At 65.6% G+C, this 56,501-nt stretch carries 55 protein-coding genes (1 of these 55 running past the window's edge); 33 read left to right on the forward strand and 22 right to left on the reverse strand.

From position 1 onward, the window contains the following. Positions 1–2,222 (forward strand): vitamin B12 dependent-methionine synthase activation domain-containing protein (locus VH499_RS18695; protein ID WP_332054261.1); only part of this gene is annotated, 2,222 nt, incomplete at its 5' end. Between the two features lie 48 nt (positions 2,223–2,270). Beyond that, positions 2,271–3,020: a sulfite exporter TauE/SafE family protein gene (locus VH499_RS18700; RefSeq protein WP_332054262.1), complete on the forward strand. Its 750-nt coding sequence runs from the start codon at positions 2,271–2,273 to the stop codon at positions 3,018–3,020. Positions 3,021–3,170: 150 nt separating this feature from the next. Here VH499_RS18700 and VH499_RS18705 read toward each other — a convergent pair whose 3' ends face one another. The 3 genes from VH499_RS18705 to VH499_RS18715 form a co-directional block, all read right to left on the reverse strand. Then, positions 3,171–4,313, reverse strand: a complete 1,143-nt coding sequence (locus VH499_RS18705; protein ID WP_332054263.1) for an acyl-CoA dehydrogenase family protein — start codon at positions 4,311–4,313, stop codon at positions 3,171–3,173. 147 nt (positions 4,314–4,460) lie between these two features. Continuing rightward, on the reverse strand, positions 4,461–5,657 hold the full coding sequence (locus VH499_RS18710; RefSeq protein ID WP_332054264.1) for an acyl-CoA dehydrogenase family protein: 1,197 nt from the start codon (positions 5,655–5,657) through the stop codon (positions 4,461–4,463). Between the two features lie 118 nt (positions 5,658–5,775). After that, positions 5,776–6,972, reverse strand: a complete 1,197-nt coding sequence (locus tag VH499_RS18715) for an acyl-CoA dehydrogenase family protein (RefSeq protein ID WP_332054265.1) — start codon at positions 6,970–6,972, stop codon at positions 5,776–5,778. A gap of 151 nt (positions 6,973–7,123) precedes the next feature. Between VH499_RS18715 and VH499_RS18720 the strand changes: the two genes are divergently transcribed. Next, entirely contained in the window at positions 7,124–8,359 is a 1,236-nt protein-coding gene (locus tag VH499_RS18720; protein WP_332054266.1) for an arabinose transporter, read from the forward strand. Here the strand turns inward: VH499_RS18720 and VH499_RS18725 are convergent. Then, positions 8,328–9,530, reverse strand: coding sequence for a CoA transferase (locus VH499_RS18725; protein ID WP_332054267.1), 1,203 nt, complete (start codon positions 9,528–9,530; stop codon positions 8,328–8,330). The genes VH499_RS18720 and VH499_RS18725 overlap by 32 nt on opposite strands. 196 nt (positions 9,531–9,726) lie before the next feature. Here VH499_RS18725 and VH499_RS18730 point away from each other — a divergent pair, with 196 nt between their 5' ends. Together VH499_RS18730 and VH499_RS18735 are read left to right on the forward strand one after the other, a co-directional pair. Then, entirely contained in the window at positions 9,727–10,851 is a 1,125-nt protein-coding gene (locus VH499_RS18730; protein WP_332054268.1) for a CaiB/BaiF CoA-transferase family protein, read from the forward strand. After that, entirely contained in the window at positions 10,848–12,050 is a 1,203-nt protein-coding gene (locus VH499_RS18735) for an MFS transporter (RefSeq protein ID WP_332054269.1), read from the forward strand. The genes VH499_RS18730 and VH499_RS18735 overlap by 4 nt, the downstream gene beginning before the upstream one ends. A 26-nt stretch (positions 12,051–12,076) precedes the next feature. Here the strand turns inward: VH499_RS18735 and VH499_RS18740 are convergent, their stop codons facing one another. Continuing rightward, positions 12,077–13,222 (reverse strand): DSD1 family PLP-dependent enzyme, encoded by a 1,146-nt coding sequence (locus VH499_RS18740; protein WP_332054270.1) that lies wholly within the window; start codon positions 13,220–13,222, stop codon positions 12,077–12,079. Continuing rightward, positions 13,219–14,094 carry an SDR family oxidoreductase gene (locus tag VH499_RS18745; RefSeq protein WP_332054271.1) on the reverse strand — a complete coding sequence of 292 codons (876 nt, stop codon included), beginning with the start codon at positions 14,092–14,094 and terminating at the stop codon, positions 13,219–13,221. Before VH499_RS18745 ends, VH499_RS18740 begins: the two co-directional genes overlap by 4 nt. A gap of 87 nt (positions 14,095–14,181) precedes the next feature. Between VH499_RS18745 and VH499_RS18750 the strand changes: the two genes are divergently transcribed. The 5 genes from VH499_RS18750 to VH499_RS18770 all read left to right on the forward strand — a co-directional run bounded on the left by VH499_RS18750 (position 14,182) and on the right by VH499_RS18770 (position 19,578). Continuing rightward, positions 14,182–15,285, forward strand: a complete 1,104-nt coding sequence (locus VH499_RS18750; RefSeq protein ID WP_332054272.1) for an LLM class flavin-dependent oxidoreductase — start codon at positions 14,182–14,184, stop codon at positions 15,283–15,285. Between the two features lie 4 nt (positions 15,286–15,289). Further along, positions 15,290–16,060: a hypothetical protein gene (locus tag VH499_RS18755; RefSeq protein ID WP_332054273.1), complete on the forward strand. Its 771-nt coding sequence runs from the start codon at positions 15,290–15,292 to the stop codon at positions 16,058–16,060. 110 nt (positions 16,061–16,170) lie between these two features. Further along, the gene (locus tag VH499_RS18760; protein ID WP_332054274.1) at positions 16,171–17,496 is read left to right on the forward strand and encodes an MFS transporter; all 1,326 of its coding nucleotides are present in this window, start codon (positions 16,171–16,173) and stop codon (positions 17,494–17,496) included. A 109-nt stretch (positions 17,497–17,605) separates the two neighbouring features. Continuing rightward, positions 17,606–18,475, forward strand: a complete 870-nt coding sequence (locus VH499_RS18765) for an LLM class F420-dependent oxidoreductase (protein ID WP_332054275.1) — start codon at positions 17,606–17,608, stop codon at positions 18,473–18,475. Positions 18,476–18,480: 5 nt separating this feature from the next. After that, positions 18,481–19,578, forward strand: coding sequence for a TIGR03617 family F420-dependent LLM class oxidoreductase (locus tag VH499_RS18770; RefSeq protein ID WP_332054276.1), 1,098 nt, complete (start codon positions 18,481–18,483; stop codon positions 19,576–19,578). 15 nt (positions 19,579–19,593) lie between these two features. On the opposite strand, the gene VH499_RS18775 is transcribed toward VH499_RS18770, so the two are convergent. After that, positions 19,594–20,538, reverse strand: coding sequence for a hypothetical protein (locus tag VH499_RS18775; protein ID WP_332054277.1), 945 nt, complete (start codon positions 20,536–20,538; stop codon positions 19,594–19,596). A 109-nt stretch (positions 20,539–20,647) separates the two neighbouring features. Between VH499_RS18775 and VH499_RS18780 the strand changes: the two genes are divergently transcribed. Genes VH499_RS18780 through VH499_RS18795 form a run of 4 tightly spaced genes read left to right on the forward strand, consistent with a single transcriptional unit; the run spans position 20,648 to position 23,504 of the window. Beyond that, complete coding sequence (locus tag VH499_RS18780; protein ID WP_332054278.1) at positions 20,648–21,262, forward strand: NIPSNAP family protein; 615 nt, start codon at positions 20,648–20,650, stop codon at positions 21,260–21,262. Between the two features lie 41 nt (positions 21,263–21,303). Next, entirely contained in the window at positions 21,304–22,185 is an 882-nt protein-coding gene (locus VH499_RS18785; RefSeq protein ID WP_332054279.1) for a TauD/TfdA family dioxygenase, read from the forward strand. Between the two features lie 10 nt (positions 22,186–22,195). Continuing rightward, positions 22,196–22,546, forward strand: a complete 351-nt coding sequence (locus tag VH499_RS18790) for a hypothetical protein (protein WP_332054280.1) — start codon at positions 22,196–22,198, stop codon at positions 22,544–22,546. A gap of 4 nt (positions 22,547–22,550) precedes the next feature. Further along, positions 22,551–23,504, forward strand: coding sequence for a TIGR03619 family F420-dependent LLM class oxidoreductase (locus VH499_RS18795; RefSeq protein ID WP_332054281.1), 954 nt, complete (start codon positions 22,551–22,553; stop codon positions 23,502–23,504). A gap of 10 nt (positions 23,505–23,514) precedes the next feature. On the opposite strand, the gene VH499_RS18800 is transcribed toward VH499_RS18795, so the two are convergent. Then, complete coding sequence (locus VH499_RS18800) at positions 23,515–23,970, reverse strand: nitroreductase family deazaflavin-dependent oxidoreductase (protein WP_332054282.1); 456 nt, start codon at positions 23,968–23,970, stop codon at positions 23,515–23,517. 10 nt (positions 23,971–23,980) lie between these two features. Next, positions 23,981–25,831: an AMP-binding protein gene (locus VH499_RS18805; protein WP_332054316.1), complete on the reverse strand. Its 1,851-nt coding sequence runs from the start codon at positions 25,829–25,831 to the stop codon at positions 23,981–23,983. Between the two features lie 197 nt (positions 25,832–26,028). Between VH499_RS18805 and VH499_RS18810 the strand changes: the two genes are divergently transcribed. After that, entirely contained in the window at positions 26,029–27,252 is a 1,224-nt protein-coding gene (locus tag VH499_RS18810) for an acyl-CoA dehydrogenase family protein (RefSeq protein ID WP_332054283.1), read from the forward strand. Positions 27,253–27,429: 177 nt separating this feature from the next. Here the strand turns inward: VH499_RS18810 and VH499_RS18815 are convergent, their stop codons facing one another. Continuing rightward, positions 27,430–28,641 carry a hypothetical protein gene (locus VH499_RS18815; protein WP_332054284.1) on the reverse strand — a complete coding sequence of 404 codons (1,212 nt, stop codon included), beginning with the start codon at positions 28,639–28,641 and terminating at the stop codon, positions 27,430–27,432. A gap of 632 nt (positions 28,642–29,273) precedes the next feature. Here VH499_RS18815 and VH499_RS18820 point away from each other — a divergent pair. From VH499_RS18820 to VH499_RS18835, 4 genes are all read left to right on the forward strand, one after another. Next, positions 29,274–29,888 carry a TetR/AcrR family transcriptional regulator gene (locus VH499_RS18820; protein ID WP_332054285.1) on the forward strand — a complete coding sequence of 205 codons (615 nt, stop codon included), beginning with the start codon at positions 29,274–29,276 and terminating at the stop codon, positions 29,886–29,888. Further along, complete coding sequence (locus VH499_RS18825) at positions 29,885–30,883, forward strand: HlyD family secretion protein (RefSeq protein WP_332054286.1); 999 nt, start codon at positions 29,885–29,887, stop codon at positions 30,881–30,883. The genes VH499_RS18820 and VH499_RS18825 overlap by 4 nt, the downstream gene beginning before the upstream one ends. A gap of 2 nt (positions 30,884–30,885) precedes the next feature. Continuing rightward, entirely contained in the window at positions 30,886–31,818 is a 933-nt protein-coding gene (locus VH499_RS18830) for an ABC transporter ATP-binding protein (RefSeq protein ID WP_332054287.1), read from the forward strand. An 82-nt stretch (positions 31,819–31,900) separates the two neighbouring features. Beyond that, positions 31,901–33,022, forward strand: a complete 1,122-nt coding sequence (locus tag VH499_RS18835) for an ABC transporter permease (protein WP_332054288.1) — start codon at positions 31,901–31,903, stop codon at positions 33,020–33,022. A gap of 50 nt (positions 33,023–33,072) precedes the next feature. On the opposite strand, the gene VH499_RS18840 is transcribed toward VH499_RS18835, so the two are convergent. The 3 genes from VH499_RS18840 to VH499_RS18850 all read right to left on the reverse strand — a co-directional run bounded on the left by VH499_RS18840 (position 33,073) and on the right by VH499_RS18850 (position 36,026). Further along, positions 33,073–34,254: a hypothetical protein gene (locus tag VH499_RS18840; RefSeq protein ID WP_332054289.1), complete on the reverse strand. Its 1,182-nt coding sequence runs from the start codon at positions 34,252–34,254 to the stop codon at positions 33,073–33,075. A gap of 411 nt (positions 34,255–34,665) precedes the next feature. Next, positions 34,666–35,205 (reverse strand): DUF4142 domain-containing protein, encoded by a 540-nt coding sequence (locus VH499_RS18845; protein WP_332054290.1) that lies wholly within the window; start codon positions 35,203–35,205, stop codon positions 34,666–34,668. 425 nt (positions 35,206–35,630) lie between these two features. Further along, entirely contained in the window at positions 35,631–36,026 is a 396-nt protein-coding gene (locus VH499_RS18850; RefSeq protein ID WP_332054291.1) for a VOC family protein, read from the reverse strand. Between the two features lie 239 nt (positions 36,027–36,265). On the opposite strand from VH499_RS18850, the gene VH499_RS18855 reads away from it, so the two are divergent. The 5 genes from VH499_RS18855 (at position 36,266) to VH499_RS18875 (ending at position 39,801) form a co-directional block, all read left to right on the forward strand. Continuing rightward, positions 36,266–36,400 (forward strand): hypothetical protein, encoded by a 135-nt coding sequence (locus VH499_RS18855; RefSeq protein ID WP_332054292.1) that lies wholly within the window; start codon positions 36,266–36,268, stop codon positions 36,398–36,400. A gap of 79 nt (positions 36,401–36,479) precedes the next feature. Next, positions 36,480–36,887 (forward strand): YidH family protein, encoded by a 408-nt coding sequence (locus VH499_RS18860; RefSeq protein WP_332054293.1) that lies wholly within the window; start codon positions 36,480–36,482, stop codon positions 36,885–36,887. A 64-nt stretch (positions 36,888–36,951) separates the two neighbouring features. Then, positions 36,952–37,722 (forward strand): SDR family oxidoreductase, encoded by a 771-nt coding sequence (locus VH499_RS18865; RefSeq protein WP_332054294.1) that lies wholly within the window; start codon positions 36,952–36,954, stop codon positions 37,720–37,722. A 97-nt stretch (positions 37,723–37,819) separates the two neighbouring features. Continuing rightward, on the forward strand, positions 37,820–38,617 hold the full coding sequence (locus tag VH499_RS18870; protein WP_332054295.1) for an alpha/beta fold hydrolase: 798 nt from the start codon (positions 37,820–37,822) through the stop codon (positions 38,615–38,617). Positions 38,618–38,634: 17 nt separating this feature from the next. Then, complete coding sequence (locus VH499_RS18875) at positions 38,635–39,801, forward strand: acyl-CoA dehydrogenase family protein (protein ID WP_332054296.1); 1,167 nt, start codon at positions 38,635–38,637, stop codon at positions 39,799–39,801. On the opposite strand, the gene VH499_RS18880 is transcribed toward VH499_RS18875, so the two are convergent. Further along, positions 39,795–40,886, reverse strand: a complete 1,092-nt coding sequence (locus VH499_RS18880; RefSeq protein ID WP_332054297.1) for an FUSC family protein — start codon at positions 40,884–40,886, stop codon at positions 39,795–39,797. The two genes, VH499_RS18875 and VH499_RS18880, sit on opposite strands and share 7 nt — an antisense overlap. 179 nt (positions 40,887–41,065) lie before the next feature. Between VH499_RS18880 and VH499_RS18885 the strand changes: the two genes are divergently transcribed. Further along, the gene (locus VH499_RS18885) at positions 41,066–41,452 is read left to right on the forward strand and encodes a hypothetical protein (protein ID WP_332054298.1); all 387 of its coding nucleotides are present in this window, start codon (positions 41,066–41,068) and stop codon (positions 41,450–41,452) included. A gap of 9 nt (positions 41,453–41,461) precedes the next feature. Here the strand turns inward: VH499_RS18885 and VH499_RS18890 are convergent, their stop codons facing one another. Then, entirely contained in the window at positions 41,462–41,992 is a 531-nt protein-coding gene (locus VH499_RS18890; RefSeq protein ID WP_332054299.1) for an SRPBCC family protein, read from the reverse strand. Beyond that, complete coding sequence (locus VH499_RS18895; RefSeq protein WP_332054300.1) at positions 41,989–42,339, reverse strand: metalloregulator ArsR/SmtB family transcription factor; 351 nt, start codon at positions 42,337–42,339, stop codon at positions 41,989–41,991. Before VH499_RS18895 ends, VH499_RS18890 begins: the two co-directional genes overlap by 4 nt. Positions 42,340–42,497: 158 nt before the next feature. On the opposite strand from VH499_RS18895, the gene VH499_RS18900 reads away from it, so the two are divergent. Beyond that, positions 42,498–42,941 (forward strand): hypothetical protein, encoded by a 444-nt coding sequence (locus VH499_RS18900; RefSeq protein ID WP_332054301.1) that lies wholly within the window; start codon positions 42,498–42,500, stop codon positions 42,939–42,941. Positions 42,942–43,007: 66 nt separating this feature from the next. After that, positions 43,008–44,147, forward strand: a complete 1,140-nt coding sequence (locus VH499_RS18905; protein WP_332054302.1) for an alpha/beta fold hydrolase — start codon at positions 43,008–43,010, stop codon at positions 44,145–44,147. 52 nt (positions 44,148–44,199) lie between these two features. Here VH499_RS18905 and VH499_RS18910 read toward each other — a convergent pair whose 3' ends face one another. Together VH499_RS18910 and VH499_RS18915 are read right to left on the reverse strand one after the other, a co-directional pair. After that, positions 44,200–45,135 (reverse strand): NAD(P)-dependent oxidoreductase, encoded by a 936-nt coding sequence (locus tag VH499_RS18910; protein WP_332054303.1) that lies wholly within the window; start codon positions 45,133–45,135, stop codon positions 44,200–44,202. An 11-nt stretch (positions 45,136–45,146) separates the two neighbouring features. Next, complete coding sequence (locus tag VH499_RS18915) at positions 45,147–45,938, reverse strand: dienelactone hydrolase family protein (RefSeq protein WP_332054304.1); 792 nt, start codon at positions 45,936–45,938, stop codon at positions 45,147–45,149. 36 nt (positions 45,939–45,974) lie between these two features. Here VH499_RS18915 and VH499_RS18920 point away from each other — a divergent pair, with 36 nt between their 5' ends. Next, positions 45,975–47,687 (forward strand): N-acyl-D-amino-acid deacylase family protein, encoded by a 1,713-nt coding sequence (locus VH499_RS18920; RefSeq protein WP_332054305.1) that lies wholly within the window; start codon positions 45,975–45,977, stop codon positions 47,685–47,687. On the opposite strand, the gene VH499_RS18925 is transcribed toward VH499_RS18920, so the two are convergent. Then, on the reverse strand, positions 47,665–49,470 hold the full coding sequence (locus VH499_RS18925; RefSeq protein WP_332054306.1) for a chloride channel protein: 1,806 nt from the start codon (positions 49,468–49,470) through the stop codon (positions 47,665–47,667). The genes VH499_RS18920 and VH499_RS18925 overlap by 23 nt on opposite strands. A 101-nt stretch (positions 49,471–49,571) precedes the next feature. On the opposite strand from VH499_RS18925, the gene VH499_RS18930 reads away from it, so the two are divergent. The 3 genes from VH499_RS18930 to VH499_RS18940 all read left to right on the forward strand — a co-directional run bounded on the left by VH499_RS18930 (position 49,572) and on the right by VH499_RS18940 (position 51,634). Further along, positions 49,572–50,003: a helix-turn-helix domain-containing protein gene (locus tag VH499_RS18930; RefSeq protein ID WP_332054307.1), complete on the forward strand. Its 432-nt coding sequence runs from the start codon at positions 49,572–49,574 to the stop codon at positions 50,001–50,003. A 70-nt stretch (positions 50,004–50,073) separates the two neighbouring features. Continuing rightward, positions 50,074–50,565, forward strand: a complete 492-nt coding sequence (locus VH499_RS18935; protein WP_332054308.1) for a cupin domain-containing protein — start codon at positions 50,074–50,076, stop codon at positions 50,563–50,565. 97 nt (positions 50,566–50,662) lie between these two features. Continuing rightward, positions 50,663–51,634: a fatty acid desaturase gene (locus VH499_RS18940; RefSeq protein WP_332054309.1), complete on the forward strand. Its 972-nt coding sequence runs from the start codon at positions 50,663–50,665 to the stop codon at positions 51,632–51,634. Here the strand turns inward: VH499_RS18940 and VH499_RS18945 are convergent. Next, positions 51,631–52,236 carry a TetR/AcrR family transcriptional regulator gene (locus tag VH499_RS18945; RefSeq protein WP_332054310.1) on the reverse strand — a complete coding sequence of 202 codons (606 nt, stop codon included), beginning with the start codon at positions 52,234–52,236 and terminating at the stop codon, positions 51,631–51,633. The genes VH499_RS18940 and VH499_RS18945 overlap by 4 nt on opposite strands. Positions 52,237–52,256: 20 nt before the next feature. Between VH499_RS18945 and VH499_RS18950 the strand changes: the two genes are divergently transcribed. Together VH499_RS18950 and VH499_RS18955 are read left to right on the forward strand one after the other, a co-directional pair. Further along, entirely contained in the window at positions 52,257–52,862 is a 606-nt protein-coding gene (locus VH499_RS18950) for a glutathione S-transferase family protein (RefSeq protein ID WP_332054311.1), read from the forward strand. Positions 52,863–52,979: 117 nt separating this feature from the next. After that, positions 52,980–54,476, forward strand: a complete 1,497-nt coding sequence (locus VH499_RS18955; RefSeq protein WP_332054312.1) for a CoA-acylating methylmalonate-semialdehyde dehydrogenase — start codon at positions 52,980–52,982, stop codon at positions 54,474–54,476. A 17-nt stretch (positions 54,477–54,493) separates the two neighbouring features. Here VH499_RS18955 and VH499_RS18960 read toward each other — a convergent pair whose 3' ends face one another. Both VH499_RS18960 and VH499_RS18965 read right to left on the reverse strand, forming a co-directional pair. Next, on the reverse strand, positions 54,494–56,146 hold the full coding sequence (locus VH499_RS18960; RefSeq protein WP_332054313.1) for a GMC family oxidoreductase: 1,653 nt from the start codon (positions 56,144–56,146) through the stop codon (positions 54,494–54,496). Between the two features lie 67 nt (positions 56,147–56,213). Beyond that, on the reverse strand, positions 56,214–56,501 hold the 3' portion of the coding sequence (locus VH499_RS18965) for a GFA family protein (RefSeq protein WP_332054314.1). The gene runs 111 nt beyond the window's last position; 288 of the gene's 399 nt are visible here — the last part of the coding sequence; its start codon lies beyond the right edge, outside the window; its stop codon occupies positions 56,214–56,216.

The raw sequence follows: 56,501 nt of genomic DNA on the forward strand, positions 1-56,501 counted from the left end.
TGGCCTTCGACGAGCAGGGGCAGGCCGACAGCGTGGAGCGCAAGGTGGCGATCTGCGAGCGCGCCTATCACCTGCTGACTGAAGAGGCCGGGTTCGCGGCTGAGGACATCATCTTCGATCCGAACATCTTCGCGGTCGCCACCGGCATGGAGGAGCATAACGGCTACGGCCTCGCTTTCATCGAAGCCGCGCGCCAAATCCGGGCCGACCTGCCGCACGTACACATCTCGGGCGGCGTCTCGAATCTGTCGTTCTCGTTCCGCGGCAATGAGCGAGTGCGTCAGGCGATGCATTCGGTGTTCCTGTTCCATGCCATCAAGGCCGGCATGGACATGGGCATCGTCAATGCGGGCCAACTCGAAGTCTACGACGAGATCCCACCCGAGCTGCGCGACGCCTGCGAGGACGTGATCCTGAACCGGCAGCCGGACGCGACCGAGCGGCTGCTGGAGCTGGCGCCGAAATACAAGGGCACCGGTGAAGCGGCCGACACCCAGGACGCGGAATGGCGGAGCTGGCCGGTCGAGAAGCGGCTGGAGCATGCGCTGGTGAAGGGGATCGACCAATACGTCGTTGCCGACACCGAAGAGGCGCGCCAGCAGATCGCGAGGCCGATCGAGGTGATCGAAGGTCCATTGATGGCCGGCATGAACGTGGTCGGTGACCTGTTCGGTGCCGGCAAGATGTTCTTGCCGCAGGTGGTGAAGAGCGCGCGCGTGATGAAGAAGGCGGTGGCCTATCTCCTGCCCTTCATCGAGGCGGAGAAGACGGAAGGTGCACGCTCCAAAGGCAAGATCGTGATGGCGACGGTCAAGGGCGACGTCCACGACATCGGCAAGAACATCGTCGGAGTGGTGCTCCAGTGTAATAACTTCGAAGTCATCGACCTCGGCGTCATGGTGCCGTTCCAGGAGATTCTGAAGGCCGCCAACGACAACAAGGCCGACATGATCGGGCTCAGCGGCCTCATCACGCCCTCGCTCGACGAGATGGTGACGGTGGCCGAGGAGATGACGCGGCAGAAGTTCAAGATGCCGCTGCTGATCGGCGGCGCGACGACGTCCAAGGTGCACACCGCGCTCAGGATCGCGCCACGTTATCACGGCACGACCGTGCACGTGCTCGACGCCTCGCGTGCTGTCGGCGTCTGCACGGCGCTCGTCTCGGAATCGGGCGCGCAGGCGGCCGAGTTCGCCGCCAGGATCGCCGCCGAGTACGAGGCAATCCGCGTCGAGCGTGCCGGCGGCGGCAAGGAGAAGCTTGTGGCGCTCGCCGAGGCGCGCGCCAACGCCTTCAAGATCGACTGGACCAAATACGAACCGCCGAGGCCCGCCGTGAAAGGCACGCGGGTGTTCGCCGAATATCCGCTGCACGAGCTCGTGGAACGCATCGACTGGACGCCGTTCTTCCGTTCCTGGGAACTGGCGGGAACCTACCCCGACATCCTCGAGGACGAGGTGGTCGGCGAAAGCGCCAGAAAGCTCTATGCCGACGCGCGCAAGATGCTGGAGCGCATCGTCCGCGAAAAGTGGCTAACGGCGAAGGGCGTGGTCGCCTTCTGGCCGTGCCGGCGCGACGGCGACGACGTCGTGCTGTTCGAGGATGGAAGCCATGTTAAGGAAATCTCGCGCCTCCATTTCCTGCGCCAGCAGATCGCCAAGCGCGCGCCGCGCGCCAACATGTGCCTGGCCGATTTCATCTCGCCCAAGGCCGACTGGATCGGCGGCTTTGCCGTCACGTCCGGGCATGGCATCGAGGCCCATCTCGCCCGCTTCAAGGCCGACAGCGACGACTACTCGGAGATCCTGCTGAAGGCACTGGCCGACCGGCTTGCCGAGGCTTTTGCCGAACGGCTGCACGAGCGCGTACGCAAGACACTGTGGGGCTACGCGCCCGACGAGGCACTCAGCAACGACGAGCTGGTCCGCGAGAAATACCGCGGCATCCGCCCCGCGCCCGGCTATCCCGCCTGCCCCGACCACAGCCAGAAGCCCGAGCTGTTCCGGCTCCTGAATGCCGGTCAGAATGCCGGCATGGCCCTGACCGAAGGCTTCGCGATGCTCCCGACCGCCGCCGTGTCGGGCTACTACTTCGCCCATCCCGAGGCACAGTATTTCGGTGTCGCCCGCATTGGCCGCGATCAGGTGGAGGACTACGCCAGGCGTCGCGGCATCCCGCTCGAGCAGGCGGAGAAGTATCTGCGCGCGAATGTGGGATACTGATTCGTCGGGCCACGTCGCTTGCAGCGGCCCTCATGATGCGCCACCGCGGTGGCCCATCCTTCTGGGCGGGTCGTGCTGACCTACGCTCTCGTGCTCATCGTCGGCATCATTGCCGGCCTCGTGAGCGGCGTCGTCGGCACCGGTGCCACGGTCATCCTTCTGCCGGTGCTGGTCTTCGCCTTTGGCCCGCTCGAGGCCGTGCCCACCATGGCCATCATCGCGCTGATGTCGAACTTCGCCAAGATCACGTCGTGGTGGAAGGATATCGACTGGCGGGCGACGGCAGCCTATGCGCTAGGGGGCATTCCCGGCGCGGCGCTCGGCGCACATACGCTCCTCAACCTGCCGCCCTCGGTCATCGACCTCGCGCTCGGCGCCTTCTTCCTCGTGATGATCCCGGGCCGACGATGGCTTGCTGCCCGCAACTACCGGATCGGCGCGGCGGCGCTCGTGCCGGCAGGTCTCGCAATCGGCTTCCTGACCGGCATCGTCGTCTCCACCGGGCCGCTCAGCGTGCCGCTCTTCAGCGCCTACGGTCTCATGAAAGGCGCGTTCATCGCCACCGAGGCGGCGGGCTCGCTCGCCCTGTACATCTCCAAGGCCGCGACCTTCCGCACGCTGGGCGCGCTGCCGACCGACATCATCCTGAAGGGCCTGATCACGGGCTCGGCGGTGATGGCCGGCACCTACGCCGCGCGGCTGCTTCTCGAACGGCTGCACATCGCCACGTTCCAGCGCCTGCTCGACGGCGTGATGCTGGTCTCGGGCGCGACGCTGATCTGGGAGGCCGTACGCTAGCCCGGCTGCGCACCCGGCAGCAGGAGCGCGGCCGAAAGGGTGACGGTGCTGGCGGCCGGATGGCGGTCGCCCTTCGAGAGGCCGCGTTTCGCGCCGCCCTTTAGGGTGAGATTTTTCGCAATAACCTCCAACCCTGCTGGCGCGATGGACTCAGGCCGCAATCGCGAGGTTGCTGTAGCGCGTCAGATGATGTTGCTGGTTGCCGAACATCAGGTCGATCATCGTCAGCCGCTTGAAATAGTGGCTGACCGCGAGCTCGTCGGTAACGCCCATGCCGCCATGCATCTGCACCGCGCTCTGGCCGCAGAACTTGCCCGACTTGCCGATCTGGACCTTGGCGCCCGACGCGGCCTTGCGGCGCACGACCGGATCCTTGTCGTCGATCTTGAGCGTCGCCATCAGCGTCATCGACCGCGCTTCCTGAGCGTTGGTGAAGCAGTCGACCATGCGGTGCTGCAGCACCTGGAATTTGCCGATTGGCACACCGAACTGCTTGCGTGTCTTGATGTACTCGAGCGTGGCAGCGTTGATCGCATCCATGCAGCCGGTGGCCTCGGCACAAAGCGCCACGATCGCGCGGTCCACCGCCTCCTCGACCACGGGGAACGCGCCGTCGACCTTGCCGAGCACCGCGTCGGCGCTGACCGAGACCTTGTCGAAGGTGAGCTCCGAGGCGCGCAGCGCGTCCTGGGTCGGATAGTCGCGACGGGTGATGCCCCTGGCCCTGCCGTCGACAAGGAAGAGCGTCAACCCCTTCTCCTCACGCGCCGAGCCCGCGGTACGGGCGAGCACGACGATGTCGTCGGCAGAGGCGGCGTTGTAGACCACGCCCTTGTGGCCCGAGAGCGACCAGCCGTTGCCTTCGCGGGTCGCCTTGAGCGAGACGTCGGCGAGGTTGTAGCGGCTCTGCCGCTCAAGCCAGGCGAACGCGAACTGCTTCTTGCCCTCGATCATGGGTGCAAGCAGCGCTTCCTTCTGGGCCGCGCTGCCGGCTGCCGCGATCATGCCGCCGCCCAGCACCACTGTCGGCAGGAACGGCTCGAGCACCAAGCCTTTGCCGAACTGCTCCATGACGATCATGGTCTCGATCGGCCCGCCGCCATAGCCGCCGTCCTCTTCCTTGAAGGGCATGCCGAGCCAGCCGAGCTCGGCCATCTGTGTCCAGTTCTCGGGCAGCCAGCCGCGCTCCGTGGCGGCGATCTTGCGGCGGTTCTCGAAGGCGTACTTGTCGCGAACGAAGCGCTCGGCGGCATCCTGGAGCTGTTTTTGCTCGTCGGAAAGGGACAGATCCATCTCACTCCTCCGCATTCTCTCTAGCGCGTTATGCCTTCATATTCCTCTCCCTGGCGAGGGGGAGAGGTTGGGAGAGGGGGTTGTGCACGTTGCTTGACCCCTCTCCTAGCCCCTCCCCGAAGGGGAAAGGAACATGAAAAGATCAGATCACAACCCCAACACCATCTTGGACACGATGTTCTTCTGAATTTCGTTGCTGCCGCCGTAGATGCTGGTCTTGCGCATGTTGAAATAGCGCGGCGCGGCGGGCGGTGCATGGTCCGGGCCGATCGGCGTCTCGTTGGTGTTCTGGAACAGCATGCCGGGCTGATAGGGCTGGGCATATTCGCCGACTGCCTCCATCGCGAGCTCGGCGATGCGCTGCTGGATCTCCGAGCCGCGGATCTTGAGTGTCGAGACCTCGGGTCCCGGTGCGCCGCCCAACGCCATGGTCGAAAGCGCGCGCAGCTCGCTCATTTCGAGCGCCTGCACCTGCAGATCGATGTCGGCGATCCTGGCCGCGAAGGCCGGATCCTCGGCAAGGGTGCGGCCGTCCTGCGGCTCGGCGCGCGCGATGTCACGCAAGGACCGCACACCGCGCTTGGAGGCGGGTACCTCGGCGATGCCCAGCCGCTCGTTGGCCAGCAGGAACTTGGCGCAGGTCCAGCCCTCGCCCTCCTTGCCGATGCGGTTAGCGACCGGGATCTTCACGTTGTCAAAGAACACGTCGTTCACGTGGTGGGCGCCGTCCATCATGATGATGGGCCGCACCGTCACGCCCGGTGTCTTCATGTCGATCAGCAGGAAGGAGATACCCTCCTGCGGCTTGGCATCGGGATCGGTGCGCACAAGGCAGAAGATCCAGTCGGCCCAATGGGCGAAAGACGTCCAGGTCTTCTGGCCGTTGACGATGTAGTAGTCGCCCTCCCGTACGGCGCGCGTGCGCAGGTTGGCGAGATCGGAGCCGGCACCGGGCTCCGAATAACCCTGGCACCATTGTACTTCCGAGCTTCGGATTCCGGGCAGAAAGCGTTCCCTCTGTTCGTCGCTGCCGAAGGTGTAGATCACCGGTCCGACCATCTTGACGCCGAACGGGATGATGCGCGGTGCCCCCTCCTCGGCCAGGACGTTCTCGAACAGGAAGCGGCGCGTCACGTCCCAGCCCGGCCCGCCATGCTTCTTGGGCCAGGTGTAGGGAAGCCAGCCCTGCCGACCGAGGGCCTGTTGCCATTCGACGTGATCTCCGCGGTCGTAATGCTTGCCGCAGAAGGTCTTGGCCTTGGTCGCGGGCGAGAGGGTCTTGTGCACGAAGTCGCGCACTTCATCGGCGAAGGCCTTGTGTTCGGGTTTCAGTGCCAGGTCCATGGAATGTCGACCACCAATGAAGACTAGGGGAAAGACGTCATCCCGAGCATCGCGAGAGATCTTGGATCAGCGACGCGAAGGATCCCTCGCTTCGCTCGGGATGGCACACGTGCAGTAGTCACAACCCAAGCACCATCTTGCTGATGATGCCTTTCTGGATCTCGTTGCTGCCGCCGTAGATCGTGGTCTTGCGGCTGTTGAAGTAGCGCGGCGCGGCCAGATGCCCGTACTCCGGCCCGACCGGCGCCTCGTTGGTGCCGTGCCAGAGCAGGCCCGGCAGGTAGGGCGCCGCATATTCGCCGACCGCCTCCATCGTGAGCTCGGTGATTCGCTGCTGGATCTCCGAACCTCTGATCTTGAGGCCGGAGACTTCCGGCCCGGGCTGCCCGCCCTGCGCCATCTGGGACAAGACGCGCAGCTCGGTGAATTCCAGCGCCGTCACCTGGATCTCGAGGTCGGCGATCTTCTCGGCGAAGCCCCGGTCCGCAATCAGGGGTTTGCCGTTCTCCTGTTCGGCGCGGGCAATGTCCTTCAGCGCCTCGACGCCGCGCTTGGATTGCGGCACGGCGGCGATGCCCAGCCGCTCGTTGGCGAGCAGGAACTTGGCGCAGGTCCAGCCCTCGTTCTCCTTGCCCACGAGATTGGCGACGGGAACCTTCACATTGTCGAAGAAGACTTCGTTCACCTCGTGCCCGCCGTCCATCATGATGATGGGCTTCACGGTGATGCCCGGCGTGTTCATGTCGATCAGCAGGAAGGAGATGCCCTCCTGCGGCTTGGCCTTGGGATCGGTCCGCACGAGGCAGAAGATCCAGTCGGCCCAGTGACCCATCGTGTTCCAGGTCTTCGAGCCGTTGACGATGTAGTGGTCGCCCTGCTTCTCCGCCTTGGTGCGCAGGCTGGCGAGATCGGAGCCCGAACCCGGCTCGGAATAACCCTGGCACCACCACACCGTGCTTTCGCGGATCGCCGGCAGGTACTTCGCTTTCTGCTCGTCGTTGCCGAAGGTATAGATCACCGGCCCGACCATCTTGGTGCCGAACGGGATGATGCCCGGCGCATATTCCTCGGCGCACACATTCTCGAAGATGTAGCGCTCGGCCGGCGTGAAGCCCGGGCCGCCGTGCTTCTTCGGCCAGGTGTAGACCAGCCAGCCCTTCTTCCCGAGCGCCTGCTGCCAGCGCATGTGGTCGTCGCGGTCGAGGTGCTTGCCGTTCTTCACCTTGTCACGGAGGTCAGGCGGCAGATTGGCCTTCACGAAGGCGCGCACTTCGTCGGCGAATTTCTGCTCTTCCGCGGTGAAAGCGAGATCCATGTGCCCCTCCCGGGCGCGGCATGATGTGAGCCGGAGTTTAGCGGCCGACCCGCTTCGGACAAGCGCCGGGATACCGGCTGGCGGCTCGTACCGCCGCGACGCGGAATGTCTTTCCGTAGAAAATCCGGACGGAAAGGCGTCGAAGCGCCCTGTGACACGGTCGAGTATGATCGATCCCAACTTTGCCGGATCCGAGCTCGGGATGATCGACATATCGGCTTCAGGACGCTCCCTCCCCCTCCTCCCTGTCACCGTCGTCGTCTTCATCGCCTTCCTCACCATGGGCCTGGCGCTGCCCGTCCTGCCGCTCCACGTCCACCATACGCTGGGCATGGGCGAGGCGGTGGTGGGTGTCGTTGCCGGAGCGCAGTTCGCGGCGGCTTTGCTGTCGCGCATTCAGGCCGGCATCCTGGCGGACACCCGGGGTGCCAAGAGATCGACTCAAGTGGGCTTGCTGGCCGCCGCGCTGTCCGGCCTCGTCTACTACGCTTCGCTCCTGTTGCTTCAGGCTCCCGTCGCTTCGGTCGTCGTGTTGATCGTCGGACGGCTGCTGATCGGCTGTGCCGAGAGCTTCATCGTCACCGGCACCCTGACCTGGGGTGTCGCGCTGGTCGGACCGCAAAACGCCGGCAAGGTGATCGCCTGGGTGGGCATTGCCATGTATGCGGCCTACGCGGTCGGCGCCCCGGTCGGAGTCTACATCTACGCGCGCCACGGTTTCTGGGGCATCGCGGGCGCCACGGTGCTGGTACCGCTGATCGCCCTCGCCTGCATGCTGCCTCTGGCGCCGGTCGCGCCGCCCGCGGCGCGTCGTCCGCCCTTCTACAAGGTGATCGGCGCGGTCTGGCTGCCCGGCTTGGGGCTCGCCTTCTGCAGTGTCGGCTTCGGCGCCATCACGGCGTTCATCGCTCTGCTCTACTCGAACAAGGGATGGGGCGGCACTTCCCTCGTCTTCACGATCTTCGGCGTCGCCTTCATCGGCGCCCGCATCTTCTTCAGCCATTTGCCCGACAAGATCGGAGGCGCCAAGGTGGCGCTCGTCTGCGTGTTGATCGAGGCGATCGGCCAGTTCCTCATCTGGCAGGCGCCGGTGCCGACCGTCGCCTATCTCGGCGCGGCGCTCACGGGATTCGGCTATTCGCTCGCCTTCCCGGGTTTCGGGGTCGAGGCGGTTCGCGTGGCGCCGCCGCAAAGCCGTGGCATGGCGATGGGCGCCTATGTCGCTTTCCTCGACATCTCGCTCGGTGTCGCCGGTCCCCTGCTCGGTATCGTCGGCCACCACTACACGATTGCCGCGATCTATCTCGTGAGCGGCGTGGTCGTCTTCAGCGCCTCCCTGGTCGCGGCCGCCCTTCTCAGGGCACGATCAGCACCTTCTCTGCCTTGAGCTTGTCGATCTCGGCGTCGCCCAGGCCTGCCTCGCGCAGAACCTCGACGCCGTCGCCGCCGAGTCGCGGAGCGTGGCGGCGGTACTCGACCTTGGTCTTCTCGAAATCGAGCGGGCTTGCGAAGGTCTTGATCGGGCCTTCGCTCGGATGCTCACGCTCGGTGAAGAAGCCGATCGCCTTGAGGTGCGGATCCTCCAGGAGCTGCTCCATCGAGTTCACCGGCATGGCGGGGATGTCGGCCTTGTCGAAAGCCTCCAGCCATTCCGCCGTGGAACGATGCTCGAGAAGCGAGGCAAGGACTTGGTAGAGCTCGCTGAAGTGCTTGGCCCGCTCGCCGCGGTCGATGAATCGCTGCTCCCTGGCGAGATCGGGCCGGCCGGCGAGCTCGAAGAAGGTGATCCAGTGCTGGTCGGTGTAGGGCAGCGCGCAGATATAGCCGTCCCTGGTCGGGAACGGATGGCGATACTTGTTGATGATGCGGTCGTAGCCCATGTCGCCGCGCTCGGGCGTCCAGGTGGCACCGAACAGATGCTCGGTGAGCCAGAACGCGGCGAGCGTCTCCAGCATCGGCACCTCGATCATCTGGCCCTCGCCGGTGCACTTGCGATGATAGAGCGCGCCCAGCACGGCGATGCAGAGATGCAGGCCGGTGGTCTTGTCGGCCACCAGGCTCGGCATGAACTTGGGCGGTAGGCCGTCGACCCGGCTCTGCAGCGACGCCGCGCCGCTCACGCCCTGCACCAGATCGTCGAAGGCAGGCTTGTGGCCGTAGGGGCCGCGGCGCGCGTAACCCAGCGAATAGGCGTAGACGATCGAAGGATTGACCTTCTTCAGGTCCTCGTAGCCCAGCCCCAGCCGCTCGATCGCGGACGGACGGCTGTTGTGGATGAAGAGGTCGGCCGTCCGGACCATGCCCTTCAGGATCTCGACGGCCGCCGGCTTCTTGAGATCGAGACAGATCGAGCGCTTGTTGCGGTTGGCCGCCATGTAGATCGGCCCCATGTTCTTGTCGCGGCTCATCGAGGCGCCCGATGCACGCAACAGGTCGCCTTCCGGCGGCTCGACCTTGATCACATCGGCGCCCATGTCGGCAAGATGCTGGGTGGCGAAGGGCCCCAACAACACTGCCGTCAAATCGATCACTCTCACGCCCGCAAGCGGTCCCGGCATCTCGTTTCCTCTAGGCGACTCTCGGTCGTTGACGGGATCGTAACCCATCCGATCTTGCACGCCATCAGGATGCGACAACCGGGTTCGCGGAACACGACGGCGACGTCGCGCTCGGCGGAATTCGATCGTGCTGCCTCGATTCTCTGGCATAGGCACTGCCGTTCGGGCATGGTGACCCGACACGGAGTGAGTATCGATGCCCGGAGCGTTGGACGGCCTGCTGGTGGTGAGTGTCGAGCAGGCGGTGGCCGCCCCCTATTGCTCGGCGCGCCTGGCGGACGGCGGCGCGCGCGTGATCAAGATCGAGCGGCCCGAGGGCGATTTTGCACGCGGCTATGACGGGTATGTGCACGGGCTTGCCAGTTATTTCGTCTGGCTGAATCGCGGCAAGCAGTCGGTCGTGCTCGACTTCAAGAAGGAGCACGATCTGGCGTTGCTCCATCGGCTGATTGCCAAAGCGGATGTGCTGATCCAGAACCTCGCGCCCGGTGCGGCCGAGCGCGCGGGCTTTGGCGCGACGGAAATGCGCGCCAGGGACAGGCGCCTCATCACTGTCGACATCTCGGGCTACGGCGACCACGGGCCCTACAAGGATCGTCGCGCCTACGATCTTCTGGTGCAGGCCGAAAGCGGCATGGCCTCGATCACCGGCACCGAGCATGCGCCGGGACGGATCGGCGTTTCCGCGACCGACATCGGCACCGGCATGTACGCGCATGCCGCCATCCTCGAGGCACTGCTGGCGCGCGCGAAGACGGGTGACGGCCGCACAATCTCGGTGTCGCTCTTTTCGTCCATGGCGGAGTGGATGAGCGTGCCGCTGCTCGCCAGGGACTACGCTGCCTATGACTGGCCGCGGCTCGGCCTCACCCATCCCACCATCGCTCCCTATGGCGTCTATTCGACCGCCGACAAGGTGCCGGTGCTGATCTCGATTCAGAACGATCGCGAGTTCACGCGGCTCTGCGAAGGCGTCCTCGACCGGCCGGGCCTCGATCGCGATCCCCACTTCGCCACCAACAAGGCGCGCAATGCACGGCGCGACGAGACCAATTCCATCGTGCAGCAGAGCTTCGGCGCCCAGCGCTTTGCCGATCTCGCCGCGCGCCTCGACGCCGCCCAGATCGCCTGGGCGCGTGTGAGTTCGGTGGCCGATCTCTCGCAGCATCCGCAGCTCAGGCGCATCCGCTTTGACACGCCGAACGGCGAGGTCTCGCTGCCGGCGCTCGCCGCCTCCTATCCCGGCGAGCCCAGACGATTGGGCGATTTGCCGGCGCTCGGCCAGCATACCGAACAGGTGCGGCGCGAGTTCGCCGCTTGACCGGCCGCTGGTCGACCGCGGTCCGGCTTTCGGGCTTCGGTGCCGGTTACTTCTTCGCCGCCGGCGCCTTCATGAGTTACTGGCCGGTATGGCTGCGCGATCGTGGCATAGCGGACGCTGAGATCGGCACCCTGTTCATGGCGCGCCAGTTCGTGAGCGTCGGCGCCACCCTCGCCATCGGCTTCCTTGCCCATCGCATCGGCAACATGCGCGGCATGCTGCTGGCGCTGAGCGTCGCCGCGGTCGTGATGATGGGAGCCTATCAGCTCTCCCATACCTTTCTCGCCCTGCTGCTGGTCGGATTGATCTGGGGCGCCGTCTGGTCGCCCACCATGGCGCTCTATGACGGCATACTGGTGAACGAGACACGGGCGCGTGGCCTGATCTACGGCCAGCTCCGCGTATGGGGCTCGGTAGCCTTCATTCTCGGAACGGTGCTCTGCGGCGTCGCCGTGCAGCATTTCGGACCGCCCTGGGTCCTCTATGTCGGGCTCGCCGGCATCCTGCTGCTCGCGCCCTTCGCCTTCGTCCTGCCGACCGCCGAAAGCCATCCGATCGGCGCGGCGCGGCACGCCCCGTTCGGCATTTTCGATCTCTTCCGCTCGCGTCCTTTCCTGCTGTTCATGATCGCGGCTGGCTTCTGCCAATCGAGCCATGCGGTCCTCTACAGCTTCGGCACGCTCACGTGGCGCGCTGCCGGCATCGACGACGTGACGATCAGCCTGCTGTGGGGCGAGAGCGTCGCCGTCGAGATCCTGATGATGATGGCAAGCGGCCGGCTGCTGCAGAAGATCGGCGTGACGGGCATGATCGGCTTCGGTCTCGCCTGCGGCCTTGTGCGCTGGACCGGTCTCGCCTTCACCACCGATCTGCTCGCGCTCGTGTTCCTGCAGGCGCTGCACGCGGGCACCTTCGCCGCCTGCCACCTCGGCGCCATGGCCTTCATCCAGCGCGCGCTCCCCTCATCAGGCGTGGCGCTGGGACAAAGCCTCTACTACGCGCTCGGCACCGGCGCGACGCAGGCCGTTATCTACCAGTTCGCAGGGCTTCTCTATGCCCGCTTCGGCCAGCACGCCTTCCTCGGCATGACCGCCATCAGCGCCGTCGGCCTGGCCTCTCTCCTGATGCTGTCGAAGACATGGAAGGGCGAGATGCTGGTTACTGCTGATCCGGACCGCGGGCTTCCACCTCGCTCATGAGAGCCGAAGGCTCGCGTTCCAAGGGATCAACGCGACCGGCCTCTGGCCGTGACCGGCCATATGTCGACCAGCGTGTCGCCCTTCACCACATGGTAGCTTTCGTAGAGGTTCACGGTCGGGTCGCAATGCGGCGGGATCAGGATCACCTGCTCGCCATGGCCCGGCGCGGCCCTGCCTTCCGGCGCTATCACCGCCAGATGCTCGTCGCCCATGAAGCGGGTCGTCGAGCCCGGGGCAGCGCCGCTCAGGATCTGCGGCGGACCCTTCTCGGTCGCCATCGCCTTCAGGCCGGCATCGACCGTCGCCATGCCCTGCTTGTTGGCGCTCACCACGCGTGCGTCGATCTGCAGTGCCTGCTCGAAGGTGGGCTTGTCGAGCCCGCGCAGGTCGCAGACATTGTAGTCGTGATCCATGAACACGTAGGAGCCGACCTGCAGCTCGGTGAAGATGCCGAGCTTGGCGTCGATGAAATGTGTGCCTGTGCCGGAGCCGGTAACGATCGGGGGCGTCAATCCCGCCGCATCGAGCCTGGTCAGGATGCCTTTTAGATATTCCGTGCGTTCCTCGATCGCCGCCTTGCGCTGGGCGAAGTCCTTTATGTGCTGGTGGCTGCCGCAATAGAACTGCACGCCGGCATATTTCAGCGATCGGAGGTTGGCGACCTTTTGCACCAGCTCGACCACGCCCTCCGGCGTGGCGGCGCCCGTCCGATGCATGCCGGGGTCGATGTCGACCACCACCGCCAGCGGCTTGCCGCTCTTCGACGCGGCGGCGGCCAGCCCCTCGACATTCGCCGGATGGTCCACCACGACCATGAGATCCTTCATCCTGCCGTTCAGCTCGACGAGCCGCGCGATCGCCTGGGGCGTCACGACCGGCGAGGTGACGTGCAGGCCCTCGACGCCCTGCTCGGCCAGCGCCTCGGCCTCGCCGAGCTTGGCGCAGCAGACGCCGAGTGCGCCGGCCGCGATCTGGCGCCTGGCGATATCGGCCGATTTGTGGGTCTTGGAGTGCGGACGCAGCTTCACGTTGTGCGCCTTCGCAAACGATGCCATCTCGGCGATGTTGCGGTCCAGCATGTCGAGGTCCAGCACCAGCGCCGGCGTGTTCAGCGACCGGCGCGAGCCTTGCTGGCCGATAAGGTGACGATGAAGGCGCTCGGCCTCGCTCATGGCTTCCTCGCAGACTGGAGGTTGCGCACGACCATCGCTTCGCCCGTCGTGCCGCGATTGACGCCGGCGCTCTTCATGAAGGTGTTGTCCGCGCCGGTGCCCCAGAGCGCGATGCCCTGCGCCAGCAGGCCGCCATCGACCTTGATCGTCTCGCCGGTGATGAAGCGCGCCTCGTCCGAGCACAGGAACGCGGCCACGTCGGCGATGTGCTCGGGCTCGCCGCGATCGGGCCACGGCTGCTGCTTGAACTGCTTCTCGTATTTTTCCGGCCGGCCGCGATGGACCAGCGGCGTCGAGATGACGCCAGGTGCGATGCCCACGACGCGGATGCGATCGGGGCCCAGCTCGGCCGCGACATTCTCGATCAGGCTGATCACCGCCGCCTTGGCCGCGGAATAGGCATGGCTGCCGCCGCCGCCCACCATGCCGGCGATCGAGGCCGTCACCAGGATCACGCCGCCATCGCCATGCTTCTTCATCGCCCGCGAGGCGTGCTTCATGCCGAGGAACACCGAGCGCGTCAGCACGGCGAAGGTGTAGTCCCAGTCCTCGACACTTGTTTCGGCGATCGGCCCGAAGGCGCCACCCACGCCGGCATTGAGATAGGCGATGTCGAGCCGGCCGAAGCGCTCCTGGGCGGCAGCGATGGTGGCCGAGACGTCGCTCTCCTTCGCCACGTCGCAGCGGACGAAGGAGAGGTCAGCGCCGTGCCCCTGCGCCCTGGCGACTGAAGCCGTCTCCGCGCCGTTGTTCTCGTTGAGGTCGGCAACGACAACCTTGGCGCCGTCGGCCAGAAACCGCATGACCGTCGCGCGGCCCATGCCGCTGGCGCCGCCCGTCACGATCGCCACCTTGCCTCGAAGCTTGCTCATTCGATTTCGCCCTCCGAGCCCATGGTGGAGTTGCGCCGCGCAAGCGGCAAGCCTAGCGTTTCGCAAAAGCTTCGAGGAGCCGTCAGGATGAAGTTCGGCCTGTTCTACGAGATCTCGATTCCGCGCCCGTGGACTCCGGAGAAGGAGCGCACCGTCTACAACAATTGCCTCGAGCAGGTGAAGCTGGCCGACGAGCTGGGCTTCGACCACGTCTGGGCGGTCGAGCATCACTTCCTCGAAGAGTACTCGCACTGCTCGGCGCCGGAGCTTTTCCTGACCGCCTGCGCCATGCTCACCAAGCGCATCCAGGTCGGCCATGGCATCGTGGTCTGCGTGCCGGAGTTCAACCATCCGATCAAGATTGCCGAGCGCACTGCGACACTTGATCTTCTCTCCGGTGGTCGTCTGCATGTCGGCACCGGCCGTTCCGCCACCTGGACCGAGCTCGGCGGCTTTCGCGCCAATCCCGATACGACCAAGAAGAGCTGGGACGAGTTCGTGCGCTGCCTGCCGAAGATGTGGATGCAGGAGACTTTCTCTTATCAGGGCGAGTTCTGGTCGATGCCCGAGCGCACCATTTTGCCGAAGCCCTATCAGAAGCCGCATCCGCCGATGTGGGTCGCGGTCACCAGTCCCGGAACGGAGATCGACGCCGCCGAGCGCGGGCTCGGCAGCCTCGGCCTTTCCTTTGCAGGCTTCGAGGAGCAGGAGAAGAAGATCAAGGAGTACCGGCGGCGCATCAAGACCTGCGAGCCGGTTGGCGCGTTCGTGAACGAGCAGGTCGCGACGACCAACTTCCTGTTCTGCCACGAGGACGAGAAGGTGGGAGTCGAGATGGGCAAGAAGCTCGGCAACACCTTCAATTACCTTGCGACGCAGCTCATCTCCACACGCGAGGTCTTCTCCTCGCCTTCCTACCAGTCGCTGGGGCTGCTGCCGGCGTTGCGCCGTGCTGCCACCGGCCCCGACGCCTCCGAGCAGCAGACCGAAGGCATGGCTTATGGCGATCCCGCCCGCATCGTCCGCGCGGTGAAGAAGTGGGAGTCGCTCGGGGTCGACTGCATCAACTTCATCCTGAATGCCAACGAAGTCGTGCCGCAGGAGCAGGTGATGGCGAGCCTGCGTCTCTTCGCCAGGGAAGTAATGCCGGTCTTCGCCAAAAGGCCGGCCAACGTCGCGGCGGCGGAGTAGGACGATGCCTCTTTATGGAACGCTCGACATCACGCAGTCGTCCGCGCGCCTGCCGACCCTCGCCCATCTCGACACCGAAGCCTGGACACTGCCCAAGGCCGAGACGATGCAGCTCCTGATCGAGGTGCCGCGCGCCTCGACCGACGGACTGTTGCCCAAGGCGATGCATCCGGCGCTGCCGTCCTATGTAATTTTAGCCGTGGCGCGCTATCCCGAGAGCCCGACCGGACCGTTCAATCTCGCGATGCTGCGTCTGGGCAGTCGCGCCGGGGCTCATCCGCGCGGTTTCCTTCTGGGCGCGGTGGCGAGCAGCGATACGGCAGCGAAGGAATTGCGTGCCCGCTGGGGCTTCCCGGTCGAGACCGGCGAGGTGAAGTTCCTGCGTCGCCATGATCGCGTCATGGCCACCGTGAAGAAGGGGACAGACACCATCCTCGATTGCGCGCTGGTCAATCCGCAGCCCGTCGCCGGCAGCGACGTGCAGTACATCAACTGGGTAACGGCGGCGAACGCACCGCTCGACGGCGCCATCCAGCCGCTCCTGATACAGGTCGATCCGAAATACACCTTCTACAGGGCCGATCGCGGCGAGCCGCAGGTGAGCACCTTCGACGCCACCGCGTGGAACGCTCCCGGCCTTCAGCTTGCCGGCCCGATCATCGGCACCTGCTGTACCGTCGATACCGACCTGCCGCGCATCCGCTTCGTGATGGATCCGCTGAAGCCGGTGTTCCTGGGCACGCGGCGCATTCGCGAGTCGCGCGCAGACGAGTAGCGCGCATGCCTCGCAGAGCATCTGCGACAAAAGTTCGTATTGCGATATTGCGAGGGGCGAAACGAGGCCTATAGTTCCGGTACACGAAAGTACTACAGGGAGGCGTTACCATGAGCGTAGCAACGGCCCTGTCGGGCCCGTTACCCGAAGCCGAACACCGCGCACAGCTTCGCAAGGCGGTGATTGCCAGTGCCATCGGTACAACCATCGAGTGGTACGATTTTCTGCTTTACAGCACCGTGACCGGCCTGGTCTTCGGCAAGCTGTTCTTCCCGCACTCGGACCCGCTGGTCGGCGTGCTCGAGGCATTTGCGATCTATACGGTGGGATTCATCGCCCGGCCCATCGGAGGCGCCCTCTTCGGACACTTTGGCGATCGCATCGGCCGCAAGGCGACACTGATTGCGACGCTGCTCATCACCGGCCTTGCGACTTTTGCTGTCGGCCTTGTTCCGACTTATGAGTCGATCGGCATCTGGGGCGCGGTGGTTCTGACCATCATCCGCTTCATCCAGGGAATCGGGGTCGGCGGCGAATGGGGCGGCTCGGTCCTGCTGTCGATGGAATGGGCGCGTACCAACCAGCATCGTGGCTTCATCACCTCGTGGCCGCAACTGGGCGGGCCTGCCGGGCTGCTTCTGGCAAACGTCGCCGTACTCGCCTTCAGCGCGGTCTCCGGTGACCAGTTCCTGGTCTGGGGCTGGCGCATTCCGTTCTTGCTGAGCATCATCATGGTCGGCGTCGGGCTCTACATCCGGCTCGGTATCCTCGAGACGCCGGCGTTCCAGAAGATCCTGAACGAGAATCGCGTCGAGCGCGCACCCGTCGTCGAGGTGCTGAAGCGGCAGCCCAAGCAGGTCTTCCTGTCGATGTTCGCGCGGACCGCCGAACAGGCACCCGCCTACATCTACCTCGCGTTCGTGTTCGCTTATGGCACGCAGGTGCTGCATCAGCCTCGCGATTTCCTGCTGACGGCGCTGATCACCGCCGGCGTGATATCGTTGTTCACCATCCCGATCTCGGGAGCGCTGTCGGATCGCTACGGCCGCAAGCGCATTTACCTCATCGGCTCGGTTCTCACCGGCATCTTCGGCTTTGTCTATTTCGCAATGCTGGACACGATGGTCCCTGGCTGGATTTTCCTCGGTATCGTCCTGTCCTTCGTCCCGCACGATCTGATGTACGGGCCGCAGGCCGCGCTGATCGCCGAGGGCTTCACGCCGAGGCTGCGCTATAGCGGCTCTTCGATCGGCTATCAGCTCGCCTCGGTCACCGCCGGCGGCCCGGCCCCGTTGATCGCGACGGCGCTGTTCGCCGCCTACCGTACCGGTTACGCCATCGCGATCTACATCGCGATCTGCGCCATTGTCAGCATCATCGCCACCGTGATGATGCCCGATCACACCAACAAGGACATCTCGGAAGAACACGCCTAGCGACGCGCAACATTGCGCATGCAGCCCGCCGGACCTGTGTCCGGCGGGCATTTTCATGGCCGGCGTGCTCCTGCTACGCTCGCTGAACACAGCAGCGAGGGGCGCCCCAATGAAGATCGGAGTCTTTGCCACCTTCATGTCGCCGCTGGCGACGCCGCAGATGATCCGAGATTTCGGCCGCCGAGCCGAAGGGGCGGGCCTCGACTCCATCTGGATGGGCGAGCACGTGGCGCTGTTCGACAAGAACACTTACGGCTATCCCGGTTCGAAGGACGGCCGAATCCCGACGCCGCCGGGCGGCGGCATGCTCGATGTCACGGCGACGTTCGGCTTCCTTGCCGCCGCCACCACCAGATTGCGCTTGGGCACCGGCGTCGCGCTCGTGCCGCAGCGCAACCCGGTCTACACCGCCAAGGAGATGTGCACTCTCGACTGGCTGAGCAACGGCCGGCTCGACTTCGGCATCGGCGTCGGCTGGAACAAGGAGGAGGTCGAGGCCTGCGGCTATCGCTGGGAGGACCGCGGCGCGCGCTGCGACGAATTCATGGAGGTGATGCGGCGCCTATGGACGGAGCCGGTCGTCGATTTCGCGGGCAAGTGGGTGAAGTTCGAGACCATGCGGCTCGATCCCAAGCCGATCCAGAAGCCGTATATCCCGATCATCGTCGGCGGCTACGCCGACGCCGCCTTCCGGCGCGCTGTCGAGTTCGGCGCCGGCTGGTACGGCTTCAACCTCGATCCCGCGCGCACCCGAGGCATGCTCGACAAGCTCGATGGCGCTTTCGCGAAGGCCGGCCGCACGCGCGGCAAGGATTTCCAGATCATCATCACGCCACCGATGGCGATGGCGATGGACGCGATGCAAGGCTACGCCGAACTCGGCGTCGACCGTGTGATCGTCAATCTCGGCGGCCAGAAGCCCGAGCAGGTGGACAAGCGCCTGCCCGAGATCGCCTCGCTGGTGAGGAAGGCGGCGTAGCGCCCGTGCGCCTCGAGACGCTGCTGCCGCTCGGCAAGGTCGATCCGGGGCTGCGGGCGCCCGAGGTGCCGCTCGATCTCGGCTCGGTGGGCCGCGATGCCCGGCTGCTGGACGAACTCGGCTACGACGGCCTGGTCGTCGAGGAAACCAAGGACGACCCGTTCGTCCTGATGGCGCTGGCCGCCGAGGCGACACGAAAGCTGAAACTCGGCACCTCGGTCGCGATCGCCTTTCCACGCAGCCCGACCGTGACCGCGCTCAGCGCCTGGACGATCCAGAAGCTGAGTCATGGCCGCTTCACGCTCGGTCTCGGCACGCAGGTTAAGGCGCATATCGAGCGGCGCTACGGCCTGCCCTGGTCGCCGGCCGGACCGTGGATGCGCGAGTATGTCGGGGCCGTGCGGGCCGTCTGGAACTGCTGGCAGAATGGCGCCTCACTCGATGTGAAGGGCGAGCACTACAACATCAATCTCGTGGTGCCGCTGTTCAATCCCGGACCGATCGAGCACCCGGACATCCCGATCCACGTCGCGGCGGTGAACTCGGTGATGTGCCGCGTGGCCGGCGAAGTCGCCGACGGCATCCGGGTCCATCCGGTCTGCACGCCCTGCTACATCGAGAAGATCATGCTGCCGGCCGTGCGCGCGGGCGCGGCGAAGAGCGGCCGCTCGCTCGAGGCGTTCCAGCTCTGCATGAAGCCGCTGGTCGCGGCCGCCGCGACGGAGGCGGAACTGGTCCCCAAGGTGCGCGACGCCCGGGCCCGCATCTCCTTCTATGCCTCGACGCCGCAATATCGCGCGGCCTTCGATCATCTCGGCCTCGGCGAGCTCGCCGACCGGCTGAAGCTCCTGTCGCGCGCCCAGCGCTGGGAGGAGATGCCGCAGCACATCACCGACGACGTACTGCATACTTTCGTCACCATCGGTACCTATGACACGATTGCCAAGAAGCTGTGCGACCGGTTCGCCGTGGTCACGCATTGCGAGTTCTCGATCGCGGTCAGGAACGATGCCGACAGGGAATGCCTGCGCGAGCTTGCCAGGACGATCCAGGCGCAGCCGATGGACCGGGCGCGCCAGATGATCGTGGGCGATACTGTCTGATCGACAGTAGCGCGGCTAACGCGCCACGGGTCGCGTGGCTGCGCTGAAGCGCTGTCGGCGCAGCTCGACGCGCGGATCGTCCATCTGCTCCGCGCGCCCCTCGGGCACCCAGGCGTCGCGACCGGGCACGTAGTTCCGGTTGGTTTGCACCGGATTGCGATTGACGAGCGGCCGGGCATAGAGCGGGTTGCGCATGCTGCGGACCTCGTGCTCGATCTCGAACAGCTTCCGGCCGCTCTCCGGGTCGACGATGTCCTGGAAGCGATATTGATGCTGGTTGCTCTCTTCCGTGAGGAGGTGGCGCTCGAGAAGCTGGCGGTGGGGACCCGAGAAGTTTGCGACGTATACCTGGATATGATGGCCGTCGTAGGCCTCCGGGTCGGCATCGGTCTCTCGAAACACGAGCTCCTGCCCCATGCCGACCGAGACATGCGCCGCGGGTGCCGCGCTCGCCCCATCCACCCGGGCCATGGTTCCGAACACGCGGCGATAGAACTCGGCGATGCCCTTGGCCGCGCCGCCGGGCACGTCGAACTCGACGTAGGCCATGCCCAGCTCCATGCCGTCGAAGCGGGGCGACGGGCTGTGACAGAGGACGCGATTGCCCCAGGGGCAGGTCGTCTCGACATGGTCGGCGCGCTCGGCAAAGGTGAATTGTGTTCCCGCCAGCGCCTTGCTCATCCTGCTCAGCCGCTGCAGGAGGCCTTCGCGATCCGGCACGACGAGGCCGACCCGGCCGCGCAGCCGCTGCGCCTTGCCTGTCGGCAGATGGAACTGGCTCCGCCCGACATTGACCCACATGTTGTCGACGCTGGTCATCATGTACGGATCGCGGGTCAGGCCGAGGCCGCTCATGTAGAAGAGCGTCGCCAGCGTCTGGTCCTCGACCTGCACATTGACGTGCTCCAGGGCGACGATATTGCCGAGATCCTCCGCGCTGCGGTCGTATTGCCTGGCCATCGCTTGCCTCCGTTCGATCGCCCGGACATTCTAGCGCGTTCCCGGCGGGAAAGTTGCGTCGCCGGGCACGAACATCGCCATGGAAGAACCGGTTGCCAGGGAGAGGAACATGATCTTCGAGATGCGCACCTATCTGTTGAAGCCCGGCACCGTTCCCCAGGCCGAGGAAGCGTTCGCCGCCGCCCTGCCCGGCCGCGTCAAGCTCTCGCGTCTGGCGGGCTTCTGGCGGACCGAGGTGGGCACACTCAACCAGATCATCCATATCTGGCCCTACAAGGACGTGAACGAGCGCGACCGCATCCGGGCCGAGGCGGTCGATAAGAAGGTCTGGCCGCCCAAGATCGCCGACTTCATCCTGGAGATGGAGTCCAAGATCCTGCATCCCGCTCCCTTCTCGCCCCACTTCGAGCCGGGCGAGCACGGCAGCCTTTACGAGTTCCGCACCTACACCTATGGCCCGGGCGCCATCCCCAAGGTGATCGAGGAGTGGACGCCGCGCATCAAGGAGCGCACCAGCGTCTCGCCGCTCGTCTTCGCGGGCTTCACCGATATCGGCGCCCTCAACCAATGGGTCCACGTCTGGGCCTACAGGAACATGGGCGAGCGCGAGCGCCTGCGTGCCCAGGCAATGAAGTCGCCCAACTGGCCGCCGCCGCGGCATCCCAGCGTCAGCCGCCAGCAAAGCACCTTCGCCGTCCCGGCGGCTTTTTCGCCGCTGCGCTGATCGAGCCGCGGCGTCCTCGTCCGGCAAAAAGAAGACGCGCCATGACCGTTACCATCCGCCAGGTCGGCCCCTGCTTCGCCGGCGAGGTCGATGGACTGGATATGCGCGAGCCTCTGACTTCGGACCAGGCGGCGGCAATCCATGCCGGCATGGACCGGTACGCCGTGTTGGTGTTCCGTGATCAGAACATCGACGACGCGCAGCAGCTCGCCTTCACGCGACGCCTGGGCGACATCGAACACGCCATCGGAACGAGTCTGCGCGCCGCGGCTGATTATCGATTGCCCACGACCTTCGCTGACGTGTCCAACCTCGACCGGGGCAACAGGCCATTCGCGCGCGATGATCGCCGGCGCCTGTTCGCCATCGGCAATCGCCTGTGGCACTCGGACAGCTCGTTCAAGGCGACCCCGGCGAAGTACTCGTTGCTGCGCGCGGTGAGCATCCCCTCGCGAGGCGGCGATACACAGTTCGCCGACATGCGGGCGGCCTACGACGCGCTGGACGAGGAGACCATGGCCGAGGTGGAAGACCTGGTGTGCGAACACTCACAGATGTTCTCGCGTCAGCTCATCGGGTTCTTCGATTTCACCGATGAGGAACGCGAACGGTTCAAGCCGGTCCGGCAGCGGCTGGTCCGCGCCCATCCGGTCACCGGCCGCAACTCGCTTTACCTCTCGAGTCATGCCGGAAGCATCGTTGGCTGGCCGATTCCGGAAGCGCGCGCCTTTCTGCGCGATCTGATCGAGCACGCCACGCAGCGCGAGTTCGTCTACACCCACAAATGGCGCGTCGGCGATCTGGTGATGTGGGACAATCGCCAGACCATGCATCGGGCGCGGCCCTTCCCCGCCGATGAGCCGCGCGACATGCGCCGCACCACGCTGGCCGGCGATGGTCCCACGGTCGCGCACGCAGCATAGGGAGGACGACATGCCGCTTACCGCCAAGTACCTCTTCGTCGTCAGCATGGATGTGGCGAAAGAGAAGGAAGCGCTGTTCAACGAGGTCTACGACACCGAGCACATACCTCTCCTGAAAAAGGTGCCGGGCGTGGGAGCGGTCACCCGTCTCAAGACCGAGCCCGCGGCTTTCAACGTCGGCGGCGAACGCAAGGTGCTGGATGGCAGCGGCCAGGCGAGCTACGTGGCGATCTACGAGATCGACAGTCCCGACGTGCTGCTGAGCAAGGAATGGGCAGCGGCTGCGGAAAAAGGCCGATGGCCGAGCGAGGTCCGCCCCTTCACCTCCAATCGCCGGCACATCTTGCGCAAGGTGATCTGAGGCCGTGCAGATCGGCTTCAACCTGCCGAACTCGGGTCCGCTTTCGGCGGTTGCCGCCATGACGCAGATCGCCACCGAAGGCGAGGCGATGGGCTTCGACTATCTCACGCTCACCGATCACATCGTGCTGCCGGATGCGAAGGTGCCGGGCTACCCCTATTCGGAGACCGGCTCGTTCTACGAAGAGGCGCCGACCGAACGGCATGAGCAGTTGATCGGCATGGCATACATCGCCGCCAAGACCTCGCGCATCCGGCTTGTCGCTGCGGTACTGGTCGTGCCGCACCGCCCGGCGGTGCTCGCCGCCACGATGCTCGCCACGCTCGATGTCCTGTCGGGCGGCCGGCTGGTTGTCGGTGTCGGGGCGGGCTGGCTCAGGACCGAATTCGACGCCGTTGTCGCCACGCCCTTCGCCGAGCGCGGTGCGGTGACCGACGAATATATCGACGCCTGCCGTCTCCTGTGGACGGAGGCACGGCCATGCTTCGCCGGCCGCTACACGAAGTTCGACGGCATCGTTCTGGAACCCAAGCCGATCCAGCGGCCGCATCCGCCGATCTGGGTCGGTGGCGAGGGCGGTCCCGCCGTTCGCCGCGCCGCCCGCGTCGGCGACGCCTGGTATCCGATCGGCAGCAACAATCGGCATCTGCTCGACACCCTGCCCCGGCTGCGCGCCGGCATCGCGCGTTTGCGCAACGCGACCGTCGCGGCCGGCCGCGACCCGAGCTCGGTCGGAGTCTCCTATCGCGTGAAGCGGTATGGCGAGGCCGTGCCGCCGCGCGCCTCGGACGGCGAACGGCGGTTGTTCTCGGGCAGCGACGCCGACATCGCAGCCGACTTCCGCGCCCTGCGCGATTCAGGCGTCACGGCGATCGACATCGATTTCGGTCGCCCCGATGCCGCGGTCATGCTCGCCGAAATGCGCAGGTTCCGGTCCGCCGTGATCGCGAAGATCTGACTCCGACGACCTAGTGCACGGGATCGAGGACGACGACCGGGATCTCGCGTGCGCCGGCCTTCTTCTCATAGTCGGCGTAGGGCGGATAGAACGAGACCGCCTGGTCCCACAGCCGCTTGCGTTCGTCGCCGGTCGCCGTGCGCGCCCTGGCCTTCATCTTCTTCGTGCCGACCTGGATCTCGACCTCCGGATGGGCCTGCATGTTGCGATACCAGCCGGGATGCTCCGGCGCGCCGCCCTTCGAGGCGATAACGAAGTAGCCGTTGCCGGCCTTGCCGTAGAACAGCGGGAACATCCACTTTTCGCCCGACTTGCGGCCGGTGGTGATGAGCAGCAGCGACGACACAGGTTTGGCCCCGGTCGGAACCTTGTACATGTGTCCTTCCTTGCCGCCGCTCCTCAGATAAAGGTCGGCGTGGTCCTTCATCCATTGCGGCAGGTTCGACGGGAGCTTGGCTTCGGTCATCGCTGTCTCCTCAGTTGATCTCGATCACGTCGGCGCCGCCCTTGTAGAGCCGCTCGACAAGGGCCTTGCGACGTTCGAGGGTGGCGCGCTGGTTGATGTAGCCCTTGTCGGTGATCTCGTGGCCGTCCACTGATGGCGGTTCCTCCATCAGGATCACGCGTTTGATCCGCATCGAGGAGCCGCGGCTTTCCGCATTCATGCGTGCGAGTCCGCTCTTCAGGGTCTCGACCACGGCCGGATGCTCCAGGAGCTCGGCAGTCGAGAGGCGGACCTCGCTATCGCCGACAATAAGCCGGCAGGCGACGAGGTTGGGGAAACCCAGCAGGCCGACATAATCGCGGTCCGGCGCGCAGACGACGGCATCCTGCAGCACCGGCGAGGCGGCCGCGATCGCATTGCTGCGCAGCGTGCCGACCAGCACGAAGGTGCCGCTTGTGAGTTTGAAGTCCTCGACCACGCGGCCGTCAAAGATCAAGCCCTCGTTGGGATCGTCGGGATCGACGAAGCGGGCGGCATCGCCAATCCTGTAGAATCCCTCCTCGTCGAACGCCGCTGCCGTGAGATCGGGTTGCTTGTAGTAGCCGGGAGTCACGATCACGCTCTTCAGACGGACTTCGTAGCGTCCCTCCTCGCCGGTCGGGACGAGCTTGAGCCGGACACCGGGATAGGGCAGGCCGATCAGGCCCACGCGTTCGGAAGCCCAGTGCACGGACGTCGCCGTCGGCGCCGTTTCGGTGGCGCCCCAGCCGGTGATGAAGGGCAGCCGATAGCCGGTGTGCTTCACCGCCAGCGCCTCCATGCGCTCGTAGAGGTCGTGGGGCAGCGTGGCACCGCCATAGGCGAGCGCGCTCAGATTCTTGAAGAACTTCTTCGCCAGCGAATCGTCCCTCTCGAGCGCAGTGGCCAGCATGGCATAGCCCGCCGGCACGTTCGCGAAGGAGGTGGGCGAGATCTCCCGCAGATTGCGCAACGTCTCGTCGAAAAGACCGGGCAACGGCTTGCCGTCATCGATCCAGGTCGTGCCACCCTCCGCGAGATTTCCCTGGAACGTGGCGTTGCCGCCCATCGTGTGATTCCAGGGCAGCCAGTCGAGCGCGACCGGCACGGGGTCGTCCGCTTTGCGCACACGCGCCATCTGGCCCATGGCAATGTTGGCGCACATCATTTCCTGGGTATTGATGACCGCCTTGGGCATACCGGTGCTGCCCGACGTGAACAGGAACTTGCCGATGGTCCCGGGCTCGATGGCGGCGACCGAGCGACCGACGGCGTCGGTCGGCCGGGTCGCGACCAGCTCGCTCCACGGCAGCGATTGCATTTTCGGCGGCGCCTTTTCGACATGGACCAGCAACACGCCCTCCAGGTCGAGAGCGGCCAGCGCCCCGGCATAGATCTCGCCGTTCTGCATGAACACCAGGCCCGGTCGGATCAGGTCGAAGACATGGCGGAGCTTGGCGTGATCCTGGCTCATCACCGAATAGGCCGGCGACACCGGGGCCACCGGGGCGCGCGCCTGCATGGCGGCCATGGCGAGCAGCGCGAACTCGATCGAGTTCGAGGACAGGATCATGACCGGCCTGTCGGGCCCGAAGCCGCGATCGAGCAGCGCCTGGGTGACGGCATCGACCTGTTGCCTCGCCTCGCCATAGGTAACCTTCGTCCAGTCGCGCGAGGGACCGCGTCGCTGCGCCAGCCAGACCCGCTCCGGCGCTTCCGCCGCCCATTTCGCCAGGAACGCCGGCACATGGCGTTCATAGGATTTCAGCTTGTGATTGGACTGCAGGATCGACGTACCGTCCGACCGCCGGTCGAGGCGCACGTCGCGACTCAGGAAGTCGATCGGCTTGAACGGTGCCTGCATAAAGCTGTCCAACGTTTCCTCCGGCTTTTGCCAAGATGTAGGCAGGCCGGCCGCGATTCGGCAAGAAAAGTCGGGCCGCGGCATTGCCCCTGCCCTGAGCGGCGCGACCGCAAGCCGAAACCCGCGCTGCGGCCTGAATGGGCGTTCACATCGCGCGGGATTTCAGCCAGAGTCGGCCAGCACGAAGGGAGACAAGGATGGATTTCGAATACTCCGACCGCACCAAGGCGCTTGTCGAGAAGCTCAACAAGTTCATGGACGAGGTCATCTACCCGGCCGAGCCCGTCTATGAGGAGCAGATGGAGAAGAGCAAGGATCGCTGGCAACTGCCGAAGGTGATGGAGGAGTGCAAGACCGAGGCCAAGAAGCGCGGCCTCTGGAACATGTTTCTGCCGGCCGATCGCAAGACCGGCGACACACACGGCACGATGGGCCTGTCCAATCTCGAATACGCACCGATCTGCGAGGTGCTGGGCCGTTCCTCGCTCGCCTCGGAGGCGACCAACTGCTCCGCGCCCGACACCGGCAACATGGAAGTTTTCGCGCGCTACGCCTCCAAGGAACTGCAGGACAAGTGGCTGAAGCCGCTGCTCAACGGCGAGATCCGCTCCTGTTTCGCCATGACCGAGCCGGCGGTGGCGTCGTCGGACGCGCGCAATGTCGAATGCCGTATCGAGAGCGACGGCGACAACTATGTCATCAACGGCCGCAAGTGGTGGTCGTCCGGCATGGGCGATCCGCGCTGCAAGGTAATCATCCTGATGGGCAAGAGCGATCCCGGCGCGCCGGCCTACCGCCAGCAGTCGATGATCGTCGTGCCGCGCGACGCGCCGGGCATCAAGGTCGTGAAGATGCTGCACGTCTTCGGCTATGACGACGCCCCTCACGGCCATGCCGAGGTGATCTACGACAATGTGCGGGTTCCGAAGGCGAACATCCTGCTGGGCGAGGGTCGCGGCTTCGAGATCGCGCAGGGCCGCCTCGGCCCCGGCCGCATCCATCACTGCATGCGTGCAATCGGCGTCGCCGAGCGCGCGCTCGAGATGGCGATCAAGCGCGCCAAGAGCCGTGTCGCGTTCGGCCAGCGCATCTCCGAGATGGGCGTCACCAAGGCGCATGTCGCGGACATGCGCATGGAGATCGACATGGCGCGCCTGCTGGTGCTGAAGGCGGCCTGGGCGATGGACAAGTTCGGCAACAAGGAGGCCCGCCAGCAGATCGCGATGATCAAGGTGGCGGTACCCAACATCACCTCGAAGGTGGTCGATCGCTGCCTGCAGCTCCATGGCGCGGGAGGTGTCAGCCAGGTCTTCAAGCTCGCCAGCATGTACGCCCACCAGCGCACGCTGCGCCTGGCCGACGGTCCGGACGAGGTCCATCGCGACCAGGTCGGCCGGCTGGAGATCGCCAAGTACAACTGATCCTTCGCGCGAGGCTTTTGGACAACCCTATCTGGTCAGGGCTTCTCACGCGGGTGAGAAGCCTTCGATGCCCATGGCATCGGCAATTCAGGCCATTTTCTCACCACACCCCGTGTCTCATTTTTGGGGTGCACTCGACCGCATCACAGGATCTGGCACCTGGCCTCGCCCGACTGGTCACGGTCGGCCGCGGCCGGCCGTCGAGAACAGCGGGTAGGTCGCTCGCGCTGCCGGCGAACGCGGCGTCTTGGGCGCCGCCTCCAGAACCGGACGCGGCGTATACGTGCCGTTGGCCGCCGGGTTGCCGAACTTGCAGATCTCCACCACGTTGCGCAACGTCTCCTTCGCCTTGCCCAGCTGGAGTTTGAAGAAGCCAAGCTGCGTCTCGTAGAGGCAGCCGTTGAGGAAGGCGAGGCTGGTGGCATTGTCCAAGGGATCGCCGAACTGATCCCGCGAGGCAATCAGCTGACGGCGGGACCCGTCGGGCGAGAAGGCCCAGACGTCGCTGTTGTAGGTATCGCCGAAGTAGACCGTCCCGTCGGGACCCACCTCGAGACCGTCGTTGGCTCCGAGTCCTGCGGCGAAGAGATCCGCCTTGCCCGCCGAGCCGTCGGCCTGGATCGGGATGCGCACCAGCAGCCCGCTCCCCGTGGAACCGCCGGGGCCGCCATCAGTTCCGGCGTAGAGGTAGTGGCCATCGGGGCTCAGAGCCACAGTGTTGATACCGATGTAACCGAGCACCGTGCCGTTCTTCGCGTTCCACGTGCCGCTCTGCTCGGTCCAGCCGAGCAGCGGATCGTCCGACCAAACGCCTCCGTGGCCGGCGCGATCGAACTTCCAGATCAACCCGAGCTCGAGGTCGGAGACATACACGTTGCCGCTCGAGTCGATCGCGATGTCGTCGGGAAAGCAGATCGGGACGCCGGTTCCACGCGTCACGAAGGGGCTCACCGCCCCAGTCTGCGGGTTGACCCGGTAGATACCGGTTGTCGTGTCGGTGGCGTCGCGACAGTCAGGATGATCGGCCGTGAACAGGTCCACCTTCGTCGCCCGCTTGAAGGCGGCCAGGATGGTGCCGTCGGTGGGGTCCCGCTCGATCCCGATGAGGTCGCCCTTGAGGTCGCCGCCCGGCACGTCCGCGACCTTCTTTTTCTCGCCGGTGGCCGGATTGACATGCCAGATCTGATCGAGGACGAAGAGCGAGACGTAGAGCCCTGCTTTGCCGTCCGTGGTGATGCCCTCCGGTACCCCCGGCACATCGCCCACGTTGTCGAATGTGACGACAGTCCGAGCGGTGCGGCCCGCAACGCTCTGTGCCAACGACTGCCCGGGGATCACGAAAGCGGTAAGCGCGAGAATGCCGAGAACCGACGAGGCCAGTCTCATCATGCTCCTCCCACTTCTTCGCCGACGCTATACCCGGCCACAACCGATATCAATGGAGCGGACTCCATGAACCGCACGTCAAGCCACAGCGCCGCCGTCTCACCCGAGCGGCGCTCGCCACGATGCTTCTGATCGTCTTCGCGTCAGCCGCTACCGCATTACGCTCGACCAAGCGAGGCTGCGTTCTCAGGTCGGTGAGCGAGGTGAATCTCGTGGCGAAGGGATCGGCGCCACGCGGCATGAACATCTTTCCGCCCTTGCCAAGTTCGGCCGCCAATCGCGCTATCTCCTGGTCGCTGTCGCAGGTGACGAAAGGACGGGCGTGACAGTGAAAAGGGGGCCGTAGAGAGATCGACATGGCACGGCTTCTGCGTCGTCGGGGCCGTCGCCCGGGCGCACCGTGCGCACGGGCGTGGATGCTGGCGGGCCTCCCTGTTGCCGAGCCTGTCCATCGCCCAGGCCGCCTTCAGAACCCATCCATCGCGACCAAGTCGGCCGGCTCGAGATCGCCAAGTACAACTGAGTTTTCTCAATGAAATCAATACGGAGGCCGCCTCTTGGCGGCCTCCGTCGTTGGTGTAACCAAACGGACCGTTGCGGCGTTTATAACTGACTGGTAAGTTAGTTATATGCGAATGATTAAGCAGCGCCGCGCTCCCACCGAACGGCCCAAGGAGATCCTCGAGGCCGCGCTGGCGCTGTTCGTCGAAAAGGGATTCGCGGCGACCCGCCTCGACGACGTCGCCCAGCGGGCGGGCCTCAGCAAGGCTGCCATCTATCTCTACTTCCACGACAAGATGACCCTCTTCCAGGGTGTCATCCGCCAGACCGTGATCAGCAACTTCGGCACGGTCGAAGGTCTGTTGGCGGCTCACCGTGGCCCTGTCGCCGAGATGCTGCCGCGACTCCTGGAATTCATGGCGAGCCGCATCGAGGACACCCCGCTCGCCTCGATCGCCAAGCTGGTCATCGCCGAGTCGCGCGCCTTTCCCGAGATCGGCCGGTTCTATCTGACCGAAGTCATTGGTCGGGGCCTGCCGCTCTTCGAGTCGCTGATCAAGCGCGGCATCGCGCAAGGCGAGTTCCGCAAGGTCGATCCTGGCCTGACCGTGCGCTCCCTCGTCGGCCCGATGCTGCTCGCGGGCGTATGGAAGACCGTGTTCGAGCCGATCGGCGGCGAGAAACTCGATACGCGCGCTCTTGCCCGGCACCATGCCGATCTCATGATGCATGCGCTGAGGCCGTCATGAAGCGCCCGCGTCTCCTCGCCTTCGGCGCGGCCGCGATCGGCCTCCTGATGGTGTTGCTCTGGTGGGGCGCACCCCTGTCGGCTGTGCTGGGCTTCGGCAATGACAGCGGTCGCTATCTTGGCTATGTCGAGGGCGAAACCAGCCTGATCGCGCCGCCCGTCGCCGGACGACTGGTCGAGCGGCCGGTGGAGCGCGGCGGTCACGTGAAGAAGGGTGATCGCCTGTTCGTGATCGATCCCGTATTGGCGCGGGCGGAAGTGGTGCGCGCCGAAGCGGCCTTGGCGGAATCCAAGTCTCGCTACGAGAATCTGCTGACCGGCAAGCGGCCAGCGGAGCAGGAGGTCACGCGCGCGCAGCGACGCGAGGCCGAAGCGGCCTTGGTTCAGGCCAAGCTCGACTACCAGCGCCAGAGCGAGTTGCTCGCTCGGGGCATCAATGCGCGCCAGGCCTACGATCAGGCCGAGTCGCAGATGCGCCAGTTGCAGGCGCGCGTGGCCTCGCTGTCGGCCCAGGAACAGGTGAACGAACTTGCCGCACGCCCGGACGAGATCGCCGCGGCCACAGCTACCGTCGGCCAGAACCAGGCCAACCTCGAGCAGGCGCGCAAAAAGCTCGATGACCAGATGCCGGTCGCGCCCGAGGACGCGCTGGTCGAGAACACCTTCTTCAACGTCGGAGAATGGGTGCCGGCGGGAACGCCCGTCGTTTCCCTGCTCCCCGCCTTTCGCGTCAAGCTGCGCTTCTATATCCCGCAGGAAGATGTGGCGCGTGCGCGGATGGATGAGCAGGTGAGCTTCACCTGCGATAGCTGCCCGCCGGACCTCAAGGCGCACATCATCTATGTCTCGCCGCGCGCCGAATACACGCCGCCGGTCATCTATTCGCAAAGCGCACGGGCCAAGCTCGTGTTCCTGATCGAGGCGCGGCCGGATCCCGGACAGATGCCGCTGTTTCCCGGCCTGCCCGTCACCGTCGCTCCCTTGCCGCGGCGATAGCCATGACGCTCGCGATCGATGTCCATGATCTCGTGAAGCGCTATGGCACGCGCACCGTGGTCGACCATGTGAGCCTGGCAATCGGCGCCGGCCGCATCTGCGGATTCCTCGGGCCCAACGGTTCGGGCAAGACCACGACCCTGCGCATGATCTGCGGGCTGCTGACGCCCGACGGCGGCGGCGGCACCTGCCTCGGCCACGACCTCGTGCGCGAACGCGACGCCATCAAGCGCCAGGCAGGCTACATGACCCAGCGCTTCGGTCTCTACGAGGATCTCACCATCCGCGAGAACCTGGAGTTCGTCGCACGCGTCTATGGTCTCGATCGCCGGACGGCGCGCGTCGACGAATCACTCGAACGGCTGGGGCTTGCCACGCGGCAAGGACAGCTCGCCGGCTCCCTGTCGGGCGGCTGGAAGCAGCGGCTGGCGCTCGCCTCGTGTGTGCTGCACGAGCCCAAGCTTCTGCTGCTCGACGAGCCGACGGCGGGCGTCGATCCCAAGGCCCGCCGCGCCTTCTGGGACGAGATCCATGCCTATGCGTCGGAGGGCATCACGGTCCTGGTTTCCACGCACTACATGGACGAGGCGGAGCGCTGTCACGAGATCGCCTACATCGCCTATGGCGCGCTGATGGCGCGCGGGACGGCGGTGGAAATCATCCGTCAGTCCGGCCTCAGCGCCTTCATTGCGCACGGCGCCGGCGCCGACCGCCTGGCGCCGCAGCTGAGGGATGCGCCCGGCGTGACCGCGGCGGCGGCCTTCGGCACCGCGCTTCATGTCTGCGGTCCGGACCGCGAGGCGTTGCTGCGTGCCGTCGAACCGTTTCGCAATGACGCGAATCTCGACTGGCAGGAGGCGGAGCCCACCCTGGAGGATGTGTTCATCCACCTGATGGGCCAGGCGCGCGACAATGCGCTGGAGGACCAGCGATGACCATCTCATCGGAGCGCGGGCTTCCGGTCCGCATCATGATCATGACCAGTCGGCAAGCCCGCACTCCCCAAGGAGCGTGATCATGTGGGCGCGGCTGATCGCGATCATCCTCAAGGAGCTGCAGCAGCTGAGGCGAGACCGCCTGACCTTCGCCATGATGTTCGGTGTGCCGATCATGCAGCTCCTGCTGTTCGGCTACGCCATCGACACCGATCCGCACAATCTGCCGACTGCGGTGGTCTCGGCCGACGACACGACGATCACCCGCACCATTGTCTCGGCGCTGCAGACGACGGGCTACATGCGTGTCACCCGGCATCCCGCCTCGGAAGCCGAGGCCGGCGAGCTGCTGCAGAACGGCGAGGTGCAGTTCGTCGTAACCATCCCGTCCGATTTCACGCGGCGGATGGTGCGCGGCGAGCGTGCCCAGATCCTGATCGATGCCGACGCGACCGATCCGCTGGCCGCGGCCAATCCGCTGGCCGCCGCGAGGCCCGCCGTCGAGCAGGCGCTTGGCCGCGATCTGGTCGGGCCGCTCGCCACCCTCGCTGGCCGGCCGGACGCCTTCGACCTCGTGATCCAGCGCCGCTACAACCCGGAAGGCAAGGCGCGACTCAACATCGTGCCCGGCTTGCTCGCCGTGATCCTTACCATGACCATGGTGATGATGACGGCGCTTGCCGTCACGCGCGAGCGTGAGCGCGGCACGATGGAAAACCTGCTCGCGATGCCGGTACGGCCGATCGAAGTGATGGTCGGCAAGATCGTACCCTATATCGCCATCGGCGCCGTCCAGGTGCTGGTGATCCTGCTGGTCTCGCGCTTCCTCTTCGATGTCGCGGTCGAAGGCAGCCTCGCACTGCTGGGCGCCGGGACGGCGCTCTTCATCACCGTCAATCTCGCGGTCGGCTTCACCATATCGACGCTGACCCAGAACCAGCTCCAGGCGATGCAGGCCTCGTTCTTCATGATGCTGCCGTCGATCCTGCTGTCGGGCTTCATGTTCCCGTTCCGCGGCATGCCGATCTGGGCGCAATGGCTGGGCGAGGCGCTGCCGGCCACGCACTTCATGCGCATCGTGCGCGGCGTTATGCTGAAGGGCGCGGGCCTCGGCGATATCTCGCCCGAGCTGATTGCGCTTGCCGCAATGCTCCTGATCGTCTCGACGCTCGCCGTCACCCGCTATCGCGTCACCCTCGACTAGGATGTGCGCCTGGGACGAGCTTCGTGCTCGAGGGCTGAAACTCGATCTTCTTAGAGCAGAATCTTGAGCGATTGCGCGATCAGACTGCGAAGCGGCAGAATGGTGAAGGCAAGCGGCAGCAGGGGGGCGGCAGTGATGATGGCGACATTGGTGATGTGCTTGACGCCGAATGGCACCAGTCGCGTTTGCTGCACGACGGTGTAGCTGCTGCCCAGGTCGGCCAGGGAGCCCATGTCGGGGCTGCCGAGCATCGGCTCGTCGAGCGGTCGTTCGCCATGGATCCACTTTCGCTCAAAAGCCTGTGAGTACTGCGCGGCGAGCAGCCCGTATTCACGGCGACCGCGCCGCTTGGCCGCCGATATCGGCGACGTAAAGACGCAAAGCGGTGCGAGGATGGCGGTCACGATGCAGGTGATCAGGACGGTCGCCTGAACCTGGAAATCGAGGGCGCTGTTGCCGTCGTGAAACACGCGGTCGGCGATCCATCCCGACAGCAAGGCCCCGTGGGCCAGCAGCAGAGGCCCGAAGCAATAGGTGCTGTTGCCGACAAAGCCGAGACCCGCGGACCGGTCGGGGTGGGTCGAGATCAAATGCAGCTGCAACCGCGAAATCTGCCACAGCAGACGGAACCAGATGACAAGCCGCACATACCAGCGGAAGCCGATGAACTGGAACAGGGGGATGCTGACAAACGCATACCAGTAGCCGGGCAAGGTCAGGCTGAAGGTCGATCCGTCGGAGGTCGCATACCAGGTGCTGCGTCCATAGGCGATCTCCGAACGCCACAGCCAGTGCCCGGCCGTGTAAACCAGCAGGAGGATGCCAATCTCGAGCAAGGGTGAGTTTCGCAGACGCAAGGCGGATACGACCGCAGCATCGAACTTCGGCCGTTCCGCCGGCGGGATGTATCGGCGATCGACGAACTGCTGGAGCACACCGCGCATCCGTTCATGCACGGGAAGCTCGGCGGCAAGCAGTACTGGAAGCACCACGAGTAGCCGAATATGGCCCTCGACATCGTAGAGAAACGACACATGGCCGCTGCTCGGCAGAAAGTGTCCGCTTGCCATGGCGAGCAGCGCTGCCGGCAGCCAGGCAATCCCCGCCACCACCGTCGTCCGGCGGTGCAACAGGCCAAGTGGCGCGAGCGCAAGCCTCGTGCGCAGGAAGATCTGGTAAAGCGGCCCGCCGACCATCAACGAGAAGTCGATACGGCCTGCGTGTTGGGACATCGTGCTCTCCACGGGATGGATCAAGCCGCTCAGGTCTGCTCGGTGCCGAGCCGCGTCCAGAAGATCGAGACGGCAAACGTCAAGCTCACCGCGCCGCGCTCCTCAGTTGACGGGCACAGTAACGACCGTCGGCTTCGTACGCACGCCGACGTCCGAGACGGAAAACAGCAACATCACGCTGATGAACATGGTCCTCGAGCGGTGGTCTGGGTCCGAGATCCAAAACCAGCGCCCTTTGTAAGATACGGCGACGAAGGCGTCACGAGGCGGCGCCTCTCCGCTCTGGATGTTCAGCAGACGGGAGGCGAGGCGAACCCGAGTTCGGGTGTGGCGCGATTTCGAATTACCGGAAAGCGCGTCGTCGTTCGACGCGCCCGGAGTCACGAAGCACGGCCACTTCGAGGAAACCGGCTAGACGCCACCGGCCAGTCGCTTGGCATATTCGAGGAACGACTGCGACTTGGGCAACATCTCCTGCGCATAGCGGCGCAGCGGCCCGCTGGCATTGGAGTTGCCCGAGTAGGCGCCGAATTGATTGACCGCCGCAGTTTGCACGCGAACCTGCGCCTCGGCGAAGGCCTTGTCGAAATCCGAACCCTGGAGCGAGTTCAGGCGTGACATTGCGTTATCTGCGATCGACTTCACGTTGTCGTCGGGCGCATAGGTCACGCCGGCCAGGGCGCGATTTCTGCTCAGCGATTGCCCGTCGTTTGTGTATTCGCTGACGGCGCGTGTGGCGTAGCTGCGGACAAGTTCGCTCGACGACTTGGTAAGCGCGAGTTGGCCCGATTGGACCTCGAAGTCGTTGACGGTTTGGGCAAAGCCGACGAATTGCGCATCGGGCAGCGGGTTCACGCCCCACGATGCCGCCGAGGTTGAAGCTTGCGGCGTACCCGCGGCCTGCGGTTGCTGACAGGCGCCTAACAGGAGCGCTGCGCCGACAGTGACCATCAAGTTTCGCAACATGATCATCTCCCTGAGTAGGTTGTACGAACGCTCGGTACGCTCGAGGACAAAAGCGCTTCTGGTCAAAATAAAGAAGGAGCCACTTGGGTCACGCTCTCGACGCGGAGGTTCTGCGACTCGCGCACGAGCATGCGCTCGCCAGATACGGGACCAGGTGCACGAAATATTACTTAACCAAGGATTGCCGGGATGCCGTCCGAGCGGGCGGTCGCAGTTGCATCACCCCTCGTCATGGTCCCTTCCAGCAGAATAACCGGCGCCAGAGAGCCGTTCATGCGACTTTAGCAACTTCCCGTGGCAACGAAAAGCAGCCGTCCGCACCAGCCCGGAGTTCAAGCCATAGCGGGCGGTTCGAGCAGGTTGAACGGCCTGCCGGGTTACCGGAGGCGAGCAGACGCCAGCATGCGGCGTCAGCTCAGGCTGAGCTGCCAGGAGACGCCGAAGCGGTCGGTGAACCAGGTGAACTTCGTCGCGAAAGGATAGGCGTCGAGCGGCATGAATACCTTCCCGCCCTTGCCCAGCTCGGCCGCCAGCCGGGTGATTTCCTCCTCGGTCTCGCAGGTAACGAACAGGGAGGTCGCAGGGGTGAAGGTGAAGGGGTGCTTCACGGCGCTGTCTATGCACATGATCTCGCTGCCCGCCAGCGCGATGGTGGCGCGCATCACGGTGCCTTCCCTGCCCGGCCCTTCCGCTCCATATCGCTTGATGTCGATCATCTTCGAATTGGCAAAGAGCGAGAGATAGAACGTCATCGCTTCTTCCGCCTCGCCGTGAAACATGAGAAATGGCGTGATCTTCGAAGCCATCGAAATCTCCTGAAACAAGCGGAGTCTTGACGGGCTTGCCGTACGTGGGCAAGCCCGATGGCCGATGTCTGCCTCCGTTGCCGCCGAGGCTCCCGATGCCCTGTCCAGCCTGATCCCGTCGCGCGTCGCCCGCGGCTTCGTCGTCGCGCTGCTCTCGGGGCTGTGCTACACGCTGCTCAACCCCTCGGTGAAGGAACACACCCAGCCGCTGCCGCCGCTGCAGGTCGCCCTGCTCCTGAGTGCGGCTCGATTTGGAACGCTCGGCTATTTCTGGGGCTGTCGACGTCTGGACGTTCGTCGGCGCCGGCATCATCGTGGCGGCGACGAGCTATCTCGCCCATCGCGAGGCGCGGACCGGCGACGGCGGTCGATAGGCCGCCATCGCGATGTCGACGGAAGCGACCTTGCGCGGGCCGAGCCCTTGTCCTCTGACGAGGAAGATCGGAGGGTGCCGTGGCGGAGAGCGAGATCCGGGGCCTGAAGCAGCAACAAGAGAAGCTGCATCACGTGTCCGAGCATCTCGCCAACGAGCGGACCATGCTGGCCTGGATCCGCACCGCGATCGCGGTCATGACCTTCGGCGTCGGCATCAACCGTTTCAGCCTGTTCCTCGTCGAATTCGGCAAGGTCGTGCCCGGCGGCCGCACGGAAAACGCTATGGCAAACGCTCATGCCGAGCAGTTGGGTATCGGCCTGGTCGGCCTTGGTCTTCTCGTCATGCTGGGCGGAACCTGGCACTACCTTCACGTCGCCCGCACTATCGACGACGAGAGCTTCCGGCCGGCCCGCATCGGCATCGTGCTCACCGCGCTCGCCGTCCTTGCGCTCGGCGGAACGAGCCTCGTCTGGCTGCTGTGGTGAGACGTTCCCTCCTTGATGGCGGGCGGATCCTTTGGCAAGACCGCTCGGCAGGAGGAACCAGCCAATGACGGATCGCCTCAGGGGCAAGGTCGCGCTCATCACCGGCGGCGCGTCGGGGCTCGGCGCCAATGCCGCCATACTGATGGTGCAGGAGGGCGCCCATGTGGTCGTCGCCGACATCGCCGTAGATCGCGGCAAGGCGGTCGCCGACAAGCTTGGTTCATCCGGCCACTTCGTAAAGCTCGACGTCACCAGCGAGGACAACTGGAAGGCGGCGATCCGCGATGCCGTCGACAAGTTCGGCGCGCTCCACGTGCTGGTGAACTCCGCCGGCATCGGCCTCGGCAAGACCGTCGAGGAGATCACGCTCGAGGAATGGCGCAAGGTCCATGCGATCGACCTCGACGGCGTGTTTCTCGGCTGCAAGCATGGCGTGGCCGAGATCAAGAAGCACACCCATCGCCTCGGCGGCTCGGTGATCAACATCTCGTCGATCTCGGGCATTATCGCCGGCGCCAACATGGCCGCCTACAACTCCGCGAAGGCAGGTGTTCGGCTGCTCAGCAAGTCGGTGGCGCTGCACTGTGCCAAGTCGGGCTACAACATTCGCTGCAATTCCGTGCATCCCACCTTCATCGACACGCCGATCCTCGACCGCTACCGCGACCGCTTCGGCAACGAGGTGATGCAGCAGAAGCTCGGCCGCCAGGTACCGATCGGCCGTCTCGGCCGGCCGGAGGAGGTGGGCTGGGCGCTGGTGTTCCTGGCGTCGGACGAATCGAGCTTCATGACCGGCTCGGAGGTCGTGATCGACGGCGGGATATCGGCGATGTAATCCCCATCTCACCCCGAGCAAAGCGAGGGGGCTTCGAAGGCCTCAAGAAGGATCCCTTGGTACGCTCGCGGTGACACATCCAATCTGGAGCGCGCAAATGCTTCTTTCCTTCGACAACCGGCGCATCTATTTCGATCTCGCCGGACCACAGAATGCACCCGTGGTCTGCTTCACGCATTCCCTGAACGCCGATGGCGGTATGTGGGTCGAGCAGCTGGTGCCGTTGCTCGGCGCGGGCTACCGTGTGCTGCGGCTCGACATGCGCGGCCATGGCGGCAGTGCGCCGGTCGAAGGCGACTACACGATGGACGGGCTGGCCGCCGATGTGAAGGGCGCGCTCGATGTGCTTGCCATTCGGAAGGTCCATTTCATCGGGCTGAGCATTGGCGGCATGATCGGCCAGGGCTGTGCGCTCGCCTATCCGGACCATCTGCTCTCGCTCACGCTCTGCGACACGCAGCCCGGCACGCCGCCCGGCTCGGCTGGCGCCTGGGACGAGCGCAAGGCCGCGGTGCGCAAATCAGGCACGCTCGCCGTGCTCGCCGACGGCACCATGGAGCGCTGGTTCACGACGGAGTTCAGGGGCGTCAATCCGACCCGTTGGCGCGAGATCCGCGACACCATCAGCAACACGACGCCGGCGGGCTTCCTGGGCTGCGCGGCGGCGATCCAGACCTTCGACTACGAAGCTCGTTTGCCCACGATCAGGACACCGACGCTCGTGATCTGCGGCGACGAGGATCCCGGCACGCCGCCCGACCGCAACAAGCTGATCGCCTCGAGGATTCCCGGCGGCCGCTACGAAGGCATCGCCAATGCGCGCCACCTGCCCAATGTCGAGCGGCCCGAGCAGTTCAACCGCATCATGATGAACTGGCTGACCGCCAACAGATGACCGCAAGGACGTAGCACATGGATTTCGCCTTCACCGAGGACCAGCTCGCGATCAGGGAGAGCGTTGCGAAGCTCTGCGCCCAGTTCGACGACAAGTACTGGCTGAAAAGGGACAAGGAAGGCGGCTTCCCCAACGACTTCTACAAGGCCATGGCCGATGCCGGCTGGCTCGGCATCGCGATGCCCGAGGAATACGGCGGATCGGGGCTCGGCATCACCGAGGCGGCCCTCCTGATGCAGACGGTCGCCGAATCGGGCGCCGCCCTTCAGGGCGCCTCGGCGATCCATCTCAATATCTTCGGCCCCAATCCGATCGTGGTGTTCGGCACGGAGGAACAGAAGAAGCGCATCCTGCCCGACATCGTCGCAGGCAAGGTCAAGGGCTGCTTCGCCGTCACCGAGCCCGATGCCGGCCTCAACACCACGGCGCTCGACACGCGCGCCGAGCGCGACGGCAACGGCTACGTCGTGCACGGCAAGAAGACCTGGACCACGACGGCGCAGGTCGCCGACAAGATGCTGCTGATCGCCCGCACGACGCCCAAGGAGAAGTGCCGGCGCGCGACCGACGGCCTCTCGCTCTTCTACACCGACTTCGACCGCTCGAGGATCGAGGTGCGGGAGATCGAGAAGATGGGACGCAAGGCGATCGACACCAACCAGGTCTTCATCGACGGGCTCAAGGTGCCGCTCGAGGACCGCATCGGCGAGGAAGGCAAGGGCTTCCACTACCTGCTGCACGGGCTCAACCCCGAGCGCGTACTGATCGCGGCCGAGGCGATCGGCATCGGCAAGGCAGCGCTCGCGCGGGCCGCGCAATACGCCAAGGAGCGTATCGTGTTCGGCCGCCCCATAGGCAAGAACCAGGCGATTCAGCATCCGCTGGCCGAAAGCTGGATGGCGCTTGAAGCTGCGAACCTGATGGCCTTCAAGGCCGCGTGGCTCTACGACCACGGCGAGGAATGCGGCGCGGAGGCCAATTCGGCCAAGTATCTCGGCGCGCGCGCGGCTTATGATGCCTGCGAACGCGCCATCCTGACCCATGGCGGCTACGGCTACGCCAAGGAGTTCCATGTCGAGCGCTTTCTGCGCGAGGTCATGATCGCACGCATCGCCCCGGTGAGCGAGCAACTCATCCTCTGCTATGTCGCCGAGCGCGTACTGGGCCTGCCAAAGAGCTACTGACCTTCCTGTCGGTCAGCGGGTTCCGGTCCCCATTCCGCCACAACACGCCGCAGGTCGATCAGGTTGCGGCGGACCTGTTCCAGCGCGAAGCCCACGGCGAAGAACCGCTCCGCCGCGTCATCCGACAGGACGCGCGTCAGGCCCTCCTGGCGAACGGCGGCCACTTCGGTCTCGTAGGCGTGCAAGGCCGATTCGAAAGGCTCGAGCGACGGCGGCCCGGCTTCCCTCAGCAGGGCCGCGCCGCACGACCGCATGAACATGGCGGCAGCAGACGCGACGGCCGATACCCGCGGCGTCAGCCTGTCCTGCATCGGCGTCGGCAGCCGCGTGCCGGCGACGCGACCCACGATCACCAGATCGTGGCGCAGGCGCACGAGGGTGCGGCGCAGCGGACCGGTGTCGGGCTGCGAGGACAGGCGCGCAGTCCGTTCACGCTCGGCCTCGGTACCGACCGCGTCGATCTCGACGAGCGCCTGGCCAATTCCGTCCTGGAGGCGATGCAAGTCGTCGTTGGTCAGACCTCGGCTCAAGCCCGTCACGAGGTCGACCATCGCCCCCGCCATGCGGTCGAGCGTGCGCGCCGCCGCCTGACGCATCTGCCGGTGCGCGCTGGAGGGCAGGACGATGAACGAAACCAGCAACCCCGTGATCGCGCCGAGGCCCACTTCCAACAGGCGATTGATGGCCGAACCGAGCGGGCCCGTCGGGGAGAAGGTCGGCACCAGCAACACGATGATCGCGGTAATCGGCAGCACGCTCATGTTCGGTCTCATGGCCGCCACCAGGGCCAAGGGCGCCACCGCGACCAGCAGAACGAGCAGGAGCGCCACCTCCGTCGTATGGGGGATGAGGAGGGCCACCGCGCCGCCATAGACCGCGCCGCCGACCGTCCCCACCAGATAGTCGCCGGTTGCTTTCAGCGACCGGCCCACGCTCATTTGCGTCACGATCACAGCGGTCAGTACCGCCCACAGGGGCAAGGGCAAATCGGCCGTCTGGGCCGCCACCAGCGCGAGGATGGCGGCAACTGTTACCCGCAGGCTGAGCGCGATCTGCACCCGATGCCGGACCAAACGGTCCCGCAACCGGCACCACCTCAGGCCCAGGTTCCTCAAGACAGATCCAGCAAGCTGCCCGTCATTCGAGGCAGAACACCATGGCCTTCTGATCGGCGAAAGGCTTGCGGCGGCAATATCGCGACTGCAACCGAAGGACTTCGGCCGGCGTTGATCCAGCGTTCATAGCTTCTCAGTCGGAGGGCGCCATGACCCGCTTCCGCTTCCTGGCGGCCGTTGCGGTCGGCAGTCTCGCCGTTGTCGCTACCGCGTCCGCAGCGCAACCTGATGCTTCCAGTTCGCCGGAGAGCCGCGCCCAGGAAGCCTGCCGCGCGCATCGCGTAAAGCCCAACTCCACGATCTGGGAGCTTTGCCTTTCACACGTGACGCGGGCTTACGAATGGGACGAGCCCGCGCTTGCCCAGCAACTCGCGAACGCGGCCGGCAACGCCCGCGATTCCTGTCTCGACCAGGGCTACGACGCCGGGACCTCGGGATATCGTGCCTGCGTCGGCCGTGAGATGGACGCGCACAGCTACCTTCTCATCCTGGGCGACGACAGAAGCGGTGAGAACGTCGCCCAGCTCGGGCAATAGAAGAGCACATCAGCGGGGAATACGGTTCTCGTATTCCCCGTCGTATTTCCGGAACACATCCCAGAAAGCGGGCGGCACGCGACCCCAAGCCTTGTCCACCAGGATGGCGAGATGGCAATGCCAGCCGCCCGCGGTGCCGACCATATCGGCGCGCCTCGCGATGCGCCGGTGGGTGAGCGTCAGCAGCACTTTGTCGCCCTGCGCGGCGAGATCGAAGACCACTTCCGAGCCGTCGCCCCAGGTGAAGGCGAGATGCCGTGGCGGGTCGATCTCGGTGATCTTCGACGTCGCATGATGGCCTGTCTTGTCCATCTCCTTGTAGCGCTCGGGAGGGGGCGCCTTGTTGGCCGACAGATCGGAATGCTTGAAACGGAGCTCGACCTTGCCGCCCACGCGAAGATCCATCGGCCCCGAGGCCAACCATTCGCCGCGCTTCCTGGAATCCGTGAGAAAGGCCCAGACGGTCTCGATGGGACCGGGCAGCAGACGTTCGAAGCGGATCTCGCTGGAGGACAGGACGGCGGCAAATTCGTCGTTCACTTGCGGTTCCTCTTCCTGGCGGCATGACGGGCAAGCGCGCTTTCGAGGTCATCGAGGCGGAGCAACCAGAAGCGCTGGTAGTAGGCCAGCCATCGATCCGCCTCGGCGAGCGGACCGGTCTCGAGGCGACAGCGATGCGAACGGCCTTCGATGGTGCGGCTCAGCAACCCCGCCTCCTCCAGCACCTTGACGTGCTTGGCGGCCGCCGCGAACGACATGTCGAAGGGCTGGGCGAGCTCGCCCACGGTGCGCTCGCCGCCCGCCAGCCGGCGCAGCATCGTTCGCCGCGTGGGATCGGCCAAAGCACCGAAGGTGCGATCGAGGGAAGAGTCCATATATTCAACCATTTGGTTGAATATAGATGGCGACAGGGTGATATTCAACCGGCAAGTTGAATGAAAAATCGGATCGCATGGCGTTCGAACGGACCTGAGCGAGCAACCGGCTCCGGCGCGGCACGTTCTGTCCGGACCATGACACGGTCGACTTTCGCAAGGAGGAGTCCATGTCCGGCAAGAGCATCGTGATCCTCGCGCTCGGCGCGATGGCGCTGACGGCCCTGCCTTTGGCGCAAGCCATGGCGCAATCCGGCGATGCGCTGGCGAATGCGGAATATACCTGCAGCAATCACGGCGTGCCCCGCAACACGCAGGAGTTCGATGTCTGCGTGGGCCGCGCCGCCTTGGCTTTCGACCAGGGCCGTCCGGTCCTGGCCGAACGCCAGGCAGACCTGGTGGGCGACGCGGACAAGCAGTGCCGCTTCCATGGCATCGCACCGGAAACGATCGACTACCGGGAGTGCCTCGACAACGAGATCGCTCGGCGGGCGCCGTCCCGTCCCGTGCTCTACCTTCCCGCGCCGCTCGCCGTCGATGCCTACGGCCTCCGTTACGACAGCGACGGCAGCCCGATCGACCGTCATCGCTATCCGGTCCGTCACATGCCCTGATCGCTGCCGGAAGAAGCTCGGCCGGACTACCTTGCCCAGCCGGTCTTTTGATGGAAGGAGTCGGGCATGGACCCCATGCCCGACTCCGTTCTGCCCGACGGCATCCGCAGCCGCTTGCTGCCCGACATCAATGGCCTCGACATCCATATCCTCGAGGCCGGCCACGAAACGTCCGGCCGACCGGCGGTGCTGTTGCTGCACGGCTTTCCCGAGCTCGCCTATAGCTGGCGCAGGGTGCTGCCGGCGCTGGCGGCGGCGGGCTACCACGCCATCGCACCCGACCAGCGGGGCTACGGCCGCACCACCGGCTGGAGCGCCGACTACGACGCCGAGCTGTCGAGCTTCCGCTTTCTCATGCTCCTGCGCGACATGATCGGCGTGCTGTTCGCGCTCGGGCATCGCACGGCCGAGGCGGTTGTCGGTCACGATTTCGGCGCCGCCATCGCCTCGTTTCTGGCCCTCGTGCGGCCGGACATCTTCAAGCGCATGGTGCTGATGAGTGCTCCCTTCGGAGGCGTACCCGCCGTTCCGTTCGATACGGCCGGCCAATCACCCGCATCCAAAGCGCCCGACATCCACGCCGCCCTCGCGGCCTTGCCGCGGCCGCGCAAGCATTACCAGTGGTACCAGTCGACGCGCGGAGCGAACGAGAACCAGTGGCACGCGAGACAGGGCGTTCACGATTTCCTGCGCGCCTATTATCACTACAAGAGCGCCGACTGGAAGGCGAACAAGCCGTTCGAGCTCAAGGGCTGGACCGCCGAAGAGCTCGCCAGGATGCCGACCTATTACATCATGGACCTAGCCGAAGGCATGGCCGAGACGGTGGCGAAGGAGATGCCGTCGGCTGCGGAGGTCGCCGCGAACACCTGGCTTCCAGACCGCGAGCTCAAGGTCTACAGCGACGAATACGCACGCACCGGCTTCCAGGGCGGCCTGAACTGGTATCGCGTGCGCACGTCGGGCCTGATCGGTCGCGAATACGAAGCCTTCACCGGCCGCACCATCGATGTTCCTGCGACCTTCATCTCGGGCAAGAGCGACTGGGGCAATTATCAGTCGCCGGGTGCGCTCGACAGAATGCAGAGAAGCGCCTGCACGAACATGAAGGAGATCCATTTCGTCGAAGGAGCCGGCCACTGGGTGCAGCAGGAGCAGCCGGAGGAGGTGAACCGCCTGTTGGTGCAGTTCCTGAAGGCGACATGACGGCATTCTAAAGCAAGCGCACCGTTCCAACGGCGCGCTGCCATGGATGCTCTCAGTCGTTGCTGTCGGCGCGCAGGACGGCGCGGATGTCGGCCGGATCGACCGCGATCTTCACCCCGGCACGCTCCTGCTGAAGCAACATGGCCGAGCGCGAATCGCGGCTTTGCCAGCCGCGGCCCAGGGCCTCGGTCATCTCCTCCAGGGTGAGGTTGGAAAGCCGCATCGGTACGCCGACCTCGCGACCGAGCTGGGTGGCGAGCGAGACGTCCTTGTGCGCCAGGCGAAGCGCGAACCGCGCGGGATCGTAGTTGCCGGGCAGGAAGTGCTCGGCCAGCGTATCAAAGGTGCGACGTCGCCCGTTGGCGCCCTGGCGCACCGCCTTCCATAGCAGCAGCGGATCGACGCCGGCCTTCACGCCCATGGTGAAGGTCTCCGCGAGCGCCGTGTTGACGATGTAGCCCGAGAGATTGTGGACCAGCTTGGCGACGCTCGCGGCGCCGACCGCGCCCATGAAGAAGATCTGGTCGCCCATTGCATCGAGCACCGGACGGTAGCGCTGGTAGGTCGCCTCGTCGCCGCTCACCCACAGCGCCATCTTGCCCGAGGCCGCCCCCGCCGGTCCGCCGCTTACCGGACTGTCGAGCAGATGCGCGCCCCTGTCCGCAAATGCCTTGTGCAGCCGGCGAACGAGCGTCGGTGAATTCGTCGAGAGATCGAACAGGGCCTGCCCGCGCGCCATGCCGTCGAGCAAACCATTTTCTCCGCACGCCACGGCCTCGAACTCCGGCGGTCCGGGCAGCGAGGTGAAGACGATCTCGCTCGAGCCCGCCACGGCGCGTGGGCTGTCCGCCCATTCGGCACCGGCTGCCACGAGCTTGTCCGCTGCGGACCGGCGCGCATCGTGCACGACCAGCACATGGCCCGCCTGCTGGAGATTGGCCGTCATGCCCGAGCCCATCAGGCCGAGACCGATGAATCCCACGCGCATGGTTTCCTCCGCTACTGCTTCAGGAGCTTGCCGAAAAAAGCCCTGGTCCGCGCCTCGGCGTCAGCCGCAGCGGCAGAGTCATAGGCCAGATGGTGGTGCTTGCCGTCGGCCACGACGATCGTGCGATCGCGCGCCAGATAGTCGAAGCTGTGGAACGCGTCGGGATAATAGACCGCCTCGACCAGCTTGGGCCGCGTGAAGCCGGCAGCTTCGAGGCGGTGGCAGTCGCGTGCCCGAGTCCAGTCGTCCTTCTCGCCGATCAGGATCAGCAACGGCACGGCCACGTCGTCGTCGAAGGCGGGCGAACAGGAAGGATAGTAGGCGACCGCTGCCTTGAGGCCGCGCGCCGCAAGCCCATAGCTCCTTTGCACGGCCCGCATCGTCGTCCAGCCGCCGTGGCTGTGGCCGATCAGGCCGAGCCGGTCGCGCTGCACGAAGGGCTGGGCATTGAGGAAGTCGAGTGCGCCGGCAATATCGGCCACACGCATGCCGCCGCTCACGACGTTGCCGCGGCCGCACACCGATTTCTGGCCTCGCGGTGTGAAGCTGTCGGGTGCCAAGGTGACATAGCCCCAGCCGGCGAGGCGTTTGCCCCAGACATCGGTATGCTCGTTGACGCCCGCGCAGGTGTGCGCCAGCACGATCGCGGGAAACGGCCCGGTGCCCGCCGGCCGATAGAGCCATCCGCTGATCTCCGGTCCGGCGCTGGAGCTGCCGACCGTGAATCCAGGGAAATGCACGGACTGCGCCACGGCCGCGCGGCCGCACAGCAAAAGAAGGGCAATCAGCAGAAACGGCCGCATGGCGACGTAGTATAAGGGCGCAAACGGAGGAACGGCATGTTCGATCTGGTCATCCAGGACGCGCAGATCTTCGACGGGTCGGGTGCCGCACCGGTGCGTGGCGATCTCGCTGTCGGGAACGGCAAGATTGCGGCCATCGGCGCCAGGCTCGGCGCAGCGAAGGAGACGGTGAAGGCTGATGGTCTCGCACTCGCGCCCGGCATCATCGACGGCCACACCCACTACGACGCCCAGATCACCTGGGACCCGTTCGTCGATCCCTCGCCTGCCCTGGGAGTGACGACGGCGGTGCTGGGAAACTGCGGCTTCACCATCGCGCCCTGCAAACCGGACGATCGCGACCTCACCATGCGGCATCTGACGCATGTCGAAGGCATGTCGCTCGAGGCCTTGCGGGCCGGCATTCGCTGGGGCTTCGAGAGCTTCCCGCAGTATCTCGACATGCTGCAGCAGCAGGGCGTCGGCCCGAACGTCGCCTGCTTCGCCGGCCACTCCGCCATCCGAACTTTCGTGATGGGCGAGGATGCCACCGCGCGTGTCGCCACCAACGAGGAGATCGCGCGGATGGCGGCGCTGGTGCGCGGGGCGATGAAGGCAGGCGCCGTCGGCTTCGCCTCGAGCACGGCGGAAGCGCACAACGGCGAGGGCGGCACACCCATGCCCTCGCGGCTGGCCGACGACAGGGAGCTGCGCACGCTCGTGCGCGCGATGGCCGAGAGCGGTGCGGGTGTCTATATGCTCACCAAGGGCAGCAAGACCTCGATCCCCTACCTCGAGGAGATCGCGGCGGAGGCAAAGCGGCCGGTCGTCATCGCCGCCTTGTTCCATTCCAACGTCAACCCGACTGCGTCCTTCACCTGGCTTGGGCAGGTGAACGAGGCGCGCCGCCGCGGCCACCAGCTAGTGGCGCAGACCTCGTGTTGTCCGCTCAGCATGGATTTCACCTTCAGGAGTCCGTACCTGTTCGAGAGCATGGAATCGTGGAAACCGGCGATGGCGGCACACGGCGAGGCGCTGAAGAAGGTCTATAGCGACAAGGCGTGGCGGTCCGCCGTCAGGAAGGAGCTCGAGGAGCGGCGTGGTCGGCTGGTCTTCAACGGCGAATGGGACAAGCTCTTCGTCGTCGAGACGGCGAAACCCGACAACCGCGCCCTCGAAGGGACGACGCTCGCCGAGCTCGCCCGAAAGACGGGCAAGGAACCGCTCGACTGCATCCTCGATTTCGCCCTCGAGGAGAATCTCGACACGATGTTCGTGGCCCAACTCCTGCACAACGACGACGTGGCGGTCGGCAGGATCCTGGCCGATCCCGACACCCACATCTCGCTGAGCGACGCCGGCGCCCATCTCACCTTCTTCTGCGATGCAGGGTTCGGCCTGCATCTGCTGGGTCATTGGACTCGCGATCTCGGCGTGCTCGAGTTGCCACAGGCCGTGCGTCGGCTCAGTGGTCAGCCGGCGAAGCTGTTCGGCATCCGGGGTCGCGGTTTGCTGCGCGAGGGCTATGCCGCCGACCTCATGCTGTTCGATCCGAAGACGGTCGCGCGCGGCCCGAAGCGCCGCGTGCACGACCTGCCCGCGGGCGCGGCGCGGCTGACGGCGAGCGCGGTCGGCCTGCACGGCGTGTGGGTGAACGGCGCGCGCGTTGCCGACGACAAGGGCTTGTGCGCTGATCCCAAGAGCCGGCCGGGCGAGGTGCTGCGCTCCTTCGCGGCTCTGGACGAGCCTACGCCGACGACCGCAGCTTGAAGAACGACATGCGGTGGCGGTCCTCGGCCCGCAGCTTGGTGCGCACGCGCATGATGTCCTTCCAGCCGATATAGCCCACCAGCCGGCCGGTCTCGCGCGAGATGACCGGCAGGTGCGCGACGTTCACCGTGGTGAGGCGGTCGGCCAGCGATTCCAGGTATTCGTCGGGATGGGCGACCGTGATCTTGGTGCCGGCGAGCAGCTCCTGCAGCGTCGTCTGGCGGTGCTTGCCGACGCGACGCCAGCGCAGGATCGAGGGGGGATCGATGACCCCCAGCACCCGGCCAGCCGGATCGACCACCGGAAAGCTCGGATGATGGGTCGAGGGGCTGGTGAGGAAGCGGGTCGCCTCGTACAGCGTCGTGTCCGAGGGCACCGTCTCGACCTCCGTCGTCATCACCTCCTGCACCTTGGTCAGCGCAAACGGATCGACACGGTATTCTCGGATCAGATGGTGGCCGCGGCGGGCAATCTTCTCGGTGAGGATCGAACGTCGCATCAACAGCACCGTCGCCGCGTGCGCCACGGCGCAGGCGGTGATGAGCGGCAGAAGCACATGGGTATTGCCGGTGAGCTCGACGGCGAAGAACGTGGCAGTGAGCGGCGAGCGCATCGTGCCGCCCATCGTGGCGGCCATGGCGAGCAGCGCCCAAAAGCCTGCGCCTCCGCCCGGCAGGAAGGCGCCGACGACCGTGCCCATGGCTCCGCCCATGATCAGCAACGGCGCAAGGACGCCGCCGGACGTTCCCGAGCCCAGTGCCACCGCCCAGATGATCGCCTTGACGACAAGCAACAGCAGGGCCGCCCTGGAATGAACGTCGCCCTGCAGCATACCGGCGATGTTGTCGTAGCCGACGCCGAGCGCGTTGGGATCGATCAGCCCGCCGATGCCGACGACAAGGCCGCCCAGCATCGGCCACCACATCCAGTGGATCGGCAGCTTGAGAAACCCGTCCTCGCAGGCATAGACCAGTCGCGTGAGCAGGCCCGACAGCAACCCGCCCAAGAGCCCCATCGCCGCCCAGCACAGGACGCCGACGAGCGTGACGTCGACGCTGCCCGCGAACGGAAAGAGTGGGCTGGTGAGACCGAGGACGCCGCGCTCCACCGCGGCAACCACGGCGGCCACGGCGACGGGCAGGAAGCTGCGGGGCGACCACTCGAACAGGAGCAGCTCGACAGCCAGCATGATGGCCGCGATCGGCGTGCCGAATACGGTGGTCATGCCGGCGGTGGCGCCTGCCACCAGGAGTGTCTTGCGCTCGTTGTCGCTGACCGGCAGCGCCTGCGCGATCAGCGAGCCGATGGCACCGCCGGTCATGATGATCGGGCCCTCGGCGCCGAACGGACCCCCGGTACCGATGGCGACCGCCGAGGACAGCGGCTTCAGCACCGCGACCTTGGCGTCGAGCCGCGAGCGGCCGAGAAGGATCGCCTCGATGGCCTCCGGGATGCCGTGGCCGCGAATCTTCTCGCTGCCGTAGCGCGCCATCAGGCCGATGATGAGCGAGCCCGCGACCGGAACCAGCACTGCCCACGGACCGAGCGGGGAGTGCTCCAACCGGAGATTGGCAAAGCTCAGTTGCCCGAAATAGGCGATATTGGTGGCAAGGCGGATCAGTTTGAGCAGGACGAAGCCCGCGACAACACCGGCCGTCGCCACCACGACGGCGATGCCCGAGATCAGGAGGACCCGCGGGTCGGTCGTGAAGTCGCCAAGACGGTGGTGGCTGCGGGGAGGCAAGACAGGTGTGCCGTTCGCGTCGGCAATCGGAGAGGTCATGGATATGAGGGGTCTCGGGAATCGGACAAAAGGCTTGATCGTTGCGCGTTCTTCTATCGGACTGCGATATATACAGGCAAGCCAAAGGAACCATCGCCATCGTGCGTACGAAGAACCCTGCCTTGCGTAAGCGGCGCCCCTCCCAGGCCGACTACGAGGCGCTGGCGGAATTCCGCCATCTGATCAGGCGCTTTTTGGAGTTCAGTCAGACTGCAGCCCGCGGCGTCGGCCTCGCCCCCGCCCAGCACCAGGCCCTGCTGGCGGTCAAAGGGCGGCCGCGCGGCACCACCATGACCATCGGCGCCCTCGCCGAGCGGCTCCGCATTCGCCATCACAGCGCGGTCGAGTTGGTGGACCGGCTGTCGGCGGCCGGTCTGGTGGTCCGCAAGACGGACCCGCAGGACCACCGCCGCGTGATCCTGGACCTGACGCGGGCTGCGGAGGAACATCTCGCCGATTTGTCGGCCGCCCATCTGGACGAACTCGCGCGGCTGAAGCCCTCGCTCAGGAAGCTGCTGGCAAGCAAGCGGTAACGGGCATATCCGTCGCGTGAACCGGGCTCGCCGGCACATGAATGGCTTGTCGGGACTGTGCGCAGGATGGATGAGACAATCGTGGCATGAGCAAGCCCCGCCTGCCGCCTTCGATCCCGCCGATCTCCCCGAGAGCAATGCCACGTCCTATCCGGCGATCTTCCGCGAGGCCAACAGCCATCGTTGGAACCGGCGGCTCGGCGACCATGCCGGTCTCACGAATTTCGGCGTGAATCTCACGCGCATCGAGCCCGGTGCGCAATCCTCGGCGCGGCACGCTCATTCCCGGCAAGACGAGTTCATCTGGGTGGTCGCGGGCGAGGTCGTTCTCGAGACCGACGAAGGCAGGCAGACATTGGGGCCGGGCACCTGCGCGGGTTTCCCCGCCGGCGGCGGCAATGCCCATCGCTTCGTCAACGAGACGGCCAGGGATGCGCTTCTGTTGGTGATCGGCGACCGCACGTCCCTCGACGAGATAAGCTATCCCGACATCGACAACCATGCCAGGGCCGGCGCCCACGGCAGGTACGTCCACACCCGGAAGGACGGCACGCCGCACTGACTGCGCCGGGCGATGCCGGAATCCGGTCGACATCGCCTAATTACTGTACTACAGGTACAGTAATTAGCTGCCCCTTCGCCGTTCGAGAGCGGACATCATGTCGACGACCGCATCGGCGCCGGTTTCCAGCCGGGCCACTTCGCCAACGCCGGTGTCCCATGCCAGGCTTCGCCAGCTGTCGGCGCTGCGTAACGGGCCGGGCCTCCTTCGCATGGCGACCCATCTGGGTGCGATCGTGGTGACGGGTACCCTCATCCAGCTCGTGAACAGCGATCATGGCCTGGGCTGGGCCCTCCCGCTCATCCTGTGCCAGGGCTTTCTCGTCGCCTTCCTGTTCATGCCCCTGCACGAGGCGGTGCATAAAACCGCTTTCCGCACGCGCCGGCTCAATATCGCCTTCGGGCATCTCTGCGGCGCGGCGATCGGCTTTCCCTACGAATATTACAGCGTGTTCCATTGGGAGCATCACCGGCACACGCAGGATCCGGCCAGGGATCCGGAGCTCCTGGTCATGCCGCTGCCGAGATCGGAGGCGGGGCTGGTGCTGGCCTTCTCCGGCGCCCTGCAGGTCTATGGCCGCCTCCGGCTGATGCTGCAACACGCGATCACCGGCAGGGTCACGGCGCCATGGGTGCCGGCTGACAGGCGTGGAGCAATCGTTCGCGAGGCACGGAGCTATCTCCTGGCCTATGCCCTGGTACTGGTCGGCTCGATCGAGCTCCAGACGCCGGTCCTGCTGTTGACATGGATCGCTCCGCTGTTCTTCGGCCAATTCCTGCTGCGGCCCTATCTCTATGCCGAGCATACCGGCTGCGGGCGGTCGCGTGACGCGTTCGAGAACACGCGCACGACCTATGCCAGCGGCATCGTCAAATGGTTCGCCTGGAACATGCCCTATCACGTCGAGCACCATGCCTATCCGTCGGTGCCCTTCCATGCCTTGCATGAACTGAACGGCCTCGTCGCCGAGCAGATCCTCCATGGCGAGCAGGGTTACCCGCGCTCGGTGCGCAAGGCCTGGCGATGGCTGTACGGCGTCAGCCAGAGCCGCGGCGAGGTTTCCGCTTAGGTCAGGACCGCGCTGACCAGGCGCCTTGCATAGGCTGCCGAGAGAGGCCGCAGCGCAAAGGTCGATTGATAGAACAACGTGCCATAGATCTGATCATACAGTTCCTCGGCGGAACGGCTGCGATCGATCTGGCCCGCGCGCTGGCCGTTGCGGATGATCCTGACGGCCATGCTCCTGCGCACATCGAGATAGCGCTCGGAGAACAGCCGGCCGGAACCGGTCTTGGCGACGCATTCGGCGATGACGGCGAGTTGGACCTTGCCGAACTCGCCGTTCAGCGCCCGGACATAGGCGGCCGCGTGCGCGCGCAGCGACGCCACGGTGTCGCCGTCTTCCGACAAGGGCAGGAGGGCCGCGGCTTTCCTGAGGAAGGCATCGATCAGCAGGGCCTCACGCGACGGCCACCATTTGTAGATCGTCACCTTGGAGACACCGCTGCGGCGCGCGATGGCATCGACCGTGACGGCCGCGAGCCCGTTCGCCGCCATCAGCGCATAAGCCCCTTCCAGGACCGCTCTCTCCGTCTCGGCCGATCGCGGCCGGCCCGGACGGATTGGAGCGATATCCATGTCGGCCGGCATGGCACTATTGTGGCGACTCATTCGGTACAGGGGATCTGCCCATGACAAACGAGATCGTCTTCTATCACAATCCGCGCTCACGATCGCAGATGGTACACTGGATGCTCGAGGAGGCCGGTGCGCCCTATCGGATCGTGCCGGTGGACTTGGCCGCGAACGAGCAAAAGTCCCCTGCCTTCCTGGCGCTCAACCCGATGGGCAAGCTGCCGACCATCGTCCACCGCGGCACGGTCGTGACGGAAACCGCGGCGATCATCGCCTACCTCGCCGACGCCTTTCCCGATGCCGGTCTGGCGCCGGCGCCCGGCGATGCATCGCGCGGCGCCTACTATCGCTGGCTGTTCTTCGGCGCGGGCTGCTTCGAGCCGGCGCTGCTCGACAAGATGATGAATCGCCCCGAGGTCGAGCGCAAAAGCGCGGTCGGCTGGGGCAGCTATGCCGACGTCGTCGCCACGCTGAAGGCCGCCCTTTCAGGCGGTCCCTACCTGCTTGGCGAGCGCTTCACCGCCGCCGACCTCTATATCGGTTCGGAACTGCGCTTCGCCACGATGTTCGGCGCACCGGACCTCAAGGGCGAGCGCGTTTTCGACGACTACGTCGCCCGCCTGTCGGCGCGGCCGGCATTCCAGCGAGCGACCGCCGGCTGAACGTCGTCCGTCGCCGCCGGAGAGAGGCCGAGGTCAATTCATGCCCGGACTACCGGCCGGCTGTGGCGGGTCGCACCGAGGCGGTGTTAGAACGCGGCCATTCAGTGGAGGATTCCCATGGTCGCGAATATCGGTCACTACATCGACAACAAAGCAGTCGCCGGCAAGAGCGACCGCACCGGCGATGTCACCAATCCGGCGACGGGCGAGGTGACCGCCAAGGTGGCGTTCGCCTCGGAAGCCGAGGTCGATGCCGCTGTCGCGGTTGCCGGGAAGGCGCAGACGGCGTGGGCCGCGACGCCGCCGCTTCGGCGCCAGCGCGTCATGTTCAATCTCAAGGGACTGATCGAGAAGCGCACCGATGATCTCGCACGTCTTCTCTCGCTCGAGCACGGCAAGACCTTCGACGATGCCAAGGGCGAGGTCGGTCGCGGTCTCGAGGTGGTGGAGTTCGCGTGCGGCATCGCCCACCACATGAAGGGCGACTTCACAGAGCAGGTGGCAACCGACATGGATACTTGGTCGATCCGCCAGCCGCTCGGCGTCGTCGCCGGCATCACACCCTTCAACTTTCCCATCATGATCCCGTGCTGGATGGGCGCGATGGCGGTGGCCTGCGGCAACGCCTTCGTGCTGAAGCCGTCCGAGAAGGATCCCAGCGCGCCGATGCTGCTGGCCCAACTCTTCGCCGAGGCGGGCGCGCCGGCCGGCATCTTCCAGGTGGTGAACGGCGACAAGGTCGCGGTCGACGCGCTGCTCAAGCACCCCGACGTGCCGGCGATCTCGTTCGTCGGCTCGACGGCGATCGGCCAGTATGTCTATCACACCGGCACGGCGATGAATAAGCGTGTGCAGGCGCTGTGCGGCGCCAAGAACCACATGGTGGTGATGCCCGACGCCGATCTCGAGCAGGCGACCGATGCACTGATCGGCGCCGGCTATGGCGCGGCCGGCGAACGCTGCATGGCGATCTCGGTCGCGGTCGCGGTCGGCGACGTCGGCGACAAACTGGTGCAAAAGCTCGCGCCGCGAGTCCAGGGCCTGAAGGTGGGGCCCGGCCTCGATCCCCAGTCGGAGATGGGGCCGCTGATAACGCGCCAGCATCGCGACAAGGTGATGGGCTATGTCGACCAGGGCGTGAACGAAGGCGCCAAGCTGGTGGTCGACGGCCGCGGCCTCAGGCTGCAGGGCTACGAGAACGGCAACTTCATGGGCGGCTGCCTGTTCGATCAGGTGAAGCCCGGCATGGCGATCTACAAGGACGAGATCTTCGGCCCGGTGCTCTCGGTCGTCCGCTCGCAAAGTTTCGATGACGCGATCAAGCTGGTGAACGACCATGCCTACGGCAACGGCACGGCGATCTTCACCCGCGACGGCGATGCCGCCCGCGCCTTCGCCAACAACGTCAAGATCGGCATGGTCGGCATCAACGTTCCCATTCCCGTGCCCGTCGCCTATCACAGCTTCGGCGGCTGGAAAGCCTCGATCTTCGGCGATCACGGCATCTACGGCATGGAAGGCGTGCGCTTCTACACGAAGCTCAAGACCGTGACCGCACGCTGGCCGACCGGCATCCGCGCCGGCGCCGAATTCAACTTCAGGGCGCGGGCATGAGGCGCGACCGACGTCTCTCAGGCGGCTTTCGCCTGCCCGCTCCGTGCATCTTCGACGATCATCGCCGCCGCCTTGTCGGCGATCATGATCGTGGGCGTGTTGGTGTTGCCCGAGGTGATCGTCGGCATCACCGAAGCATCGGCGACGCGTAGGCCCTTCAGTCCGATGACGCGCAACCTCTCATCGACGACGGCGGTGGAATCCGAGGGCAGGCCCATCTTCGCTGTCCCCACGGGATGGAAGATCGTGGTGCCGATGTCGCCCGCGGCCTTCGCGAGCGACGCGTCGTCGTCGCCGACGCTCGGTCCGGGCAGGTATTCCTCCGGCTTGTAGGGCTGCAGCGCGGGCTGCCGCATGAGCCGGCGCGTGACGCGGATCGCATCGGCCGCCACGCGCCGATCCTCGAAGGTCGCGAGATAGTTGGGCGCGATCATCGGCTTGTCTGCAGGATCGGTGGACCGAAGACGGATCGTGCCGCGCGAGGTCGGGCGCAGGTTGCAGGCACTGACGGTGATGGCCGGGAAGCGATGCAGCGGCTCGCCGAACTTGTCGAGCGAGAGCGGCTGGACATGGAACTCGATGTTCGGCCGCTCGTGCTCGGACGACGACGTCGTGAAGATGCCGAGCTGCGAGGGCGCCATGGCGAGCGGCCCCGACTGGAACAGGGCGTATTCGGCGCCGATCAGGGCGCGTCCGACCAGCGAGTGGTAGGTCACATTGAGCGTCTTGGCGCCCTGCACCCGGTAGATCGCCCGCTGCTGCAAATGGTCCTGCAGGTTGCGGCCCACGCCCGGCTTGTCGTGCACGACGGCGATGCCGAGCTCGCCGAGCCAGTCGGCCGGACCGACACCGGAGAGCTGCAGGATCTGCGGCGAGCCCACGGCGCCGGCGGACAGGATGATCTCGCCGCGGGCGCGCGCTTCGATTGTCCGGCCATCCCGGCGAAACCGCACGCCGGAGGCGCGCTTGCCCTCGAACAGCACCTTTTCGACCAGGACATCGGTCTCCAGTCGAAGGTTGGGCCGCTTCAGGACCGGCTTGAGGAAGGCGCGGGCTGCCGACACTCGGATGCCGCGCTTCTGGTTGACGTGGAAGTAGCCGACGCCGTTGTTGCTTCCGGTGTTGAAATTGGCAGTGGCGGGAATGCCCATTTCCGTCGCCGCCCTGGCGACCGCATCCAGGATTTCCCACTTCACGCGAAGCCGCTCCACCCGCCATTCGCCGCCGGATCCGTGATGCTCGGTGTCGCCCAGGAAATGACAATCCAGCCGCTTGAATACCGGCAGGACATCGTCCCAGCCCCAGCCGGTGAGCCCGAACTGACGCCAGTGATCGTAGTCCTGGGCCTGGCCGCGCATCGAGATCATGCCGTTGATGGCCGAGCAGCCGCCAATCACCTTGCCGCGCGGATAGTTGAGGCTGCGGCCGTTGAGGCCCGGCTCCTTCTCGGTCTGGAACATCCAGTCGGCGCGCGGATTGCCGATCGCGAACAGGTAGCCGGCCGGGATATGGAACCAGATCCAGTTGTCGCGTCCGCCCGCCTCCAATACCAGGACCCGCGACCCCGGATTCGCCGACAGCCGGTTGGCGAGCACGCAGCCGGCCGATCCCGCGCCGACGACGATATAGTCGAAGTCTCCTTCGAGACGGCTGATGGCCTCCGTTGCCATTGAACACTCCTTGACCGTCAAATGATGCGACGCATCACGGGCCGCCTCAAGCCTCTGTCCAGACCGACTACTTCGCCGGCGGCCACTCGTCGAAGCGCTTGATGTCGCCCTCCCAGGCGAGCCACGGTACCTCGTGGCTGCGCCAGATATGGACGATCGGTCTCGTGCCGGGGTCCTCGTCGAGGGTGGCGACCCGCAGGACCACATGCGGGTCGGCTGGCCGCTCGGCGATCAGGTGCGTACCACACACCGAGCAGAAGTGGCGGTTTCTGCCGGGCGAAGACTCGAAGGTGCGGAGCCTTTCCGCTCCGGTCAGCCATCTGAATTCGGCTCGGGGAACGCGCGCGGTGGTCGC

The organism is Reyranella sp. (assembly GCF_036558665.1).
Classification (GTDB): domain Bacteria; phylum Pseudomonadota; class Alphaproteobacteria; order Reyranellales; family Reyranellaceae; genus Reyranella.

Coding starts and splice junctions, on each gene's coding strand:
- VH499_RS18810 (WP_332054283.1), top strand. CDS start 26,029: ATGGATTTCGAATACTCCGACCGCACCAAGGCGCTTGTCGAGAAGCTC.
- VH499_RS18750 (WP_332054272.1), top strand. CDS start 14,182: ATGAAGTTCGGCCTGTTCTACGAGATCTCGATTCCGCGCCCGTGGACT.
- VH499_RS18920 (WP_332054305.1), top strand. CDS start 45,975: ATGTTCGATCTGGTCATCCAGGACGCGCAGATCTTCGACGGGTCGGGT.
- VH499_RS18800 (WP_332054282.1), bottom strand. CDS start 23,970: ATGACCGAAGCCAAGCTCCCGTCGAACCTGCCGCAATGGATGAAGGAC.
- VH499_RS18940 (WP_332054309.1), top strand. CDS start 50,663: ATGTCGACGACCGCATCGGCGCCGGTTTCCAGCCGGGCCACTTCGCCA.
- VH499_RS18815 (WP_332054284.1), bottom strand. CDS start 28,641: ATGATGAGACTGGCCTCGTCGGTTCTCGGCATTCTCGCGCTTACCGCT.
- VH499_RS18705 (WP_332054263.1), bottom strand. CDS start 4,313: ATGGATCTGTCCCTTTCCGACGAGCAAAAACAGCTCCAGGATGCCGCC.
- VH499_RS18875 (WP_332054296.1), top strand. CDS start 38,635: ATGGATTTCGCCTTCACCGAGGACCAGCTCGCGATCAGGGAGAGCGTT.
- VH499_RS18765 (WP_332054275.1), top strand. CDS start 17,606: ATGAAGATCGGAGTCTTTGCCACCTTCATGTCGCCGCTGGCGACGCCG.
- VH499_RS18740 (WP_332054270.1), bottom strand. CDS start 13,222: ATGAGCGAGGCCGAGCGCCTTCATCGTCACCTTATCGGCCAGCAAGGC.
- VH499_RS18915 (WP_332054304.1), bottom strand. CDS start 45,938: ATGCGGCCGTTTCTGCTGATTGCCCTTCTTTTGCTGTGCGGCCGCGCG.
- VH499_RS18910 (WP_332054303.1), bottom strand. CDS start 45,135: ATGCGCGTGGGATTCATCGGTCTCGGCCTGATGGGCTCGGGCATGACG.
- VH499_RS18935 (WP_332054308.1), top strand. CDS start 50,074: ATGAGACAATCGTGGCATGAGCAAGCCCCGCCTGCCGCCTTCGATCCC.
- VH499_RS18830 (WP_332054287.1), top strand. CDS start 30,886: ATGACGCTCGCGATCGATGTCCATGATCTCGTGAAGCGCTATGGCACG.
- VH499_RS18715 (WP_332054265.1), bottom strand. CDS start 6,972: ATGGATCTCGCTTTCACCGCGGAAGAGCAGAAATTCGCCGACGAAGTG.
- VH499_RS18755 (WP_332054273.1), top strand. CDS start 15,290: ATGCCTCTTTATGGAACGCTCGACATCACGCAGTCGTCCGCGCGCCTG.
- VH499_RS18775 (WP_332054277.1), bottom strand. CDS start 20,538: ATGGCCAGGCAATACGACCGCAGCGCGGAGGATCTCGGCAATATCGTC.
- VH499_RS18805 (WP_332054316.1), bottom strand. CDS start 25,831: ATGCAGGCACCGTTCAAGCCGATCGACTTCCTGAGTCGCGACGTGCGC.
- VH499_RS18870 (WP_332054295.1), top strand. CDS start 37,820: ATGCTTCTTTCCTTCGACAACCGGCGCATCTATTTCGATCTCGCCGGA.
- VH499_RS18825 (WP_332054286.1), top strand. CDS start 29,885: ATGAAGCGCCCGCGTCTCCTCGCCTTCGGCGCGGCCGCGATCGGCCTC.
- VH499_RS18950 (WP_332054311.1), top strand. CDS start 52,257: ATGACAAACGAGATCGTCTTCTATCACAATCCGCGCTCACGATCGCAG.
- VH499_RS18725 (WP_332054267.1), bottom strand. CDS start 9,530: ATGCCGGGACCGCTTGCGGGCGTGAGAGTGATCGATTTGACGGCAGTG.
- VH499_RS18960 (WP_332054313.1), bottom strand. CDS start 56,146: ATGGCAACGGAGGCCATCAGCCGTCTCGAAGGAGACTTCGACTATATC.
- VH499_RS18840 (WP_332054289.1), bottom strand. CDS start 34,254: ATGTCCCAACACGCAGGCCGTATCGACTTCTCGTTGATGGTCGGCGGG.
- VH499_RS18710 (WP_332054264.1), bottom strand. CDS start 5,657: ATGGACCTGGCACTGAAACCCGAACACAAGGCCTTCGCCGATGAAGTG.
- VH499_RS18760 (WP_332054274.1), top strand. CDS start 16,171: ATGAGCGTAGCAACGGCCCTGTCGGGCCCGTTACCCGAAGCCGAACAC.
- VH499_RS18905 (WP_332054302.1), top strand. CDS start 43,008: ATGGACCCCATGCCCGACTCCGTTCTGCCCGACGGCATCCGCAGCCGC.
- VH499_RS18745 (WP_332054271.1), bottom strand. CDS start 14,094: ATGAGCAAGCTTCGAGGCAAGGTGGCGATCGTGACGGGCGGCGCCAGC.
- VH499_RS18835 (WP_332054288.1), top strand. CDS start 31,901: ATGTGGGCGCGGCTGATCGCGATCATCCTCAAGGAGCTGCAGCAGCTG.
- VH499_RS18955 (WP_332054312.1), top strand. CDS start 52,980: ATGGTCGCGAATATCGGTCACTACATCGACAACAAAGCAGTCGCCGGC.
- VH499_RS18895 (WP_332054300.1), bottom strand. CDS start 42,339: ATGGTTGAATATATGGACTCTTCCCTCGATCGCACCTTCGGTGCTTTG.
- VH499_RS18850 (WP_332054291.1), bottom strand. CDS start 36,026: ATGGCTTCGAAGATCACGCCATTTCTCATGTTTCACGGCGAGGCGGAA.
- VH499_RS18845 (WP_332054290.1), bottom strand. CDS start 35,205: ATGGTCACTGTCGGCGCAGCGCTCCTGTTAGGCGCCTGTCAGCAACCG.
- VH499_RS18945 (WP_332054310.1), bottom strand. CDS start 52,236: ATGAGTCGCCACAATAGTGCCATGCCGGCCGACATGGATATCGCTCCA.
- VH499_RS18785 (WP_332054279.1), top strand. CDS start 21,304: ATGACCGTTACCATCCGCCAGGTCGGCCCCTGCTTCGCCGGCGAGGTC.
- VH499_RS18790 (WP_332054280.1), top strand. CDS start 22,196: ATGCCGCTTACCGCCAAGTACCTCTTCGTCGTCAGCATGGATGTGGCG.
- VH499_RS18780 (WP_332054278.1), top strand. CDS start 20,648: ATGATCTTCGAGATGCGCACCTATCTGTTGAAGCCCGGCACCGTTCCC.
- VH499_RS18730 (WP_332054268.1), top strand. CDS start 9,727: ATGCCCGGAGCGTTGGACGGCCTGCTGGTGGTGAGTGTCGAGCAGGCG.
- VH499_RS18820 (WP_332054285.1), top strand. CDS start 29,274: ATGATTAAGCAGCGCCGCGCTCCCACCGAACGGCCCAAGGAGATCCTC.
- VH499_RS18865 (WP_332054294.1), top strand. CDS start 36,952: ATGACGGATCGCCTCAGGGGCAAGGTCGCGCTCATCACCGGCGGCGCG.
- VH499_RS18925 (WP_332054306.1), bottom strand. CDS start 49,470: ATGACCTCTCCGATTGCCGACGCGAACGGCACACCTGTCTTGCCTCCC.
- VH499_RS18900 (WP_332054301.1), top strand. CDS start 42,498: ATGTCCGGCAAGAGCATCGTGATCCTCGCGCTCGGCGCGATGGCGCTG.
- VH499_RS18885 (WP_332054298.1), top strand. CDS start 41,066: ATGACCCGCTTCCGCTTCCTGGCGGCCGTTGCGGTCGGCAGTCTCGCC.